We start from the raw sequence: 57,671 nt of genomic DNA, 5'->3' as shown, positions 1-57,671 counted from the left end.
TTGGCTATGCGGCATGATGCTCCGGCTTCAATTCAATAACCGTGTTGCACTCAGCTCCTGCAACCGCCTAGGATAAATCACCAAACCTAAGAGAAATGGACTACACGATGGTTTATTGAGTTTGAAAACAGACAGCACTATAACTAACTACCAGCCCAAGCAAAGAGTCACCCTTTGCCACCCAAACATCATACACAAACCACCCCTCATTAAATGGCAACACCTATGTCTAACTTAGCGAGCGGTCATTCATTCGGTATAGCTACACCCCATTTCAAGTCCTCCATTGTGGGCATGCATAACTATCTACTGTCCGGATCAGCCCCGGAGGCGGTATTAAGTTCGGCGCTTTCACTGACGTATAACCTCCCTCATTTATGTGGACTGGGCGGCGATGCCATTATCATGCACTCACGCCCCCACAGCCTGAATATATTTAACGGCACGGGAGTGACAGGTACTCATCAGCACTACGACAACTATTTATATAAAGGCCTTGAATCTATTCCTCGCAGGGGCCTATACAGCACCATGATTTACGGTTGCCCTTCAGCCTATGATCGCTATACACACTTACACGACATCAATTTGAACCGTGTATTTAAACACCTGTGCGAGAACGATTTGAAGCACGGCCTGTTGGCATCTGACAGTTTATTGCGAGCGTTTTATAACAGCACCAAAGACCCGCAGATCCAGACCCGATTTTTTCAATGGCGCAATTACTTTACTCAACAGCAAGATCCAGAGCCTTTCTATCGCCATACCCTTGCAACGTTAGCCCGGGAAGGTTTTTCGTCGATGTACAGGGGACTGCTGGCGGAGCAGATCTTTGACGCGTTATCAACATGCGATCCGTATCTGTACACAGCTGGCGATTTCTCCGATTTTGTCCCTAACACCTCGCAAGTAAAAAGTACCTGTTTCATGCACGCCATTGTGACGGCGCACGGCAGTAACAGTCCTTGGAAAGAGTTGTTCCTGCTCTTGAAAATCTACCAATCGAGCGCAGAAGATACGACCTTGCTCACACCGAGACAGCTCTGTACTGCAGCCGGACTGATCGACAGTTGGCTAGCATCACTGCCGTATTCAGATACGCAACATGACGACATTCTGAGTCGACAGGCAGCCCTAATCTATCAACAACTCAAATTCACCTCTCCTGAACCCATTCCTCAATTATCCAAACCTTCCCACACCATTTTTATGGCGTGTGCCGAGGCAGACGGGACCCTGACAGGGATTACCAACTCCATTTTTACTCCCCTGGGCTCACTGTTCGAGATCGAAAACACCGGAATTATCCTGGCCAACCGGGCTTTTTCATTCAACGGCCCCCATCTGGGCTCGACCTTTAAAGGTAAAACCGCCGCCAAACACACCACCAACTGCGTACGTGTCACCACGGACAGTCTGGAATTTATCATTGGCACCTCAGGGGGGCCCGTTCAGTCGCAAACACTGGCGTTTATCATCTACAAAATTGTCGGTCAAAACTGCCCGGTTCAAACCGCCCTCTCCAGCCCGCGCTTCGCCAATCTTGGCCTCCATCCACAAACAAACTGCATCACCTATCTAAGCGAGTCGGCACAAGCAGACCCTATATTTACTTGCACCCATGGGTTATCCGAAAAATTCGGGGTGGTACAACTGGCTGGAATCAACACCCGCACAGGTCAGGTTTTTGCTGCGGCAGACCCACGTGGCAGCGGCGTGGCGCTGGCGGTATGAGCCTTCCCGACAGCGGTTCACGTCATGCACCAATACTGACTGTCGCCAGCGCGTTCTTTCTGGAGGTGCTGGATACAACCATCATGATTGTGGCCATAGTCCCCATGGCTAACGATCTGGGTACCAGCATCAGCGCGGCGACCCTTTCGTTAGCCACTTATCTGTTGGCTCTGGTCTTGTTTGTGCCCTTGAGCGGGCATTTATTCAAGAAACTTGCGCTTGCACAGCGGTTCCAGTTTGGCCTGGTAATTTTTTGCCTTGCATCACTGGCCTGCGCCATCAGTCAGAATCTTTATGTGCTGTGCATCGCCCGCCTCGCCCAAGGCTTTGGCAGTGCGTTGATCGTACCTGCCGGGCGCGCCCTGATCCTGGCCAACACACCCAAAAATCAAATTCCCAATGCCATAGCTTGGCTAATTGCCCCGGCGCTGATAGCTCCTATGGTTGCCCCATATATGGCCAACCTGCTGTTGAGCATTGGTAATTGGCGACTGATATTTTGCTTCATTGCGCTTTGTGCCGCAGGGTTGATGATTGCGGGCCGTATCACATTGCATTCACTGCCGCGTCCCAATGTTAGTCATCTACCCTTTGACATCCATGCCTACGGATTATGGGCTCTCTCCTCATCGGCGCTGTTCATCCTGTTCATGGCCGGTTCAAACAACAGTATTTTCTATGCAGCACTTGCAGCCAGCACCATGCTTTATAGCAACGCACGACTGTACAAAAGGCTGCGTCAAAACCGTAAAGAACAACTGTTTGATCTGACGTTATTCAAAGACCCCCTGTTCAAGTTCAACATCATTTCCGGCAGTTTTTTCCGCATCAGTATTTATGCATTCCCTACCGTGTTGATTATTCACCTAATGAAACATTCGAATTATTCGACACTGTTGATTGGACACTGCCTGTTTTTTATTTTTGCTGGCAACCTTCTTTCAAAGCCCGTGGCGGCCAGATTATTAACGAACACCCCTTATCTGAAGCGCTATTTTGTGTATTCATCAATGGTAACGGCCGCGACGCTAAGCCTGTTTTTTATTCCACGACTGCTTAACCAACTGCCGACACTGTGGCTGATATGTTTTCTGCACGGTTGTGCCCGCTCGTTTCAGTTTCTCGGCTACTCCTCCACCAGCCTGCGCAATGTAGATCCATCCAGAATGCATCACGCTAATATCCTGATCACCTCGGTGATGCAACACAACGCACTGATAGGTCAGGTTGTGCCTGCCCTTCTGGCAGGGTTACTTATTCCTGCACACCTGCCCACCTTGACGTTCTTCGTTATGGGCATGACCACGGTGACCGCCCTGTCAGTTCTTACCGTTCTGACCGCACTCTGCCTACCGGACTCAAGCGCAAAGATCGACCCTGTGCACTGCAAGCCACATTAACGGCACACCTGGATATCACACGTACTCATGCGTTGTTACGCAAGGAACTGAAGATGAAAGCAGTGAAGTTGAAAACCACCGTTGAAATCCCGATAGAGGGCGTCCCCCAACTCACCCGATTTGTGTCATTTGAAGGTGTCGATAAAGAACACTTCGCGCTACTCATTGGAGACAGTCAAACCCCTCCTGTACTGACTCGGATTCATTCCGAGTGCTTAACCGGCGATGTATTCGGCTCAAGACGATGCGATTGCGGCGCCCAACTCAAAGAAGCGCTTTCGCAAATGGCCGAACGCGGAGGTGGCGTATTAATTTATCTGCGTCAGGAAGGACGCGGTATTGGACTGTATTCAAAGTTCGATGCCTACCTGTTACAAACCCAGGGCATTGATACGTTCACCGCCAATGAAATGCTTGGATATGCCGATGACTTGAGAGAGTTTGAAAGTGCGGGGGCCATGCTCAAGGCACTGAATATTTATCATATCGACCTCATTACAAACAATCCCGCCAAAGTTCTGGCACTGAAAAATTGCGATATCACCATCCATAAAACCCTCCCCTCGGGTGTCTTTTTAACCGTGGAAAACGAACATTACCTGCGCAGCAAAATCAATAAAAAACAACATACGATCAACTTGAATAACACACAGAGGTGATCGCAATGAACACTTATATCCTAAATTTCTCACCCACAGGCATGCTACCAACCAAACAGATGAATCACCACACGCCGATCAGCACCTCTGAAATCATCGAAGATGTGTTGATGGCCGCCGAACTGGGCGCCTCCATTGCTCACTTGCACGCCAGGGATAAAAAAACCGGCGAACCCACCTGCGACCTCATCACCTTTGCCACGATCATCGAAGGCATCAGAAAACATAATAAACAACTGATTTTATGCGTATCCCTGAGTGGTCGAAATGTTTCCGACCCTGCCCTCAGAGCGCTTCCCCTTTCATTAGACGGTGAAGCAAAACCAGATATGGGTTCATTGACGTTATCGTCCATGAACTTTTCCACTCAACCCAGCATTAATGCACCCAGCACGATCAACTATCTCGCCCAGGAAATGGTGTTAAAAGGCATCTCGCCCGAGGTTGAGATATTTGATAGCGGCATGTCGAACTACCTGCACAACCTGATCAAGAAATCGTTAATGCCTCGCACTATTTACGCCAATATCTTGTTGGGAAATATCTTTGGTGCGCAGCCAAACTTTTCCCACATTGCTGCGATTACCAGTACGTTGCCAAGCAATGTAGTGAGTTCTTTCGCCGGGCTCGGTAACTATCAACTGCGCAGCAACACTTTGGCTCTGGCCGCGGGTCACGGCATTCGAATCGGCCTTGAAGACAATATCTGGTTCGATAACGAGCGCACCACCCTGGCCAGTAATCGCAGTTTGCTGGAGCGCATCACGGCCATTGCCAACCTTCAGGAATTGATCCCCGCCACCCCCATGCAGGTAAGAGAAAACCTTGGGCTTAACCCTGGGCAAGGTCGCTATGGCTTGGTCCCTACCGCTGACTAATACAAGGAAACAGAGAATGGAGAATATCTGGTTTACTCCCGAAGGCTATCAACGTACCTCCAAAGACTTGCAAAGACGGTGTTTGAAATTACTGCTGTCCTTCGCACCTCCCAGCGGCACATTGCTGGATGTCGGGTGCGGAACCGGCAATACACTGCTCTTCACGGACAAAGATAAAATTGACCAATATGTAGGCATTGATATTTCCGAGGACATGATTGCGTACGCCAACCGCGCCCACGCGGCACCCAATGTCAGATTTACGGTGAGTGATTTTCTTGAATACCCCCTCGAACAGTTACCGCTGTTCGATGGGGCTGTCTGCGCCGCTTGTTTGCATTGGTTTATTCCCAATGAACAAAGCGTTATCGATAAACTGTCCAACGCCATAAAACCGGGAGGTTACTTGTATTTATCCTGTGCATTCGACTTCGACTATGTCCCGGGTGAGCGGTTAATCCAGGAGCGGGTGCTAATGGACATCCGTCGGCAATACCCGTGTATTACAGAGCCTGTGGTATTCGATGATTTCAGGTTCAACAGAAGCTCACTTATGACGGCGTTGCACGACTTCGAGATCATCCGTTCACACCGCATTGAAGAACCCGTCGACTTCGAGACCTTTGAAGATTTCAGGGATTGGCACTTGGGCAGTGGTTCTGTGGTCTACGGCCAGTTCGATAAAAGCATACGGGACCGAGCAATAGCCGATTATTACCAAACACTCTATGAACACTATTGCGCCGAAGATTATAAAACGGCGTACTCCACAGGTTTGATGCTGCTAAAAAGGAGGATGGACTGATGTATACCGGAATAGTACAAGGCACCGCCCGCGTTCTATCCGTGCATCAGGAGTTGGGACATAAACGGATCGTCCTGGCCCAGGAATCATCTCTGTTCGATAACGTCGATATCGGCGCCAGCGTGTCGGTCAACGGCACATGCCTGACTGTAAGTGCTTACTCCTCAAACACCGCCACGTTTGATATCTCTAACCGAACAGCCGAAATCACGACGCTCAAGGGATTAAGTATTCATGAGCGAGTTAATATCGAACGCTCACATCGTACGGGTGATGAGAATGGCGGACACGCACTGTACGGCCATGTGGAAAGTACCGCACAGATTGTGTCGTGGCAGCCGCAGGGCGAAACGGTAACTGCAGTATTCCAACTGGACGCATCGACCTTTGCCTACATGTTCAAAAAAGGTTTTATCGGTCTGCATGGCTGCAGCCTCACCATCGACCTTGTTGATGAAGACCAGCACACGGTGACGGTCAACCTGATCCCGCAAACGCTAGCCTGGACTAATTTGAGCAGTTTGCGGGTGGGTGACAGGGTCAATGTAGAAATAGACCAGACCACGCGGACACTGGTGGATACCCTGCAAAAAACGCTGGCTCGCTTGCAGAGATGACACTCTGTAGCCGCTGACGAGTAGAACGAGGCTGCCTCCGGTTTGGTGCGCAACATGGAATATCACACAGACAATCCTGAAAAATGGCCTTTTGACGCATTCCGTCAGAGATTTCCTCTTTCCAATGCGGGCCTCTTCCCAGAAGATTGTCCCCGCTTTTGAGTTGCTGCGCCTTTGCAAAACCAGGGTTTAGTGTGCGTTCTTCGTTGAATACTCAACGGACGGATGTGGAAGTCCGATACCACTGGCGCATAAACCCCAGACTCATGTAATGGCGGATGTGCGCAGGACACCTACGGGTGTGCCGATTCCGTGGTCGGCCCTCCACACCTGCGTACAACTGCCACCCTCCATGTGGAAGTGGATGTTGGCGGTTACTTGCCCACCACGGAGTACATACATGAAAAAAATAAATTCCGACCTACCCGATACCAACGCTCTGCAAGCGTCCCAAACACGCGTACTCAAAGCATTTAAAGCCCCGGCCCCACGATTGTTTCAACCCTTCCCGCGACTACCGAACGCGCCTTCGGCCCGGTCGATTCGACTTTGCAACCCATGTTCACCTTACGCTGGCGCATGTTTCATTGCATTTGCTTTGCGCCGAACACACCCGTGATGAAATGGCCGAATTGGGCAGCGATGTTGAACGCGGCCTGATCTGGTCAATGGTGCACTCGGTCGAGATGGCTCGTGCCATGGTGGACTCACTGCTGGAACGTGCCGGGTAAGTGATGCATCGAATGGATATGTACTCGGCATTGCAGTTAACACCGTAGTCCTCGTTATATCCGAAACAACAAGGCTGAATGGTTTTACAACTGCTGCGCAGCCGGACGCAGCCTCGCACGGCTCGTCAGCTGCTACGCAGTTTGGCGTCCCCCCTACTCGATGCCCACCTGATTACGCCCGTTCTTCTTGGCCAGATAAAGCCCCTTGTCCGCCGCCGAAATCAACTCACGGCAATTGCTGCCCGGTTGCGGGGTCATGGTGGCCAGACCAATGCTGATGGTCAGGCTGCGGCCTGGAGCAGGCGAAATATGCGGGATGTTCATGGCTTCGACCGCCATGCGCAGCTTTTCCGCCACCAGGCGCGCACCACCCAGGGAGGTATTGGGCAGTACGATTGCAAACTCCTCGCCACCATAACGGGCCGGCAAGTCAGACGGCCGGCTGCTGGCATCACGAATGGCCGAAGCCACTTTGCGCAACGCTTCGTCGCCATCCAGATGACCGAAGGTGTCATTGAAGGACTTGAAGTAGTCGACATCGATCATCAACAGCGACAACTGGGTCTGCTCACGCAAGGCGCGGCGCCATTCAAGCTCCAGGTACTCATCGAAATGCCGGCGATTGGACAGCCCGGTCAGGCCGTCCGAATTCATCAGCCGTTGCAGTACCAGATTGGTGTCCAGCAACTGTTGCTGGCTGACACGCAACGCACGGTACGCCGCATCACGCTGCAGCAGCGTCATGTAGGAGCGCGAGTGATAGCGGATCCGCGCCACCAGCTCGATGTTGTCCGGCAGTTTCACCAGATAATCATTGGCCCCGGCCGAAAAAGCCGCGCTTTTGATCAGCGGGTCTTCCTTGGTGGAAAGCACGATGATCGGGATGTTCTGGGTGGCCGGGTGGTTGCGGTACTCGCGCACCAGGGTCAGCCCGTCGAGGCCCGGCATGACCAGGTCCTGCAAAATCACCGTCGGCTTGATGCGGATAGCCTGGGCAATGGCCTGATGCGGGTCCGCACAAAAGTGAAAATCGATGTTCTGCTCAAGGGCCAATCCACGGCGCACGGCTTCGCCGATCATTGCCTGATCGTCTACCAGCAATACCATGGCCGAGTTTTCGTCAGATTTGACGTCGTCCAACTGCAAGTCATTCATGCGCGTTCACCTGAATTACTACCTTCAAGCCAGTCCTGCCGGGTTTTACCAGTCATTTGGCAAATTTCTCCAGCAAGCGTGGCGCAATCTTGTCCAAGGGGTGGATTTCAACCGCAGCATCGATGGCCGCAGCCGCTTTGGGCATGCCGTACACCGAGCTGCTTTTCTGATCCTGGGCGATGGTGAGAAAACCTTGCTGGCGCATGAGTTTCAGGCCCTGAGCCCCGTCACGCCCCATGCCGGTCAACAGCACACCCACCGCATCGCTATTCCAGTACCGGGCAACACTTTCAAAAAACACATCTATCGAGGGTCGATAAATTTCGTTAACCGGTTCGGCGGTGTAGGCCAGCGTGCCGTTTTTCAGTAAGCGGATGTGGTGATTGGTGCCCGCCAGCAGCACAGTCCCCACCTGAGGCGCTTCACCGTCACGGGCCAGGCGTACATCCAGCCCGCACGAGCTGCTCAGCCACTCAGCCATGCCGGCAGCAAATACCTGGTCCACATGCTGAACCAGCACGATGGCTGCCTCGAAGTCCCTCGGCAGCCCTTTGAGCAAGGTTTCAAGCGCGGCCGGGCCGCCTGCCGACGAACCGATCGCCACCAGCCCGCCGCGTACACCCGGGATCCGGGGCTGGCCAGAAACAGGGGCGACCCGTTTTTCACTTTGGCCCATCAACCAGCCCACGTTGAGGATCTTGCGCAACAGGGGCGCCGCCGCCTCTTTGGGGTTGCTGCCTCCCAGCACCGGAGTGTCCACCACATCCAGCGCACCAAAGCCCATGGCTTCAAATACGCGATGGACATTCTGTTCACGGTCGACGGTGACAATCACAATGGCACACGGGCTTTCAGACATGATCCGACGAGTGGCTTCTACGCCATCCATGACCGGCATGATGAGGTCCATCAAAATCAGGTCCGGGGTGTTCTCAGCACACAGGCTCACCGCTTGTTTGCCATCCGCGGCCACCCAGATCACTTCATGGGCCGGCTCGTATGCCAGGGCCCGGCGCAAGGCTTCAACCGCCAAGGGCATATCGTTGACGATGGCAATTCTCATGTCTGGGCTCCTCCTATTAGCTCGACCACTGCATCAAGCAGAGCATCGTCATGGAAACTGGCTTTAGCCAGATAATAGTCGGCTCCTGCATCCAGACCGCGTCGGCGGTCTTCCTCTCGATCTTTATACGACACCACCATCACCGGCATCGACTGCAAACGGCTGTCACGGCGCAACAGCGTGACCAACTCGATACCATCCATGCGCGGCATATCGATGTCCGTAATCAACAGGTCAAAGTGCTCGGCGCGCAAGGCATTCCAGCCGTCCATGCCGTCAACCGCCACGGCCACTTCGTAGCCACGGTTGAGCAGCAGCTTGCGTTGCAGCTCGCGCACGGTCAGCGAGTCGTCCACCACCAGAATACGTTTGCGGGTCAGTTCGGTGGTGTGCCGGTTACGCCGGTCGATACGCTCCAGACGCCCGGTGTTGAGCAGTTTATCCACAGATCGCAGCATGTCCTCGACATCCACGATCAGCACCGGCGAACCATCGTCAAGCAAGGCCCCGGCCGAAATGTCCTGCACCTTGCCCAGGCGTGGATCGAGCGGCAAGACCACCAGGGTGCGCTCGCCGATAAAGCGTTCGACGGCCACGCCATACACCGCGTCGCGTTCGCGAATGACCACCACCTTGAGGGTTTCGTCATCGCTCTGGCTGGGCGGACGCTGCAGCAGTTGACTGGCGGCAACCAGCCCCACATGCCGGCCTTCGTGCCAGAAGTGCTGCCGGCCTTCGAGCTGCACGATTTCATCGGGATGCAGGTCGCGCATGCGTTCGATATGCGCCAGCGGGAAGGCATAGGCCTCGTCTGCGACTTCAACCACCAGGCTGCGCACCACGGACAGGGTCAACGGCACTTCCAGATGGAAGCGGCTGCCGCGCTGTACGGTGTGCTCCAGCACAATGGCACCGCGCAGCAGGCGCACCATGTGCTGCACGGCATCGAGCCCGACACCGCGCCCCGAAACCTCGGTCACGGTGTCACGCAGGCTGAAACCCGGCAAAAACAGAAACGACAGCAGTTCTTCTTCGCTCAGTTGCGCCACGGTGGCCGCCGTGGACAGCTGACGCTCGACGATGGTGTGGCGCAAACGGTCCAGGTCAACACCGGCACCGTCATCGCTCAGTTCCAGCACCAGCAAGCCGGCCTGATGGGAAATGCGCAAGCGAATCAGGCCTTCAGCAGGCTTGCCGGCCAGCAGCCGCTGCTCCGGCGTTTCAATACCGTGATCGACGGCATTGCGCAGCAAGTGGATCAATGGCGCTTCGAGCTTTTCCAGTACATCGCGGTCGACCTGGGTTTTCTCCCCCTCGATCTCCAGACGAATCTGTTTGCCCAGGGCCCGGCCCAGGTCACGCACCATACGCTCCTGCCCGACCAGAACATCGGCAAACGGGCGCATGCGGCACGCCAGCGCGGTGTCGTAGAGCAACTGCGCGCGCTGGCCGGCCTGCCAGCAAAACTCGTCGAGTTCGGCGGTCTGCTTGCTGAGCAGGTCCTGGGACTCGGCAAGAATCCGCCGGGCATCGTTCAATGCCTCTTCGGCCTCATGATTCAGGCCCGTGATCTTGAGCTGTTCGCTGAGGTTGTCCAAAGCCCGCAGGTTGGTGCCCTGCATGCGCTTCAGGCGCTGCAACGCCACCAGATAGGGTTTAAGACGCTGGGTTTCCACCAGCGACTTGCTCGACAGATCGAGCAGGCTGTTCAGGCGCTGCGCGGTAACACGCAACACCCGCTCGCCGCTTTCGGTCAGGCGCTGGGGACGACGCGCAGGCTCGGGCGCTGCCTCGGGTTCGGCGGGCACTGGCAGCTCGGCACGGGGCTCAGCCAAAGCTGCAGGGGTGGAAGGTGCAGGCGCCAGCAGCAGTTGTGATACGTCGAACTCCGGCGGCGCCATCCGCAAATCGGGCGCCGCCGGGTCCAGCAAGCGGGCCATCAGCGCCACGTAGGCTTCAATGTCGGCCGGGCCGACATTCGCACTGCCCGGCGTGGCAATGCGCATCAACAAATCGGAGCCCTGAAGCAAGGCATCAATATGCTCTGGCTGCAGATACAGACGGCCTTCCTGGGCGCTGACCAGACAGTCTTCCATCACATGGGAGACGCTGACCCCGGCATCCACCCCGACAATCCGGGCAGCGCCCTTGAGCGAGTGTGCCGCGCGCATGCAAGCCTCAAGCTGGTCCGCCTGGGTCGGGTTGCGTTCCAAAGCCAGCAAGCCGGCATTCAGTACCTGGGTTTGCGCCTCGGCCTCAAGGCTGAACAGCTCAAGCAACGAGGCGTCGCGCATTTGCTCGGGGGTCATGTGAGGCTCCGGGTGATTGCGCTCAGCAGCTGATCTTCATCCAGCAAGCGCAGGCTGCGGGCATTCCACTGCAGCACACCGCGGGTGTATTTGGCACTGGCCTGTTCGCCCGAGAGCGACGCGGCCATTAACTCGCGTTCTTCAATGTTATGGATGCCATCGACCTCATCCACAGGCAGCACCACCGGCCCGCCGTGCGCCGCCACAATCAGCATGCGCGGCATGATGCGCAACGAGGTGGCACCGGGTACGCCGGGGTCCAGGCCCAGCAGTTCAACCAGAGACAGGCACGGCACCAATGCGCCGCGCACATTCGCAACACCGCGCAACGCCCGGGAGCGCTGGTGTGGCAGGGAATGGATCGTTTGCATTGGCGCCACTTCATCCAGGCAGCGCGTGACCAGCCCCAGCCATTCGTCGCCCAGGCGGAAAATCACCAGCGAGCGCGTCGCAACCTTCTGCTCGTGGGTTTGCGGGGCATAGAGTTCCTGGTGCTCCTGCTCAAATGAATAGCGATCCAGCAAACGGGTCGCAGCAGCCGAGTAGACGGCGCAGTTGCGGCAGTGAATATGCTGGACCAGCAACGAACAGCTCTTGTCGCCGTAGATGCCAATACGGTTCCAGCAGTCGTCAATGGCCTGCGCTTCGGAGTGAATCAGGCTCTGGGCTGTTAAACCGCTCATTGTTTACGCTCACTGTGAACGGAACGCTCGTTACGGGCAGCGCGCTCCTGCAAGCGCTGGGCGCCCGCATGATCGCCCTGGGAAGCCAATAAAGCCGCCAGGTGCGCCAGTGCTTCTGAATGCTGGGGCTCCAGGTACAGCGCCTTGCGATAGAACCCCTGGGCCTGGGCGGTCTGGCCTTGCACATCACTGAGCAGGCCCAGCCAGTAAAACACCTGGGCCTGCGGGTCATGACGCTGCAAAAACTGCTCGCAGACGGCCCGGGCCTCGTTGCTTTTGCCTTCATTGGCCAAGGTGGCGATCTGTGCAAGCAATACGCCGGTTTCATCGCTCACCGGGAACGGCTTTTGTGGCGTACGGGCTTGAGGTCGCGGGGCAAAAGGACGGCTGACCGGTGCCGCCACGGGAGCAGGCACAGGCGTCGGTGAGCGCAGCAGCGGTTTGAACTCGGCCAGCACCGGGCGAGACGAAGGCAAGGGTTCCTGACTGTGACAAAAGGCGAACGACTGCGGCGCTCCGATCGAGCGCATCCCCAGACGGCTCAGCAAATTGCCTTCGGCCGGGCCGATAAACAATACACCGTCGTCACGTGTCAGGCGCTTGAGGACGTCCAGCGCCTGCTTCTGGGTTTTCAGGTCAAAGTAAATCAGCAGGTTGCGACAAAATACGAAGTCATAGCGCTCATGGCTGGCCAGGAGCGCGGGGTCCAGCAGGTTGCCGACGTGAAATCCGACTTGCTCGCATACTCGGCTCGACAGGCGATAACCGTCACCTTCAAGGCTGAAATAGCGCTCGCGAAAATCAGTCTGCAGCCCCCGAAACGAATTTTTGCCATACACCGCGCTCTGGGCTTTTTGCACCGAAAGCGGGCTGACATCCAGCGCCTCGACCTTGAACTGATGCGCTGCAAAACCGGCATCGAACAGCGCCATGGCAATCGAATACGGCTCTTCACCGGTCGAGCACGGCAGGCTCAGGATCCGCAGTGGCCGGCGGCTGCCGATTTCAGCCAGGCACTTTCTGGCCAGGCGCCCCAGGGTGGCAAACGATTCGGGGTAACGAAAAAACCAGGTCTCGGGCACGATCACCGATTCGATAAGGGCTTGCTGCTCGTCCATCGAGCTGATCAGTCGCTGCCAGTACTGTTCGTTATCGTCCATGTTCAGCGCCATGCGACGCTGACGAACGGCACGCTCGATTATCGCCGGGCCGACCGAGGCCACATCCAGACCGATGCGCTGTTTCAGATAATCGAAAAACCGTTGATCGCCACTCATACCGTCACCTGCCCGCAGGCCTGATCATCGGCTGCAGGAAAGAGCAGCGCGCTCACGGCAGGGCTCAGCAGGTCATCGACGCTTATCCACTGCAACAACCCCTGCTCGTCTTTGCGTACCGGCCCCAGGTAAGGTGCGTCGCGGTTATCCAGACCATAGGGCTGAAAGTCCGCCGGATCACAGCGCAAGGTATCGCTGGCCTGTTCAAGCAGCATCCCCAGCAATTGCCCACGGTAGTTGACCAGCACCAGCCGGGTGCTGGTGCGGGCTACGGCGGCCTGGCCGAAGGTCATGGCGCTGATATCAATGACCGGAACCATTTGTGCACGGTGGGCAAACACCCCGGCCACCCACGCAGGGGCCCGGGCAATGGGTTTGAGCGGCAGGCGCGGCAGCACCTCAACCACATCGGTAGCGGCCAGGGCATAGCGCTCGTCGCCGATGTAGAACACCAGAAACAGACGCTGCTTCGACACCATGGCGCCCGCGTGTTTGGCCAGAGGATCGCTCATCAGACTTTGAAACGCGAAACGCCGCTGCGCAGCCCGACGGCAACCTGACTGAGCTCGTCGATCGCGAAGCTGGCCTGACGCAAGGAATCGACGGTCTGACTGCTGGCATCCCCCAGTTGCACCAGCGCAAGGTTGATCTGCTCGGCACCCGTGGCTTGCGCCTGCATGCCTTCATTGACCATCAGCACCCGCGGCGCCAGGGCCTGAACCTGATGGATGATTTGCGAAAGCTGCTCGCCCACTTGCTGCACCTCGGACATGCCGCGACGCACCTCTTCAGAGAACTTGTCCATGCCCATTACGCCGGCAGACACCGCGGACTGGATCTCGCGCACCATCTGTTCGATGTCATAAGTGGCCACGGCCGTCTGGTCGGCCAGGCGCCGGACCTCGGTGGCAACCACGGCAAAACCGCGGCCGTATTCACCGGCTTTTTCAGCCTCGATTGCAGCGTTGAGTGACAACAGGTTGGTCTGGTCAGCCACCTTGACGATGGTCACCACCACTTGATTAATGTTGCCGGCCTTCTCATTGAGGATGGCCAGCTTGGCGTTCACCAGGTCGGCAGCGCCCATCACGGAGTGCATGGTTTCTTCCATTCGGGCCAGGCCTTGCTGCCCGGAACCGGCCAGGATCGAGGCCTGGTCGGCGGCCGAAGTCACTTCGGTCATGGTGCGTACCAGGTCACGGGACGTGGCCGCAATTTCACGGGACGTGGCGCCGATTTCAGTGGTGGTGGCCGCTGTTTCAGTGGCCGTGGCCTGTTGCTGCTTGGAGGTGGCCGCAATTTCAGTGACCGACGTAGTGACCTGTACCGAGGAGCGCTGGGCCTGAGACACCAGTGAGGTCAGCTCGGTCATCATGTCGTTGAAGCCGGTTTCAACCGCGCCAAACTCGTCTTTGCGTTCCAGGTTCAGGCGCGAGCTCAAGTCACCGGAGCGCATCACTTCCAGAATCGAAACAATGCGCTTCATCGGCGACATGATTGCCTGCAACAACAGGAAGCCACAAAGCGCCGCCGCCAGCACCGCAATGACCAGGGAAACGATCATGCTGATCTTGGCGGTCAATACCGCGTGGGCAATGTTGTCAGTGGCTTCGGTGGCAGAGGTGCGATTGGCATCGATCAGGCTGTTGAGCTTCTTGCGCCCTGCCATCCAGGCCGGGGCCATCTGCTCGTTGAACAGGGTACGGGCCTGGGCGAACTCCTTGTTTTGATAGAGTGCGATGACGTTGGCCAGTATCTGGTCGTATTCCTTGTGCAGGACTTCGAACTCACTGAAGGAGGCCCTGTCATCACCGTCAAAGATGGTGTTGCGATAGTTCGCCAGCTCCTGGTTCAAACGATCTTCGTAGCTGGCGTACAGCTTGCTGTCTTCGTTGGTCAGATCACGCTGGTTGGCGGCCCCCACCAGTTGCTGGGTCAGGATATAGCTGTCGACCCAGGCGCTGCGAATCATCGAGCTGTAATAGACCCCGGGAATCGCATCGGTGCGCACCGTCTCTTCGCTGCTCTCGATCGACAGCAAACGTGAGTAAGACGCTACAACCATCAACAACATGATTGCGATGATTACCGCAAAGCTCGCCAATATGCGTTGGCGTAACGTCCAGTTCTTCACAGTCAATCCTCGGGGCCATTCAAAATGATGGTGAGTATAGCCGAGGGTTCGCAATGATTCGCACAGACGTTGAGACGGATCTCACAGCAACAAGCAAAAAAACCTAATCAATAACGGCACGTCTCCTGTAGCCGCTGGCGAGGCACGAGGCTGCGATCAGCGGCTACAAAAGCACTCGCCTCAGACTGCCGCAGCCTGCTTGACCTGCGCTTCCAGCTCGGCCTTCAAACCCGGGTCGAGCTTGAGCTGTTTGGCCAGCTCTTCCAGATAGGCGCGCTCCATAAAATGCTCCTGATCCACCAGGATCAGGCTGGCGATATACATTTCGGCAGCCATTTCCGGGGTGCTGGCGGCACTTGCCACCTCCGCCGGGTCCAGCGGCTTGTTCAGCTCGGCTTGCAGCCACTTCTGCAACACCGGGTCGCTATCAAGCTTGCTGAGCTCGCCATCGATCAACTGCCGCTCACGTTCATCGACGTGGCCATCTGCCTTGGCGGCCGCCACCAGGGCCTTGAGGATCGCCTGGCTGTGCTGCTCCACTTGCGGTGCGGCAACACGGTCGATGGTTTGCGGCTCGGTTTGCGGAGCTAAACCCTGATTGGCCTGCCAGTTGCCGTAGGCCTTGTAGGCCAGCACGCCCAACGCGGCAAGGCCACCATAGGTCAGCGCTTGCCCGCCATATTTACGCGCACTCTTGTTGCCCAGCAGCATGCCCAGGGCACTGGCCGCCAGGGCGCCGCCCCCGGCACCGGAAAGCAAACCGCCCAGACCGCCGGAACCACCCAGCAGACCGCCCAAACCACCTTTGCCGGTGCTGGCAGTGCCGCCTTGGGCACCGGTTTTTTTCTCCAGCATTTGCTGGCCGGACTTCAGTAACTGATCAAGCAATCCACGGGTACTCATAAGCAGCCTCTCGTAACAGGGTTCAAGGGAAGCCAGAAAGCCCGCCAAACAGGCGGGCTTGTGGTGAAAACCGATTCGACTCAGTCGCGCAGATCGGACTCATGGATCGGTTGGTCACGGTGGGTGGCACGCTGATACTGGGCCGGCCAGATAGCCTTTTTACCGCCCAGGTCATCGTCTGCGTGCAACGGCCAATACGGGTCACGCAACAACTCACGGGCCAGCAGAATCAAGTTCGCCTGGCCCGTGCGCAGAATATGCTCGGCCTGGGCGGGCTCGGTGATCATGCCCACCGTGCCGGTGGCGATGCAGGCTTCTTTGCGCACGCGCTCGGCAAAGCGGGTCTGGTAGCCCGGCCCGACAGGAATCTCGGCATTGGCCGCCGTACCGCCCGATGATACATCGATCAGGTCCACGCCCAGAGCCTTGAGGCGCCGCGCCAGCTCAACGGTTTCGTCAGGGTTCCAGCCGTCTTCCACCCAGTCGGTGGCCGAGACCCGAACAAACAGCGGCAGCTCTTGTGGCCACACATCGCGCACGGCCTCGGTGACTTGCAGCACCAGGCGAATGCGGTTTTCGAAGGAGCCACCGTAGTGGTCGCGGCGCTGGTTGCTCAGTGGCGACAGGAATTGATGCAGCAAGTAGCCGTGGGCGGCGTGAATTTCAACCACCGAAAAACCGGCTTCCAGCGCCCGCACGGCGGAGGCGACAAAGGCCTGGATAACGGCATTGATCCCGGCCTCGTCCAGTTGCAACGGAGCGGTGTGCTGCGGATCGAAGGCGATCGGTGACGGACCGACAGGCACCCAGCCGCCCTCCTCCACGCTGACGCTGCCATGCTTGCCCAGCCAGGGGCGATGGGTACTGGCCTTGCGCCCGGCATGCGCGAGCTGAATACCGGCCACAGCCCCTTGGGCCCTGATAAAGCGGGTGATGCGTTGCAGGGGCTCGATCTGCTCGTCGTTCCACAAGCCCAGGTCCTGGGCCGTGATGCGCCCATCGGGGGTGACAGCAGTGGCTTCGGTAAAAATCAGACCGGCGCCGCCAACGGCACGGCTGCCCAGATGTACCAGATGCCAGTCATTGGCCAGTCCATCAACACTTGAGTACTGGCACATCGGCGAGACCGCAATGCGGTTAAGAAGGGTCAGTTGGCGCAGGGTATAGGGTTCGAGCAACAGACTCATGGGTCACCTCTAATTCCAGTGGGCAGGCTCCAAGTACTTCTAGAGCCTAGTCGACAACACTGGATGAGGGGGAGTTCAAATCGCACGGGGGGCGCGGCAAACTTCCTACTGGCGCAACTCGACTCTGCTGGGAGCGGGCTTGCTCGCGATTCAGTGACCGCGGTGAGTCAGATACACCGCGGTGCCTGAATCGCGAGCAAGCCCCCTCCCACACATCATTGGCTGCTAATCACTGACCTGTGCAGCGACACAAAGCCCCCACAAAAATGAGTTGAACCTAGCGCGGCTCGATATGGGCAATCATCAGTTGCACCGTTTCGTTGCCGCGAAATTCGTTGAGGTCGAGTTTGTAGGCCAGCTCGACCCAGCGAATGGTCGGGTTCGGCCACACTTCGCGGTCAATACCGAAGGCGATACCGTCAAGCTTGACGCTGCCGCACTCGGTTTTGAGCACTACTTTCAAATGCCGCTCACCCACAATGCGTTGCTCGACCAGCTGGAACACCCCGTGAAACAACGGCTCAGGGAAGTGCTGCCCCCAGGGCCCGGCATTACGCAGGGCCCGCGCCAGTTCCAGGTGGAATTCCTCTACCGCCAGGCTGCCGTCTGACAACAAACGCCCGGTCAGGTCTTCTTCACGCAGTTGACGTCGGACTTCAGCGTCAAATGCCTGGGAAAACACTGCAAAGTTGGCCTCGGGCAAGGTCAAGCCTGCGGCCATGGCATGGCCACCGTATTTGCTGATCAACTCCGGGTGCTGAGCGGCCACCACGCTGAGCGCGTCACGGATGTGAAAGCCCGGCACCGAGCGCCCGGAACCTTTGAGCATGCCGTCACCCGCGTCGGCAAACGCAAACGTGGGGCGGAAATATCGTTCCTTGAGACGCGAGGCCAGAATCCCGATCACCCCCTGGTGCCACTCGGGGTCGAACAGGCACAAGCCGAACGGCATGCTATCGATCGCCAGATCCTTGAGCTGGGCCAGCGCCTCACGCTGCATGCCCTGCTCAATGGATTTGCGGTCCTGGTTCATCTCGTCCAGCTGGACCGCCATTTCCCGCGCCGCATTGTCGTCATCGGTGAGCAGGCATTCGATACCCAGGCTCATGTCGTCCAGGCGCCCGGCAGCGTTCAGACGTGGCCCCAGAATAAAACCCAGGTCGGTCGAAGTGATTTTTGAGTGGTCGCGCTTGGCCACTTCCAGAATCGCCTTGAGCCCCGGACGCGCACGCCCGGCTCGAATTCGCTCAAGCCCCTGATGCACCAGAATCCGGTTATTGGCATCCAGCGGCACGACGTCGGCCACACTGCCCAACGCCACCAGGTCCAGCAGCTCGGCAATATTGGGCGCCTTGCTGTCCTGATACCAGCCCAGGCTATTCAACCGCGACCGCAAGGCGATCAGTACATAAAAGATCACCCCCACCCCGGCCAGCGCCTTGCTCGGAAACTCGCAGCCGGGCTGGTTGGGATTGACGATGGCATCCGCCGCCGGCAGTTCGTTGCCCGGCAGGTGGTGGTCGGTCACCAGAACGCTCAAGCCGGCCTTTTTCGCTGCGGCTACGCCTTCGATGCTGGAGATCCCGTTGTCGACCGTGATCAGCAACTGCGGGGTGCGGGTCAGCGCGACTTCGACGATTTCCGGAGTCAGGCCGTAGCCGTATTCGAAGCGGTTGGGCACCAGGTAATCAACATGGGCCGCACCCAGCAAGCGCAGACCGAGCATGCCGACCGTGCTGGCCGTGGCGCCATCGGCGTCAAAATCGCCGACGATCAGGATGCGCTGGCGCTGTTCAAGCGCCACCACCAACAAATCCACGGCGTCATCGATGCCCTTGAGTTGCTGATACGGGATCAGCCGCGCCAGGCTCTTGTCCAGCTCAGCTTGGGACTGAACCCCCCGTGCCGCGTAAAGGCGCGTCAGCAGGGTCGGCATTTCGCCCAAAAAAGGCAGGGTTTCAGGCAGTGGACGAGGTTCGATGCGCATAAGCGGGTGAGGAGCTCTTGATCGTATTGAATGGGTGTTGATTAACCGCGTTCGCCTTGCAGCCACTGCAGTTGAACTTCGTGCTGGCCGCGATCGTCGGTCACGAACATCGTGCCTTCGCTGATCATCACGTCCCACTTGATTACACGGGGCATGTCTTTGGCCAGGACTTCAAGAATCTCTTGTGGCACGGCGGCAATGTTGACGTTTTTCAGGTTCTTGATCGCAGGGATCACCTTGCCTTCCCACACACGCAGGCTGCCATAGGCCAACAAGCTGGTGCGCTCGGTACGGCGCGAGCACCAGGTCAGGCGGTCGGAGTCCGGCTGGCCGACTTCGATCCAGTGCAGTACACGGTCGTCCAGGCTTTTTTCCCACAGGGCTGGCTCGTCTACATCAGACAGACCACGACCAAAAGACAGCTGCTCGTTATACCAAAAGGCGTAGGCCAGAAGGCGCACGGTCATGCGTTCTTCGGTCTCCGAAGGGTGACGGGCGATGGTCTGCTTGACGCTTTCATAGACCCCGCGATCGAGATCGGTAAGGTTGAGTTCAAACTTGTAGGTCGTGGACGGCTGTGCCATGAACGGGCTTCTTGATACGGAGAAAGGCGGCAAGTCTAACCGATACACCGTCATTGAACGAATCGGCCAGCTTCTTGCCAGCGGCCAGCTATGTTAAAAGGCTGTACTCGCTCGCCCCCTGGACAAGGATTCCACATGCCACTCGCCACCAAACCCCTTTCGGGCCTCAAAGTCGTCGAATTGGGCACCTTGATCGCAGGACCTTTTGCATCGCGCATCTGCGCCGAGTTTGGCGCTCAGGTCATCAAGGTCGAGTCCCCGGATGGCGGGGACCCCTTGCGTAAATGGCGCAAGCTCTATGAAGGCACGTCGCTGTGGTGGTTCGTCCAGGCGCGCAACAAAAAATCCCTGACCCTGAACCTCAAGCATCCTGATGGCCTGAACATCCTCAAGGCGCTACTGGCAGACGCCGACATCCTGATCGAAAACTTCCGACCCGGCGTGCTGGAAAAACTCGGGCTGGGCTGGGATGTACTGCATGCCCTGAACCCCAAGCTGGTGATGGTCCGCCTGTCCGGTTTTGGCCAGACCGGGCCGATGAAAGACCAGCCGGGGTTTGGCGCGGTCGGCGAGTCCATGGGCGGGCTGCGTTATATCACCGGCTTTGAAGATCGCCCGCCGGTGCGCACCGGAATATCGATTGGCGACTCGATTGCCGCGCTGTGGGGCGTGATTGGCGCACTGATGGCTTTGCGTCATCGCGAGGTCAACGGCGGGTTGGGCCAGGTGGTGGACGTGGCGCTCTACGAGGCCATTTTTGCCATGATGGAAAGCATGGTGCCGGAATTCGATGTCTTCGGTTTCATTCGTGAACGCACTGGCAACATCATGCCGGGCATTACGCCCTCTTCGATTCATACCAGCCTGGACGGCAAACACGTGCAGATCGGCGCCAATGGCGACGCCATCTTCAAGCGTTTCATGCAAATCATCGGCCGTGACGATCTGGCGAACGACCCGGAGCTTGCCAGCAATGACGGCCGTGACGCCCGTCGTGATGAGCTCTACGGCGTGATTGACCGCTGGGTCGGCTCCTTGGCGCTTGAGACGGTGCTTGAACAGCTGACTACGGCGCAAGTACCTGCCAGCCGTATCTTCTCGGCAGAAGACATGTTCACTGACCCGCAGTTTCTGGCCCGTGAGATGTTCCTGCACGCCAAACTGCCTGACGGTAAAGACTTCAAAATGCCCGGCATCGTCCCGAGACTGTCCGATACTCCAGGTTCAGCGGATTGGGTTGGCCCCGAATTGGGCGCCCACAATCATGAGGTGTTAAGCGGTTTGGGTTACGACGCCGCAGCTATTGCCAACCTCAAGCAAGCCGGTGCCATTTAAGCGGGCTGCCCATTCCTGGTGGCAACCGAAGGAGTTCAGCACCATGACTCATCGCTCGAAGTGGCGAAGCCTTTGGCCTGGCCTGATCACTTTGCTGTTACTGGGCTGGGTACCCGGCAGCCAGGCCGCGCCACAGCTGACCTGGCTGCTGCGTGACCTGCCGCCACTCACGGTGTTCTATGGCGCGAACAAAGGTCAGGGCGTGATCGACCAGATGATGCCCGTTCTGATGGCAAGCATGCCGCAATACCAGCATGTCGTGGTTAAGGTGAACCGGGCGCGGGCATTGCAGATGCTTGAGGAACAATCACTGGCCTGCGATCCGGCCCTGATCTGGAACCCCGTTCGTGCCAGCTCTATTGTCTATTCCATCCCTGTTGCAGTTTTGCACAGCAATGGCATGGTCGTTGCGCGTGAGCATCAAGAACTGATCGAGCCCTTTATCCATGAGCAAAAGGTCGATCTGCAGGGGCTGCTAAAGGCTCGGGCCTTAAAGCTTGGGGTAATTGGCAAGCGCAGCTACGGCGAGTGGACCGACAATCAACTGTCACAAAGCCCCGAAAGCCAGCTCGTCATTCATTACGGCAACGACCCGCTGGGTAGCCTGTTGCAAATGCAGCATGTGGGCCGCATACAGGCGTTACTGGGGTATTGGCCAGAGATTCAGGCCAAGGCCGACGAGCAAGGGCTGTCGGACGAATCCCTGAAGTTCTACCCGATCCAGGGCGCTCCCGACTATCAGTCCATCTTCATCGGTTGCGCCGACACACCTGAAGGTCGTGAAGTCATTCGCAGCATCAATGCGGTGCTCACCCGGATAGGGCCGGCGCACGAAGCCACGTTCGGGTCTCAGTGAAAAAAACATAAAAAAACCCCGAGCAGTGGGGAGACAGCTCGGGGTTTAACAAGGTCATTAAGACCCGCTCAACAGGCGACAGGCATCGGAGCAATAAGCCTGCTCCTGCTGATAAAAGATAAGACACGCCAAGCCTGAAATAAGTTCCCCGCCATATGCAATCAATTCGCACTATCACCCAAAGCCCTGCTGCAGGGCGGCCGGTATGAGTCAAGCAATTGCCCCAACGCGCCAATGGTCACGGGCTTTGGCAGGCAGCCCAACACCGTGAGCCCCTGTTTTCGGGCCATGCAGGCCGCCATTTCGACAACATGAGGCGCCGCCGCACTCAGGATGATCAGCGCCGTGGCGTTACGTTTCAGGGCCAGATCGCTGATCAACTCCAGGCCCGACTCCCCGTCCATGTAAAGATCACAAATAGCGACATCAATGGCCCCGCGCCCGGCCAGAGCATTGCGGGCAGCATCCACATTTTCAGCCGTCAGAACGTCGAAAATACGAAAGGCGTTCAACATTTGATGCAACGTCATCAACTGGAATGGGTTGTCTTCAAGAATCAGTACTTTCATAGGTAGCATCAATGGGCCTTAATGGCACAAACCAGCTTTTGCCAAGTGAGCGCACTTTAGAAGGCTAAGCCCTCAAGAAACATAGGACGATTCCCAAAGCTGCATAAGAACTTTCTAGCGCCGACCTTTCCAATGAAGAAATGGGCTACAAACCCCATTTCTTTACTTCATAGATATCAAACCACCCCCCTACCAGCCCTTCCAGTTGCCCGGATACGGAATAAAACGGGACAGTCCACTGGTAGATATCCACAGATCCCGACTTGAACTTCACTCTGCGCTTTTGGTAGTAAGGTTTTCGGCTCTGAATCATTTGCATGAGTTCACGCTGAAACTGCTCGGCCAGCTTTTCGGAGAACAAGTTGGCTTCCGTAACCTTTAGCCCGCAAATCCGCTCCAGCCGGACCGATAAACGCTCTTCATAGCTTTGGTTACACGTGATCAGCTCGCCCTCAAGGCCAACCACGAAAATCGGACTCGGGATGCCATCCAGGAAGCGGCGATTGAGTGCCAGCCGCTCCTTCAGGGCCCGTTCAAACTGGCGCCCGGTACGCAGTTGCCTTCGCAGAAACCGGTTGTATGAGAGCAACATGAGCCCAATGGCAACCAGAACCGCTATCGCACCGTACGACCAGACTGAATGATACAAGCCGCTCTCGATAACCAACGGCTTGCCGACGCCTCCCAACCATTTGGCTCTCAGCGCGCGGATCTCGACCATGGGTATGGCCTCCAGCGTCTTGTTCATGATGCTGAACAGCTCAGGGTATTGGACTGGCACCGAAAAGCTGGCGGCAGACCATTGCCCGTCCACACTGCGCCCTACCTTGAGACGACCCGGCGGGTGCAGGTGCGCCTGGGTTTCACTCTGGATCGTCGCATCCGCCTCCCCCTTGGCCACCGCATGCCGCGCCTGGGCGTAGGTATCGACCAGACGCAGGGTAATTGCGGGGTATTCACGTCGAATCAGGTCTTCAAGAGCGTGCCTGGCCGGGAGCACAAGAACCTTGCCGGCTAGCTGGTCCAATGACCCCAGACGGGAATCATTGACCCGCACCACAAAAACCCAGGGTGCTCCACCGTAAGAATGGGTGAAGTTCAAAAAGGCCTTGCGCTCACGACTTCGGGAGAGGCTTGAGTTCATCTGCGCCTCGCCGGCTTTCAGCATGTCCAGGGTTTGCGCCGTTGAAAACGTCTCCTTGTACACAAACTGCAACCCGGTCATTCGAGATATGCGCGCCAGAATATCCACGCTCAGCCCTGACCAGCGACCATCCCCGTTCCTGAAGGCGTACAACGGAAATTGCTGGGTCGCCAGGGTCACGACAGGGTGACGCTTGATCCACTCCCGCTCGCCGGGCAGCAGATTGATGTGTTGCTGCGCAATGCTGCCTTCAAGCCCGGTCGTCCAGCGCGAAAGGATCATGCGCGACGTGGCGTCATCAATACTTCCCAACGCCCTGTTGATCAAGGTCATGAGCCTGGAGTCAGAAAGACGGGTGGCAAATGCAAGGCCCCCGGCAGGCAAGGCACTGTCCCCCATAATGCGCAGCCCGGCATAGGGCCGGAAGCTCTTGAATGACTGCACGATGAGTTCGTTGGCAATGAACACATCAATATCCCCTTCAGTCAGCGCCTCCACAGCACTGCTCAGACTGGGCGTGATTACGATTTCACTGTCAGGGTAAAACCCATGGGCGGCTTGGGTATCCGCGTACCCGTCTACAAAGCCGATTTTCTTGCCGGCCCAGCTTTTAACAGGCTCGAAGTGGCCTGCGCGACCGACAAGAACGGGCTGATCAGCCATGTATTGAGTCGAAAAAACAATGCCCTCGATTCCCCTCTCAAAACCACCGGCGCTGGTCAAAACATCGATGTTCCCGGCCAGCAACTCAGCCACGGCCTGATCCCGCGTTCTGTAGCCCAGCACTTCAACAGGCACGCCCAGCCTGTCGCGAACGATGCTCAGGTAGTCAGCGGTCAGACCTTGATAGTGATTGCGGTCACTGGTGATTTCTACGGGTTCGTAGTCGCCGATGGCGATACCTACACGCAGTTTTCCATGATCGGCCAGCCACTGCCGCTCTGTGATATCCAGCCGCAGCGGCCTGGATTCAACAAAGCTTGCAGCAAGCCCGAAGGGCAATCCCCGGGCACAAACAGCCGACGACATAAAGATCAAAAAAACCATGGCGAGCCCTTTGCACACCCATGATTCAAATGCCTGGTGAATAGATAACATGACAGCATCCTTGACCGGGTACCCGCCCGAATACAGGGGCGAAAACTGATCAAGTCTGCCATGCAGAAACAAAAAAGCCCGTCAGATGACGGGCTTTTCAACGCGTAAGACAAATGCCTTTAGAGGGCCTTACCGCGATTGCCATGCTGGCTGACAAAGGCTTGTACAGCTTTCAGGTCATTGGCCAAGACGGTATAGCGCTCTTCTCGCTCAAACAAATCAGAAAGATGAGACGGCAGCTCCAGAGCTTTTCCGATACCGGCTTTTTCAACCGCATCAGGAAACTTCACCGGGTGTGCCGTGCCCAGGATCACCATCGGGATATCCAGGCTGCGACGGCATTCGCGGGCAGCCCGTACACCGATAGCCGTATGCGGATCCAGCACTTCGCCGCTTTCGGCAAATACCTGGGCGATGGTTTCGCAGGTCTGCTCATCATCAACCGCCAGCGAATCAAACAGGCGACGCGCTTCGGTCCAGCGGTCTTCATCCACACTGAAGTTGCCGGTTTGCTTGAAGGTATCCATCAGACCGGCAACTGCCGCGCCATTGCGACCGTGAAGATCGAACAGCAGACGCTCGAAGTTCGAGGAAACCATGATGTCCATCGACGGCGACAGGGTCGCGTGCAGGGTGTCCTTGGCGTACTGGTTGCCGCTCATGAAGCGGTGCAGGATGTCGTTGCGGTTGGTGGCGACGATCAACTGGTTGATCGGCAAGCCCATGTTGCGCGCCAGATAACCCGCAAAAATATCGCCAAAGTTGCCGGTAGGCACCGAGAACGACACTGAACGGTGCGGTCCGCCCAGTTGCAGGGAGGCGTGGAAGTAGTAAACGATCTGGGCCATGATCCGCGCCCAGTTGATCGAGTTCACGGCCACCAGGCGTGTGCCCTTGAGGAAGCCCTGGTCGGCGAAGCTGGCCTTGACCATCTCCTGGCAGTCATCGAAGTTGCCTTCGATGGCGATGTTATGGATGTTGTCACCGAACAGCGTGGTCATCTGGCGACGCTGAACTTCCGACACCCGGTTGTTGGGGTGCAGGATGAAAATATCGACGTTGTCGCAGTGCTTGCAGCCTTCAATCGCAGCCGAGCCGGTATCGCCGGAGGTAGCACCGACAATGACCACGCGCTCGCCACGTTTTTCCAGCACATAGTCAAGCAGGCGGCCGAGCAGTTGCAGGGCGAAATCCTTGAACGCCAGGGTCGGACCGTGGAACAGTTCAAGCACCCATTCGTTGCCATTGAGCTGACGCAGTGGCGCTACAGCTGCGTGGGAAAACGCGCCGTAGGTTTCTTCGAGAATCTTTTTGAAGTCCGCGTCCGGGATGCTGCCGGTCACGAACGGGCGCATCACCCGAAAGGCCAACTCGTGGTACGGCAAACCTGCCCATGAGGCGATTTCTTCCTGGGTAAAACGCGGCAGGTTTTCCGGCACATACAAACCGCCATCACTGGCCAGACCGGCCAGCAACACATCTTCAAAATTCAGGGCCGGTGCCTGGCCACGGGTGCTGATATAGCGCATGTTTTCAAACCTTCGGTTTGAGCACCAAGCGGCTTGTAGCTTGCCACTTGGCGCTATCAATTAATTTAGATGTTCAACGCGGATACGGACCACCGGGCCCACTACGCCCTGCAACGCTTCAAGTGCAGCGATGGCATCGTTGATGTGCTGTTCGATAACCCGATGGGTCAACAGGATCATTGGCACCAGACCGTCGTGCTCTTCGACTTCTTTCTGCATGATCGATTCGATGTTGATGCCACGCTCGGACAAGATACTGGCCACTTGAGCCAGTACGCCCGGGTGATCTTTGGCCTGGATGCGCAAATAGTAGGCGCTTTCGCATGCTTCGATCGGCAGGATCGGGTGATCGGACAACAAGTCCGGCTGGAAGGCCAGGTGCGGTACGCGGTTTTCAGGGTCGCTGGTCATGGCACGAACCACGTCCACCAGATCGGCAACCACTGACGAAGCCGTAGGCTCCATGCCAGCGCCTGCGCCGTAGAACAGGGTCGAACCTGCAGCGTCACCATTGACCATCACAGCGTTCATCACGCCATTGACGTTGGCGATCAAGCGATCTGCCGGGATCAGCGTCGGGTGAACCCGCAACTCGATACCGTTGGCCGTGCTGCGCGCAACGCCCAGATGCTTGATGCGGTAGCCCAGGGCTTCTGCGTAATTCACATCAGCAGTTGTCAGCTTGGTAATGCCTTCGGTGTAGGCCTTGTCGAATTGCAGCGGGATACCGAAAGCAATGGACGCCAGAATCGTCAGTTTGTGTGCCGCATCAATCCCTTCAACGTCGAACGTCGGGTCTGCTTCGGCATAACCCAGCGCTTGCGCTTCAGCCAGTACGTCTTCGAACGTGCGGCCTTTTTCGCGCATCTCGGTGAGGATGAAGTTACCGGTACCGTTGATGATCCCCGCAACCCAATTGATGCGGTTGGCCGACAGGCCTTCACGGATGGCCTTGATCACCGGGATACCGCCAGCAACGGCGGCTTCGAACGCGACAATCACGCCCTTTTCCTGGGCCTTGGCGAAGATTTCGTTACCGTGAACGGCAATCAGTGCCTTGTTGGCAGTGACCACGTGCTTGCCATTTTCAATGGCCTTGAGCACCAGTTCACGGGCGATGGTGTAACCACCAATCAGCTCGATGACGATGTCGATTTCAGGGTTGGTCGCAACAGCGAATACATCGTTGGTAATGGGGGTACCGGTAATGTCGCACTGAGGGTTTGGCGTACGCATTGCAATTTGCGCAACCTGGATACCACGCCCGGCACGGCGGGCAATCTCCTCGGCGTTACGCTTTAGTACGTTGAAGGTGCCGCCACCGACGGTCCCGAGCCCACAGATACCTACTTTGACCGGATTCACGCTGAACTCCCCATAAAACGGCCGACTCAAGGTCGGCCGTGGAAAACAACCGTGGATTGCCACGGTTCTCTATTAATAGCCGGGCAGTTGAGCTGCCCTGCCATGATCGTCAAAGGCTTACCTTGACGACGCAGGATTATTTAACACTGAGTGCCAGCTTGCCAACCTGTGCAGCTGGCTGATAGCCAGGAATTACCTGACCGTCTGCCAAAACAATGGCAGGCGTGCCATTAACACCGATGGACTGCCCCATCGCGAACTGCTTGGCGACCGGGTTGGCGCATTTTGGCGCCTCGACCGTTTTGCCGTCAGTCATTTTGTCCATCGCGTCTTTTTTGTCCTTGGAGCACCAGACCGCCTGCAACTGCTGGTCACCGGCAGACCCAAGACCCTGACGCGGGAACGCAACATATCGCACTTCAATCCCCATTTTGTTCAGTTCCGGGATTTCGGCGTGCAACTTGTGGCAATACGGGCAAGTGGTGTCGGTAAAGACCGTGATATGCGACTTGGTTTCGCCAATGGCCGGGTAAACCACGGTTTCTGCTACCGGAATGCCATTGATCAACTTGGCGACGCCAACCCGCTCGGCCCGCTCGGTCAAGTTGACCGGCTTACCGTCCTTGAGCTGGAACATATAGCCTTGAACGATGAACTGTCCATCAGCGCTGGCATAAAGCACGCGGCTGCCCTTGAGCTTGACTTCATACAGGCCTGCCATGGGGCTGGGGCTGATGCTCTCGACCGGAACATCCAGTTGCAGCGTTTCGAGGCTCTTGCGAATAGCTTGCTCGGCGCCGGTATCGGCGAACGAGAACGTACTGACCAACGCAATGGCTGCGGCGGCAAAAATCTGGGTCACGCGCATGGGAACTCCTGAAGACTGACAAAGCGGCCAGGCCTGAACACCCGTGGGAAAAACCGGATTGGGGCGGCGCGCTTTCTAAACCGGCAAAGCCTAACACAGATGGCTTGCGCGGCCGACTGCGGTCTAACCACGCGGGTGATGGCGGGCGTGCAGGTCTTGCAAGCGGGCGCGGGCCACATGGGTGTAGATCTGGGTAGTAGACAAGTCGCTGTGCCCCAGCAGCATTTGCACCACACGCAAATCGGCACCGTGGTTGAGCAAGTGAGTGGCAAAGGCATGGCGCAAGGTATGGGGGGACAGCGACTTGTCGATCCCCGCCACTTTGGCTTGATGCTTGATACGGTGCCAGAAGGTCTGCCGGGTCATTTGTTCGCCGCGCTGACTGGGGAACAGCACATCACTGGGGCGGCCACCCAGCAGTTCATGCCGGGCATCGCGCATGTAGCGCTCAACCCAGACGATCGCCTCCTCCCCCATAGGTACCAGGCGCTCCTTGCTGCCTTTGCCCATCACCCGCAAGACACCCTGGCGCAGGTTGACCTGTTCCAGCGTCAGACTGATCAATTCGGTCACGCGCAGGCCGCAGGCATACAGCACTTCCAGCATGGCCCGATCGCGCTGACCGATCACCTCTCCCAGGTCCGGCGCGGCGAGCAAGGCCTCAACGTCGGCCTCAGACAACGATTTGGGCAGTGGCCTGCCTAACTGCGGCATATCGACCTGCAAAGTCGGGTCAATAGCGATCAGTTTTTCACGCAGCAGGTAGCGGTAGAAACCACGCACTCCGGAAAGAAAGCGCGCTGTCGAACGCGGCTTGTAGCCCTGTTCAAGGCGCCAGGCCAGGTGATCGAGGATCAGCTCACGCCCGGCATTGGCCAGCTCGATACCCTTCTCCTGCAACCAGCCATTGAACAGGGCCAAATCACTGCGATAAGCGTCGCGGGTGTTGTCGGACAGGCCTTTTTCGAGCCACAGGGCATCCAGAAAACGGTCGATCAGCGGGTTGTCGATAGCTGGCATTGGCACTCGGAAAGCACTGGCCAGAGGCCGTGCATAAATAAAAAGTGAAGTACAAAAGTGGCCGCTAGTCTTTCATAGCCGGCGGATGCCATAAACCACAAGTTCTTACAGGATCACCCTATGACCGAACAACAGATTTTGCTGTCTTTCGGCGGTATCGGCATCGCAGCCCTGGGCTCGCAATGGCTGGCCTGGCGCCTGAAGTTGCCCGCCATCCTGTTTTTACTGTTGAGCGGGATCCTGGTCGGGCCCGTGATGGGCTGGCTTGACCCTCAAGAACTGTTCGGTCCCTTGCTGATGCCGCTGGTATCCCTGGCCGTGGCGTTGATTCTGTTTGAAGGCAGCCTGACCCTTCATTTGTCCGAGTGGCGCGAAATTGGCACCGTGGTACAGCGCCTGGTGACCGTTGGCGCGCTCTCGACCTGGGCCATCATTGCCCTGGCCACCCACTGGCTGCTGGGTTTTGACTGGATGCTGGCGCTGCTGTTCGGCACCCTGACGCTGGTCACCGGGCCGACCGTGATTGTGCCCATGCTGCGGGTGGTACGGCCCAAGGCCTCGATTGCCAACATCCTGCGCTGGGAAGGCATCGTCATTGACCCCATAGGCGCCTTGCTGGCCGTTGTGGTGTACAGCTTCATCATCACCCGCGCCTCAGGCGAAGGCCTGAGCCACAGCCTGCTGACATTTGGCGGAGTGATTGTGTGCGGCAGCCTGTTCGGTATCGTTGGCGGCTGGATCATGGGCCATGTAGTACGCCGGCAATGGCTGCCGGAGTACCTGCAAAGCCTGGCCACACTGGCGGCAGTACTGGCGGTTTTTATTGCCTCCAACGAGGTGATGCATGAGTCCGGCCTGCTGGCCGTCACGCTGATGGGCATGTGGATGGCCAATATGAAAGGCGTGGATGTGCGCAACATCCTGCACTTCAAAGAGAACCTGAGTGTTTTCCTGATCTCGGGCCTGTTTATTTTGCTCGCTGCGCGTCTGGACCTGAACGCCATGATTGGTCTTGGGCCTGTGGTGCTGGTGTTGCTACTGATTATTCAGTTTGTCGCCCGCCCTCTGAACGTAGTGCTCTCGACCTTTGGCTCAAAACTCAACTGGCGTGAACGCGCTTTGCTGGCCTGGATTGCCCCACGGGGGATTGTGGCAGCCGCCGTTTCTGCAATTTTTGCGATTCGACTCGACGAAGCCGGGCATGAAGGCGCACTGCTGCTGGTCCCGCTGACATTTGCAGTGATCATTGGCACCGTGGTGCTGCAAAGCGCAACTGCATGCCCCCTGGCCCGCCTGCTCAAGGTGGCCGAGCCCGCACCCAGCGGCTTCCTGATCGTCGGCGCCAACGGCCCGGCACGGGTCATTGCCAAAGCCTTGCAGCAACTGGGCAGCCGCGTCTTGTTAACCGATTCCAACTGGGAAAACATTCGCGCAGCGCGCATGGAGAACCTGCCTACTTACTTTGGTAATCCGGCCTCACAGCACGCTGAAACCCACCTTGATCTGGTGGGTTTGGGGTACTTGCTCGCGCTATCGCCCTCGGGCGAGCTGAACACGCTGGCAGCCGTTCGCTTTCACCACGAATTCGGCTCCAAGCGCCTGTTTGCCTTGACCAATGGCCAGGAAAGTCGCCGTACCGATAAACATCGCGCCAGTCATGAGTATCGTGGGCAAGCGCTGGGTAGCCCGGCACTGACCTATGGCCAGTTGGCCAGCGAACTAAGCCAGGGTTCTGAGTTGTACAGCACGAACTTGACCGAGAACTTTACCTGGGACGATTACCAGGCCCTGCACGGCAAGCGCGTCACCCTGCTGTTCGCCCGAGATGGCAATGGCTGGGTGCATGTGGTGACACCTGACAGCGAATTGAAACCGGGAACCGGGTGGACGCTGCTGGCGTTGATCCGGCGGGAGGCCTGAGACGAAAGCAGACGACACAAAACCCGTGGCCGCTGCCGAGGAACGATAGCTGCGATGGGCTGCGCAGCGCCCCCTCAAACGAAGGTGCTTCGGCCCTTGTCGCAGCCTGCGGCAGCGGCTACAAGTTTTGCGGCAATACCGGCACCGGGCGCTTGTTGTCATCGATGGCGACAAAGCTGAACACGCCCTGGATCGCCAGCTCACGACTGTCGCAGCTCATGCTTTCGACATACACCTCAACCTCGACCTTGAGGCTGGTATTGCCGACTTTGACCACACGCCCTACCAGCTCAACGATGCAGCCGGCTGCAATCGGGTGATTGAAGTCGATACGGTCGGTGGACACCGTCACCAACGGCAGGCGGCAAAAACGGGTCGCGGCGATAAACGACACTTCGTCCATCCAGGCCAGCGCCGTGCCGCCAAACAAGGTGTTGTGGTGGTTGGTGGTCGAGGGGAATACCGCTTTGGTAATACGGGTAACGGACAATTCGGTACGGCGTTGAATCTCTTGCTCACGCAAAGTCATGCTTTTACTACCTACAACTGGACAAAGGTATGACAAATCTCAGGCAACAAAAAAGCAGCCCGAAGGCTGCTTTTTTCTGCATCGGGAAGCTGGACTTAAGCCAGTTTTTCCTTGATGCGAGCTGCTTTACCCGACAGGTCGCGCAGGTAGTACAGCTTGGCTTTACGCACGTCACCGCGACGCTTAACAGCCATGCTGTCGATTTGCGGGCTGTAGGTCTGGAAAGTACGCTCTACGCCAACACCGTTGGAGATTTTACGAACAGTGAAAGCACTGTTCACGCCACGGTTACGCTTGGCAATCACTACACCTTCGAAAGCTTGCAGACGCGAACGATCGCCTTCCTTCACTTTCACCTGGACGATGATGGTATCGCCCGGGGCAAAAGGAGGGATCTCTTTGGTCATCTGCTCTGCTTCGAGTGCAAGGATGATTTTGTTAGTCATGCTGTGCTCCTAAGGTAGGCCAACTGACCTACCATCGATACGTTGTTAACTATCGTCCCGCCCGAGGATATATTCCTCGAGCAGCTTCTTCTCTTCTCCAGAAAGCGAGCGGCTTTCCAGAAGATCGGCGCGTCGTTCAAAGGTCCGCCCAAGGGACTGCTGTAAACGCCAACGCCGGATGTGTGCATGATTGCCACTAAGCAATACGTCGGGAACACGCTGATCCGCATACACCTCCGGTCGGGTGTAGTGCGGGCAATCCAGCAAACCATCCGTGAAGGAATCTTCCTCCGCGGAGTCCGCATGCCCTAAAGCTCCAGGCAGCAGTCGTGTAACCGCATCAATCAGAACCATCGCCGGCAGCTCGCCACCAGAGAGTACATAGTCACCAATCGACCACTCTTCATCGACATAAGCGTCTATAAAACGCTCGTCAATGCCTTCATAACGACCTGCAATGAGGATTAATGCTTCCTCATTCGCCAGTTCGCGTACCGCCGACTGATTCAGTTGACGGCCTTGGGGCGACAGGTAAATAACCTTCGCCGCCTCTCCGGCTGCTTCTCTGGCCTGAACCAGTGCATCTTCCAGAGGCTTGATCTTCATCACCATGCCCGGGCCACCGCCAAATGGGCGATCGTCCACAGTGTGATGTCGATCCGTTGTGTAGTCTCGCGGATTCCAACAAGTAAGCTGCAAGAGCCCTTGTTTCACCGCACGACTAGTGATGCCGTAGTCGCTGATGGCGGAAAACATTTCGGGAAACAAACTGATCACTTCTACGCGCAATTTAGCCACGCTTAGAAGTCCGCATCCCAATCCACCTTCATCTCGCCAGCTGCAAGGTCGACGCTCAGCACGCATTGCTCTGTATAGGGCAACAAGCGATCGCGATCATCCAGGCTACCTGGGCAAGGTTTGACTTCCATGACATCGTTCGAGCCAGTTTCCATCAGATCAACAATCTTGCCGAGCAATTGCCCTTCAAGGTTGGTCACTTTTAGTCCCTGCAGCTGGTACCAGTAGTACTCGCCGTCGGTCAGTTCAGGAAACAGGTTACGCGGCACGCAGATTTCGAATTCGCGAAGAAGACCAGCTTCGTCACGGTCATCGAGACCCTTGAGCTTTACAACCAGAAACTTGCCGTTATGAGAACGGCCACTGACCAGCTCTGCCTGTCGCACATCATTGCCGCGCCGAAGCGTCAGCTTTTTGTAGTCCAACAGGTTATCAATTGGATCCGTAAAGGAATAAACCTTCACTTCGCCGCGCACGCCGTGAATTGAGTAGATTTTGCCGATAACGATCAAATCATCAGCAGCTTCAGGCGTCACGCTCATATTGCTCAGGCCGCAGCCTTAGCGTTTTCTTTAACCAGCTGAGCAACACGCTCAGACATGGTTGCACCAACGCTCTGCCAGTAGGCGAGGCGGTCTTCTTTAACGGAGAAACGAACTTCTTGACCGCGGGCAACCGGGTTGAAGAAGCCAATTTGTTCCTTGTGGGAACCGTCACGTGGGTTACGGCTATCGGTAACGGTCAAGTGGTAAAACGGGCGCTTTTTGGAGCCGCCAAGGGCAAGACGGATTGTTAGCATGTGAACATCGTTCCTGTAGTCGGTGCTGCAAATCTAAAGGCACAGCGGGCATAGGTGCCCGAAAGGCCGCATATTCTAAGGAATATCCGGACATTTGCAAATGTCTTTTTCTGGCGCCTACCGGCATGCCCTACAGACTTGCAACAAGGTCGCCACGAATGGCGACAGGTCAGCTCCCGCACAGTGCGGGTTTGCCGGGTGTCTCGCATTGCTGCGAGTTGCCCGAACGCAAGCGCTCGGGCGGGTAAATTACATTTTTGGCATGCCGCCGCCGGGCATCATTGAGCCCATGCCGCGCATCATTTTGGCCATTCCACCCTTGGTGGAGAACTTTTTCATCATCTTTTGCATCTGCTTGTGCTGCTTGATCAAGCGACCGATGTCCTGCACCTGAGTGCCGGAACCCATGGCAATACGGCGTTTACGCGAACCGCTGATCAGCTCAGGGTCGCGGCGCTCGGCCGGAGTCATGGAGTTGATGATGGCTTCCATCTGCTTGAATTGCTTTTCTGCTGCGCCCTGGGCATTGCCCATTTGCGCCAGATTCACACCGCCCATATTGGGCAGCTTGTCCATGAGGCCGCCAAGACCGCCCATGTTCTTCATCTGTTGCAGCTGGTCGCGGAAGTCTTCAAGGTCGAAGCCTTTGCCTTTTTTAAGCTTTTTAGCCAGCTTGTCGGCTTTGTCTTTGTCGAGGGTCTGTTCGGCCTGCTCGATCAGGCTGAGCACGTCGCCCATGCCCAGGATGCGCGAAGCAATACGGTCCGGGTGGAACGGTTCGAGCGCATCGCTCTTCTCGCCCATACCGATGAACTTGATCGGCTTGCCGGTGATCGAGCGCACGGACAGGGCTGCACCGCCACGGGCATCACCGTCGACTTTGGTCAGGATCACACCGGTCAGCGGCAGTGCATCACCAAAGGCCTTGGCCGTATTGGCGGCATCCTGGCCGGTCATGGCATCGACGACAAACAGGGTTTCTGCAGGCTTGACCGCCGCGTGCAGTTCCTGGATCTCGTTCATCATCTCGGCGTCGATGTGCAGACGACCCGCGGTGTCGACGATCACGACATCGATGAACTTGAGCTTGGCTTCAGCAATGGCCGCCAGCGCAATGGCCACTGGTTTCTGGCTGATGTCGGACGGGAAGAACGTAACGCCCACTTCGCCCGCCAGGGTTTCCAGCTGCTTGATCGCGGCCGGACGATAAACGTCGGCAGAGACCACCATCACGGTTTTCTTTTTGCGCTCTTTAAGGAAGCGCGCCAGCTTGCCGGCGGTGGTGGTTTTACCCGCACCCTGCAAACCGGCCATCAATACAACGGCAGGTGGCGTGACATTGAGGACCAGATCCTCGTTGGCAACACCCATCAGGCTTTCAAGCTCGGCCTGGACGATCTTCACAAACGCCTGGCCCGGCGTCAGGCTGCGCGACACTTCCGTGCCCACAGCGCGCTCTTTGACGGCGTTGACGAAGTCTTTGACTACCGGCAAAGCCACGTCGGCTTCCAGCAACGCCATGCGTACTTCACGCAGGGTGTCTTTGATGTTGTCCTCGGTCAGCTTGGCCTTGCCGGTGACATGGCGCAGCGTCTGCGAGAGACGATCGGTTAAATTTTCAAACATGCGCGATCCTTTCAGGCCCAAAGTAGACCGGGGTTATTGCGGCCCAGCCCGTGTAAAACTGATGCTCGGCGAGCCTGCGGCGTGGGCAGGTCGCGGATTATAGCGAAGACTGGCCGTGTCCGACACCTTGCCGTCGGCTTATGTGGTCTTTCGTGTACAGGTGGTTGTATGCCAAACTCAGCCCTTTCGGGCTTGCCTAACAGGATTTATGCTCACCTTGTCACCCAGCTTGCTACCCAGCCTCGCCGCCGCCTGTATATACGCCGCTGCGACCTTCTACCAAGGCACTTGCCTGCGCCAGGGCGCGAAGGCGAACAAACGCCTGTTGGTGACGCTCGGCATTCTTGCCGTACTCACCCATGCCGCCAGCCTGTTTACCCACCTGATGACTCCTGCCGGGCTGGAACTGGACTTTTTCAGCGCTGCCAGCCTGATTGCCGTGGCCGTGATCGCCGTAACCCTCGTTGCCTGCGCACGGATACCGGTCGAAAACCTTTTGCTGCTTCTATACCCGCTGGGCATGCTGACCGTACTGCTGTCCGAGTTCGCACCGCCCGGCACGGTCCAGGTCATCAATGAACAGCCCGGCATCCTCGCGCATATCCTGCTGTCGATCATGGCCTATGGCATGTTCACTATCGCGGTGTTCCAGGCGCTGCTGCTGTCGCTGCAGAACTACCAGCTCAAGCACAAGCACCCCAAGGGTCTGATCAAAAACTTCCCGCCGCTGCAAACCATGGAGAGCCTGCTGTTCGGCTTCCTGTGGGCAGGCTGGTCGCTGCTCTCGCTGTCGTTGATTTCCGGCTGGCTGTTTTTGGGCAACCTGTTTGCCCAGCACCTGGTGCATAAAACCCTGCTGGCCTGCCTGGCATGGATCGTCTTCAGCGTACTGCTGTGGGGGCGCTACCACCTCGGCTGGCGCGGGCATAAAGCCATCCGCTGGACGTTTGCCGGTTTCTGCCTGTTGATGCTGGCCTATTTTGGCAGCAAGCTGGTTCGTGAATACATTCTGCATATTTGACGGGCGATGATTATGGATAGCTTGCCCCCCGGGCCGATGCTCGCAGTATTGGCCCTGTTGTTTACCGGGCTAGGGTTCTTTATTGGGATTCTTTCACGCAACGCCCGCCACGCAGCCCACCGTGCCGAAGCCCCCCAGCTTCACAACGAAACCGGCCCCGGAGACGATGAGCAGCCCAACAGCCGCCCGTCCCTGCTTTCCGGCATCCATGCGCTGGACAACATCACGGTCAACGACATCCTGATCCCGCGCAGCGAGGTCGAAGGCCTCAACCTCGACGATCCGATCGAAGACCTGATCGAACAGTTGCGCCAGACCACACGCACGCGCCTGCCGGTGTTTCATAACGACATCAATCAGGTCGAAGCCATTCTCAACACCCGCCACATTCAACACATGCTGCCGGATGCCAGCCTGACCAAAGAGGCATTGCTGGACGTCTGCCACGAACCCTACTTCATCCCCGAAAGCACCCCGCTGCAACTGCAACTGCTGAATTTTCACAAGCAGCAGCGCCGGCTGGGCGTGGTGGTCGATGAGTACGGCGAAGTGCTCGGCATCGTGACACTTGAAGACATCCTCGAAGAAATCGTGGGCGAATTCGAGGATGAGCAGAACATCGACAACCCCCATATCGACCCTCTGCCTGACGGACGCTATGTGATCGATGGCGCAGCCTCCATCCGCGAGCTGAACAAAGCCCTGGGCTGGCACCTGCCCTGCGACGGCCCCAAGACCCTCAACGGCCTTGTCACCGAAGCACTGGAAACCATTCCTGAAACCACGGTATGCCTGAAAATAGGCGCCTATCGCCTGGAGATCCTCCAGACCGAAGAAAACCGCGTCAGCCGTGTACTCATCTGGCACAACAGCGTCAAACCCGCGGTTTAATCACTCCGCAAGACCTTGTTACATTCAGATTGGCCTCCCTATAATCATTGCGCTTACACCCAGCCCTCAGGGCTAAACGACCATAAAAAACGCTCTGCCGTATCCGCCGAAAAAGCGGATAGCGGTTAAAGAGTTCATAACTGTCAGGGATATGCGCATGACCACCAGCACCATTTACAGCGAAGCCGTGCCCGACAAGCCGGTCAACTCCGCAACCCGCGTTGCCACGGCCAGTTTTATTGGCACGGCCATCGAGTTTTACGACTTCTATGTGTATGCCACCGCTGCAGCACTGGTCATCGGCCCGGTATTTTTCCCCCAGACTTCCGGCACAGCACAAATGCTGTCGGCGTTTCTGACCTTCGGTATCGCGTTTCTTGCCCGCCCGCTGGGCTCATTTCTATTCGGCCACTTCGGTGACCGGGTCGGGCGCAAATCCACCCTGGTTGCATCCCTGCTGTTGATGGGCGTGTGTACCACGCTGATCGGCGTATTGCCGGGTTACGCCACGATTGGCGCCTGGGCCCCGATCCTGCTCTGCGTACTGCGCTTCGGCCAAGGCCTGGGGTTGGGTGGCGAATGGGGCGGTGCCGCACTGCTGGCCACCGAGAACGCCCCCAAAGGCAAGCGCGCCTGGTATGGCATGTTCCCGCAACTGGGGCCTTCGATTGGCTTTCTGGCGGCCAACGGCCTGTTCCTGACCCTGGCCTTGACCCTCAGCGATGAACAATTCCGCTCGTGGGGCTGGCGCATCCCGTTCCTGCTCAGCGCCGCGCTGGTGATGGTGGGCCTGTATGTGCGGCTCAAACTGGAAGAAACCCCGGTGTTTGCCAAGGCCGTAGCGCAACACGAACGGGTGAAAATGCCCATTGTTGAGCTCTTCAGCCAATACTGGGCACCGATGCTGCTGGGCGCCGCCTCAATGGTGGTGTGCTATGCGCTGTTCTATATCTCGACCGTATTTTCGCTGAGCTATGGTGTCTCCACCCTGGGCTACACCCGCGAAACCTTCCTCGGCCTGCTGTGCTTTGCCGTGCTGTTCATGGCTGCGGCCACGCCTCTGTCGGCCTGGGCCAGTGACCGTTATGGGCGCAAGCCGGTACTGATTGTCGGCGGCGTATTGGCGGTTCTGTCCGGTTTTCTGATGGAACCCCTGCTCACCCACGGTTCAACCTGGGGGGTGGCGTTGTTCCTGTGCATCGAGCTGTTTTTGATGGGCGTGACCTTTGCCCCGATGGGCGCCCTGCTGCCAGAACTGTTCCCGACCCGCGTGCGCTATACCGGCGCGTCGGCGGCATACAACCTGGGCGGGATTGTCGGCGCATCGGCCGCACCCTTCTTCGCCCAGAAACTGGTGAGCATGGGCGGTTTGAGCTGGGTGGGCGGGTATGTGTCAGGCGCGGCAATACTCAGCCTGATCGCTGTGCTGTGCCTGAAAGAAACGAAAGAGGCTGACCTGAACAAGGTGGCCTGAAGCAACACTCAACCTGTGGGAGCGGGCTTGCTCGCGATTCGGACAACTCGGAACATCGGATGAACCGAGGCGCTGCAATCGCGAGCAAGCCCGCTCCCACAAGTTTTTTACAGTTCTACAACTACGGCTTTGGCAGCACGGGTCGCTTTGGCCCGTGCAGCCTCAATCGACTCATCCCGCGCCAGCGCCACGCCCATGCGGCGCTGACCATTGACCTCTGGCTTGCCGAACAGACGCAAGGCCGTGTCCGGCTCGCTCAGGGCCGCGCCCAGGTTGGCGAATGCGGTCTGGGTCGATTGCCCCTCAACCAGAATCACCGCCGAAGCCGAAGGCCCGAACTGACGGATCAACGGGATCGGCAGGCCCAGAATCGCCCGCGCATGCAGCGCGAATTGCGACAAATCCTGAGAAATCAGGGTAACCAGACCGGTGTCATGGGGGCGCGGCGAGACTTCGCTGAACCACACCTGATCGCCTTTGATAAACAGCTCTACACCAAACAGACCGCGACCACCCAGCGCCTCGGTGACTGCCCTGGCCACTCGCTCGGACTCGGCCAGCGCAATCGGGCTCATGGCCTGTGGCTGCCAGGATTCCTGGTAATCGCCCTTCTCCTGACGGTGACCGACCGGCGCGCAGAACGTGGTGCCGCCAACATGGCGCACGGTGAGCAGAGTGATTTCGTAATCGAAGTCGATAAAACCTTCAACAATGACCCGACCCTTGCCCGCACGACCGCCTTCCTGTGCGTAATCCCAGGCCGCCTTTACGTCGTCGGCGCTGCGCAACAGGCTCTGGCCTTTGCCCGACGAACTCATCACCGGCTTGACCACGCACGGGAAGCCCAGGTCCAGCACCGCAGCACTGTAGTCCTCGAAGGTATCGGCAAAATGGTACGGCGAGGTCGGCAGGTCCAGCTCTTCTGCCGCCAGACGGCGAATGCCCTCGCGATTCATGGTCAGCGAAGTAGCACGTGCAGTCGGGATCACGGTGAAGCCTTCAGCTTCCAGTTCCACCAGGGTCGCAGTGGCGATGGCTTCGATTTCCGGGACGATAAAGTGCGGCTTTTCTGCTTCGATCACGGCGCGCAGGGCTGCGCCATCGAGCATGTTGATCACGTGGCTGCGATGGGCAACCTGCATGGCCGGTGCATTGGCGTAGCGGTCGACGGCGATCACTTCGACCCCCAGACGCTGCAGTTCGATGACAACTTCTTTGCCCAGCTCACCGCAGCCACACAGCAATACGCGGGTCGCGGTCGGCGACAGTGGAGTTCCGATACGGGTCATTTCAGGTCCTCAAGGAAACAAAATCATCGAAGGCGCGCGCAAAGCTTGCGCCTGCAGGGGGATAACGGCCCTAGACAGCGGCCTTGCGTAAACGCCAGGCCATTGCCAGCCAGACGCAGGTAACACCGGCGAATTTGGAAGCCATGGCGATCAGAATCACGCCGGGGGTGAACGCGTCGATCATGCCGAAAAAGATAAAGGTATCAATGGGAATACTCAGCGCTGAGCTGATCCACAGGCGGTCATGCAAAGGGCGCCTGGTGATGCTGAACACCAGCCAGTCGATGCACTCCGATACCGCGAACGCAGTAGCGCTGGCCAGGGCAATCGAAGGATCTGAAGTGATATACGACAGCACCAGCGCCGCCAGCATGGCCAACAGGGCGCCGTGGCCAAAGCGGGTTTGCACCATATCGCGCAACACGAACACCAGCCCGCCCCAGGCTGACCAGATAATGTCCAGATGCGGCGCCGTGGAGAACGCGAAGTTGATCAGCACGACGCTGGCGATATAAGCGATAAGAAACAGCATGGGAGCGGGCGACACCTCTAAATAAGGCGCACAGGGTACTTGAGTCGCTCAGAACTGTGTAGCCGGGGAGTGCCCCCAAAAAACTCTATCGGGAGTTCGGCATCCACATCCCGCTGGCCTTCGCCCGCTCATGGCACAACACCAGCACCTCGCGGCGCTCGGGGTTGGTCATGCGGCTCCAACGGGTAATTTCCGCCACGGTGCGCTGGCAGCCGCTGCACACGTCATCGTCGTCCAGTGCGCAAATGTTCACGCAGGGCGAGGCAACCGGGCGCTCCGTCTCGCTCATTGCTCTTGCACCTTCAGGTCACGGGCATAACGCTGGCCGTTCTTCACGTAGTGCGCTGCGCTGGCCTCCAGCAGTTTTTTCTGGTCCTCGGTCAGGTCGCGTACCACCTTGCCCGGCGACCCCATGACCAGCGAACCGTCAGGGATTTCCTTGCCCTCGCCGATCAGCGAATTGGCGCCGATGATGCAATGCTTGCCGATTTTGGCGCCATTGAGGATTACCGCATTGATCCCGATCAGGCTGTAATCGCCCACCGTACAGCCATGCAGCATGGCGTTGTGGCCGATGGTCACGCCCGTGCCCAAGGTCAGCGGATAACCCATGTCGGTATGCATCACCGCGCCATCTTGCACGTTGCTGTGCTTGCCAATCAGGATCAGCTCGTTATCGCCGCGCAACACGGCGTTAAACCAGACACTGGCCCCCTCCTCCAGCCGCACCTTGCCGATCAGGGTGGCATTGGGAGCTGTCCAGCTCTCGGGATGGGTTTCGACGAGCGAGTCGCCCAGGCTGTATTTCATGCTGATGTCCTCAAGGCAGGCGTGGCTGTCTGCTGACAGCTCTTTATATGGAAATGGAGCGTTCAGGCGGGGAATGCAGGTTGATATTGACGTCGTCGTACAGCAGGTTCATCAGCTCGACGATCATGATTGCCGTGAGCCCCCAGATTTTGTAAACGCCAAAACGGTAGCTCGGCACATACCAGCTGCGCCCCTGATAATCGATGCGATGGGTGTGCTCACGCGGGTCCTGGCGGAAGAACTCCAGCGGCACGCTGAACACCGCAGCGATTTCGGCATCGTTGGCCAGGTATTCGACGTAGTCCGGCACCAGGCCGACGTAAGGCGTCACGCGGATACCGTGCAAAGAGATCAAGGGGCTGAGGGGGCCGATAATTTCGACCAGACCCGGCGGCAGGCCGATTTCTTCTTCTGCCTCGCGCAGGGCGGTAAACACCAGGTCCGGGTCTTCCGGATCGCGGCGCCCGCCGGGGAAGGCCACTTCACCGCCGTGGGTCGACAACCCGCTGGCACGCAGGGTCAGGATCAGCTCGGGCTCATCACTGCGCGTTACCGGCAACAGCACGGCGGCCTCCGGAAAGTAGCGTTCTGTTTCCAGCGTACGCGGGGTGTAGCGGCTTACACGGCCAAGCAGCTCGTCCAGCATAGGTCATCTCGATCCGTCACTTATCGGGCATCATGCACCAAATCTTGCCGGGCACCCAAGCCCCACAGTGTCGCAGCCAACCATGCCGCACTTGCCGAGGGCCCGCTCCACCCCCCAAGATAGGCGCAGTACCCAGAGACCACAGCATGAAATTTTGCAATTTGTGCGGCCATTCCGTCAGCCAGCATATCCCGCAAGGCGATTCACGCCTGCGCTATGTGTGCGACCACTGCCACACCGTCCACTACCAGAACCCCAATATCGTTGCCGGCTGCCTGCCCACCTGGGGCACGCAAGTGCTGTTGTGCCGGCGCGCCATTGAGCCCCGCAAAGGTTACTGGACACTGCCCGCCGGGTTTATGGAGAACGGCGAGACGGTAGAACAGGCCGCCCGGCGCGAAACCCTCGAAGAAGCCTGTGCCGTCGTTGAGAACCTGAACATCTACACCCTGATCGATGTGCCGCACATTAATCAGGTGCATATTTTCTACCGCGCCGAGCTGCAAAACCTCGAATTTTCCGCCGGGGAAGAGAGCCTTGAAGTCCGGCTCTTCGAAGAGACCGACATCCCTTGGTCAGAGCTGGCTTTTCGCACGGTCAGCCGTACCTTAGAATGCTTTTTCGCTGACCGCGCGGGTGACACTTACCCCGTGCGCAGCGAGGCTGTAGCGCCTCTGGCCAGCCTGATCAAACCCCAACAATAATGCTGTTTGCCTTGCACCTCAGGAATATCCCCCTAATGCGTTGGTTGCTCGCTGCTCTCTGCCTGTCGTTTGCCGTTACCTGCCAGGCTTCTGTTGTCATCACCGTGAACGGCAAACCCGTCGATAAAAACCAGGTACTTCAGTCAACCCCGTCGGCACTGCCGATCCATGGCGGGCAAAGCATCGAAAAGGTCCTGGTCCTCAAGTCTGCGCGCAAGCTGCAACTGATCAGCGACGGCAAACCGATCAAGACCTACCGCATTTCATTGGGCAAACAACCCAAGGGGCCAAAAATGCGCGAGGGCGACAAACGTACGCCTGAAGGGCTGTACTGGGTCGACTGGCGCAAAAAAAGCGACAAGTTCAACCTGGCCATGCACATCAACTACCCCAATGTCAGTGACGCGGCTACCGCACGGCGTGAAGGCGTGAACCCGGGGTCGATGATCATGATCCACGGCACACCGGACAGCGCAGAAAACCCCGAAGACCTGTTCCACACCCTGGACTGGACCGATGGCTGCATCGCGATGAAAAACTACGAAATGCGCGAAGTCTGGAACCTGGTTCAGGACGGCACGATGGTTGAAATCCGCCCCTGAGCAAAAATAAATTCCAGCCCTCGTACCTGCGTCTTTCTCCCCCGCGTTTAATACCACTGCACACCGCCGGGCCCAACAGGGCCCGCAACCTCTCGACGCCATCACCAACACGCTAATACCACTTAAACACCAAATTAATAATCCACCCTGCAAGCCCTTGCCTGCATTGGGCGAGCCTCGATTGCGCGCATTGACTTGGTATTAAAGTGGTATTAGTTTTGCCGCATTACCGAGCGACAAAAACCCAATAACCGCATCGGACACACCGCCCATGAGCACGCTTCTTGCCCTACGCCCGGACGACACCCTGGCCACGCCGCTGTACCTGCAACTCGCCCGAAACCTGGAAGCCGCGATTCACGCTGGCGTCTGGAAAGCCGAGCAGGCACTGCCTTCCGAGCGCAGCCTGAGCGAACAACTAGGCCTGTCCCGCGTTACCGCCCGCAAAGCCCTGGAAGTGCTGTTCGAGCAAGGCCTGATCCGCCGCAGCCAGGGCTCCGGCACCTTTATCACCCCTCGTCTTGAGCAACCGCTGTCGCGGCTTTCCAGCTTCAGCGAAATGCTCCGGCTCAAAGGCTTTGTGCCAAGTTCACAGTGGCTGGACCGGGAAATCACCCCGCCTACCCACGAAGAGCTGATCCGCCTGGCACTGTCGCCGACCGACAAAGTCGCCCGCCTCAAGCGTCTGCGCAAAGCCGATGACACGGTGATGGCCATCGAGATGAGCACCCTGCCTGCATCGCTGATCCCACAGCCGCAGGTCATTGGCGACTCGCTTTACGAACACCTGGACCGCATCGGCAAACCGGTGGTTCGCGCCCTGCAGCACATTCAGGCGGTCAACGCCTCGGCCGAATTTGCCGCGCTGGTCGGGATCGAGCCCGGTACCGCCATGCTGCTGATGACCCGGGTTGGCTACCTGGAAGACAACACCCCCATCGAAGTCACCGACACCTATTGCCGCAACGATTACTACGACTTCGTGGCCGAGCTGCGCCGCTAACCCTTACTCGACGCCACGCCACGCCCGGAGAGCCGACCATGTCTGAAGACAACATCCTCACGCCCCAAGGCTGGGTTCGCGGTCGCCTGCTGCTGCAAGGCGCCAAGGTGCTCGGCATCGAAGGCCGCCCCTGCGACCCGGCCGACAATGACCTGCCATACCTGCTGCCCGGCTTTATCGACTTGCATGTTCACGGCGGTGGCGGCAAAGACATCATGCAAGGCAGTGAGGCCTTCGAAACCATCACCCGCACTCACCTGCGGTTCGGCACCACGGCGTTGCTGGCTACCACCATGACTGCTCCGAATCACGACATCTGCCGTGTGCTCGGTGCCCTTGGCGATTTTTGCCAGCAGCGCCCAAGCGGCTGCGCCCGGGTGCTCGGCGTGCACCTTGAAGGCCCGTTTATCAACCCCGGAAAACTCGGCGCGCAACCCAACTTCGCCCACACCGCGCTGATGGCTGAAGTCGAAGACTACCTGGGCCTGGCGCCGATCAAGGTCATCACCATCGCCCCCGAGATTGCCGGCCACATCGAACTGATTGGCGAGCTCAGTGCTCGCGGTATTCGCATGCAACTGGGCCACACCCTGGGCAGTTATGAAGAAGGCGTGGCCGCACTGGACGCCGGCGCCAGCAGCTTTACCCATCTGTACAACGCCATGAGCCCGCTGCATCACCGTGAGCCCGGCATCCTTGGCGCAGCGCTGGCCCATGCGCGGTTTGCCGAGTTGATCCCCGACTTGCTGCACGTACACCCCGGTGCGATCCGCGCGGCCTTGCGGGCGATCCCCTGTCTGTACTGCGTCACCGATTCTACGGCCGCCACCGGCATGCCCGATGGCGAATACCAACTGGGCAGCCACACCGTGACCAAATGCCTGGGCGGCGTGCGCCTGGCAGATGGCACGTTGGCGGGCAGCACCCTGACCATGGATCAGGCGCTGCGCAACCTGGTGAAAATCGGCCTGCCCCTGGCCGAAGCCTCGCAGCGCCTGTCGCAGTTCCCGGCCGATTACCTCGGCATGGAAGACCGCGGGCGCTTGCAACCCGGCAGCTGGGCCGACTGCGTGCGCCTGGACCGTTCACTGAACATCATTGCCGTCATGGTCGAAGGAGAAGCGCTTGACTTCCAAAATGCTTGAAGAGGCCCGGATCTCGTGTGAAGCGGTCGAACGCCAACTGTTCAATCTCGACCCGTTCCTGGCCGACCTCGCCCACGAACTGCGGGCCAACCCCCCCGATGTCGCCATGACCCTCGCCCGGGGCAGTTCAGACCATGCCGCCAGCTACTTTGCCTACCTGACCATGCAGCACCTGGGCGTGCCCGTGGCCTCGTTGCCGATGTCGGTTGTCACCTTGCGCCAGTCGCCGCTGCGGGTGAAGGGGCAGGCGGTGTTTGCCTTCTCCCAGTCGGGCCAGAGCCCTGATCTGATCGACAGCCTGCGCTTGCTGCGTGAGCGTGGCGCATTGAGCGTGGCGCTGGTGAATGCCGAACACTCACCGCTCGAAGAGGCCAGCGCCTACACCCTGCCCCTGTCTGCCGGTGCGGAATACAGCGTGGCTGCCACCAAAAGCTTTATCGCCACCCTGAGCGCCAGTGCCCGGCTGGTGGCGCATTGGGCCAACGACCAGGCCTTGCTCGAAGCCGGCCATTTATTGCCCGCCGGTTTGCGCGAAGCCTGCACCCAGGATTGGAGCAAGGCCATCGACACCCTGCGCGATGCCCAACGCTTGCTGGTGATCGGCCGGGGGGCAGGTTTTGCCATCGCCCAGGAGGCCGCGCTCAAGTTCAAGGAAACCTCGACCCTGCAGGCCGAAGCCTTCAGCAGCGCCGAAGTGCGCCACGGCCCGATGGCCTTGATCGACGAAAACTACCCGCTGCTGATTTTTGCCCCGCGCGGCGTGGAGCAGGCGGGCTTGCTGGCCCTGGCCCATGACATGCGCCTGCGTGGCGCCCGCGTGTTGCTGGCGGCCCCCAGTGATGTGCCCGAACGCGACCTGACCCTGAGCCAGGCGGCACACCCGGATCTGGACCCGATTCTGGCAATCCAGAGTTTTTACGTGATGGCCGCAGGCCTGGCCGAAGCCCGAGGGTTAGACCCCGACCAGCCGCGTTTTTTAAGCAAAGTGACCCGTACCCACTGACACCGCAGGTTTAATGAGTATCGCGCCATGCACAATAATAAAAAGCTCACCCTCAGCGCGCCGCTTAGCGGTCCGATCATCAAGCTGTCCCACGTACCGGACGACGTGTTTTCCAGTGCAGTGATGGGTGACGGGATCGGTATCGACCCGCTGAACGACTGTTTGTTTGCCCCCTGTGACGGGGTGGTGGTGCATGTCGCCAAGACCGCTCATGCCCTGACGTTGCGTGCCGAAAACGGCGCTGAATTGCTGATGCATCTGGGCATCGACACTTTTGAGCTGCAAGGCGAAGGCTTTGAGCTGCTGGTAAAAAACGGCGCACAGGTCTACGGCGGCCAGCCGCTCATACGCTTCGATCTCGACTACATTGCACAACGCTGTAAAAGCCTGATCAGCGTGCTGGTGCTGACCAATGGCGAACAGTTTGAGTTGCAGTTTCTTGAGCAGAACACGGCCCAGGTCGGTGAGCCTTTGCTGCACGTCGTTGCGCGCCAGGCCGTCGGGGTAGCCGAGGTAACGGGCAACCCGAGCCTGCACGCCCAAGGCTGTGTGCGCATAACCCATAAGGGCGGGCTGCATGCTCGTCCGGCCGCCCTGGTGCGGCAAACCGCATTGGGGTTCAAGAGCGCATCGCGCTTGCACATCGGGGCCAACTCGGCCCCCTGCGACAGTATTGTCAGGCTGTTGGCGCTGGGTATCGGCGAGCAGGATGAGGTGCAGGTCAGCTGCGAAGGCGAGGATGCCGATGCAGCCCTGCAAGGGATTCTGGCCGCGCTGGGCAAAGTGCGGTCCACACCCGCACCGCACGTATCCATACCCGCACCGATCAGGGCCAGCAACCAACCGGGACAGTTGAGCGGTGTATGCGCTGCTCCCGGTCTGGCCAGCGGTCCGCTGTTTCATTTGGCCGGTGTGCAACTGCCGCCCGACCTCGGCAATCACATCCCGGAGCAACAAATACTGGCGCTGAATACGGCTCTGGAGCAGGTGCGCGGCGAAATCCAGCTCACTCTGATCACCGCCCGTGCGCAACGTCGGGTCGACGAGGAAGCGATTTTCGCCACCCACCTGGCCTTGCTTGAAGACAGTGCGCTGCTGCAGGCCAGCCATATCGCCATCGCCCAAGGCCGCGATGCCGCCCACGCCTGGAGCGAAGCCATCGAGCAGCAATGCACGATTTTGCAAGGCCTGGGCAGCACCTTGCTGGCCGAGCGCTCCAACGATTTGCGTGATTTGCAGCAACGGGTTTTACGCGCCCTGCTGGGCGAAAACCGGCAGTGCCAGTTGCCACCAGGCGCCATCGTTGCCGCCTTTGAACTGACGCCCTCCGACCTGCTGATGCTGTGCGAGCAGAACGTCGCGGGGCTTTGCATGGCCGCCGGCGGTGCCACCTCCCACGTGGCGATTCTGGCGCGGGGCAAAGGCTTGCCGTGCCTGGTCGCCCTGGGCCGCGAGGTTCTCGACTTGCCCGCCGGCCAGCACTTGGTGCTCGATGCCGACAACGCCCGGCTGGAATTGGCGCCCACCGCCGAACGTATCGAACATGTCCGCCAAACCACCCTCGCCCGCCAGCAACGCTTTGCCCGGCAACAGGTGCGCGCCCATGAGCCGGCGCTGACCCGTGACGGCCTGCACATCGAAATCGCCGCCAACGTCGCCTCCAGTCATGATGCCGCCAGCGCCCACGCCAATGGTGCGGACGGGGTGGGGTTGTTGCGTACCGAGTTCCTGTTTGTTGATCGCAGCACTGCCCCCAATGAACAGGAGCAGATCACGGCCTACCAGGACGTGCTCGACGCCATGGGCGACAAGCCCGTGATCATCCGCACCATTGATGTGGGCGGTGACAAACAGCTCGACTACTTGCCGTTACCCGCCGAAGCCAATCCGGTATTGGGTCTGCGGGGCATTCGTCTGGCCCAACTGCACCCGCAGGTGCTCGACCGGCAGCTGCGTGCCTTGCTGCAAGTCAGCCCGGCGCAACGCTGCCGCATCCTGCTGCCGATGATTACCGAGGTGGACGAGCTGCTGCAGATCCGGCAGCGGCTTGATGCCCTGTGCATCGAGCTGGGCTTGAGCGAGCGTGCGCAGCTGGGGGTGATGATTGAGGTCCCGGCAGCGGCCTTGCTGGCTGAGCAACTGGCCGAGCATGCGGACTTTCTGTCCATCGGCACCAACGACTTGTCGCAATACACCCTGGCCATGGACCGCGACCATGCCGGGCTGGCCGCGCGGGTCGATGCCTTGCACCCGGCACTGTTGCGCCTGATTGCCCATACCTGCGCCGGGGCGGCCCTGCACCAACGTTGGGTCGGGGTGTGCGGCGCACTGGCCAGCGACCCTCTGGCCACCCCGGTACTCATTGGGCTGGGGGTGCGCGAACTGTCGGTAAGCCCGCTGCAAATCGGCGAAATCAAGGACCGGGTACGGCAACTGGATGCCGGGATGTGCCAATCCATCAGCAAAACACTCTTGAACCTGAGCAGTGCCACCGCAGTGCGTGAAGCCTGCCGCCAGCACTGGCCACTTTCCGACTGACAACAACAAAAACAACGGAGAACCTCTCATGTATCAACACTTCATCGAAGGCCTGCAACGGCTTGGCCGGGCGCTGATGCTGCCCATTGCGATCCTGCCGATTGCCGGTTTGTTACTGCGTCTGGGCGACGCCGACTTACTGAACATCGCCATCATCCACGATGCGGGCAACACGATTTTCGCCAATCTGGCGCTGATCTTCGCCATCGGCATTGCCGTGGGTTTTGCCCGCGACAATAACGGTACCGCGGGCCTGGCCGGAGCCATCGGTTACCTGGTACTGGTCTCGACCCTCAAGGTGCTCGATGCCAGCATCAATATGGGCATGCTCGCCGGGATCGTCAGCGGCCTGATGGCCGGGGGGCTGTACAACCGTTTCAAGGACATCAAACTGCCGGAGTACCTGGCGTTTTTTGGTGGCAGGCGCTTTGTGCCGATTGTCACCGGGTTTGCCGCTGTAGGCCTGGGCGTGGTGTTCGGCCTGATCTGGCCGCCGATCCAGCACGGCATCAACAGCCTGGGGGTATTGCTGCTCGAAAGCGGCAGCATCGGGGCGTTCATTTTTGGTGTGTTAAATCGACTGCTGATCATCACCGGGCTGCACCACATCCTCAACAACATGGCATGGTTCGTGTTCGGCAGCTTTACCAACGAAGCCGGACAAGTAGTGACCGGCGACCTGACCCGTTACTTTGCAGGCGACCCCAAGGGCGGGCAGTTCATGACCGGCATGTTTCCGGTGATGATGTTTGGCCTGCCTGCTGCGTGCCTGGCGATGTACCGCAATGCCCTGCCGGAGCGGCGCAAACTGATGGGCGGGATATTCCTGTCACTGGCGCTGACGGCATTTCTGACCGGCGTCACCGAGCCCATCGAATTTGCCTTCATGTTCCTCGCGCCCCTGCTCTACATGTTGCATGCGTTGTTGACCGGGCTGTCGATGGCCGTCACCAACCTGCTGAACATCCATTTGGGTTTCACCTTTTCCGGCGGCGCCATAGACATGCTGCTGGGCTGGGGCAAGTCCACCAATGGCTGGATGATCTTTCCCATCGGGCTGGTGTACTTCGCTATTTACTACGTGGTGTTCGATTACTGCATCCGCCGCTTCAAACTCAAAACCCCGGGCCGTGAAGACAACCCCGTGGCAGAAACCGCCGACCTTACCGGCCAGCAGCGCGCCAACGCCTATATCCAGGCACTGGGTGGCCCGGCCAACCTGATTACGGTAGGTGCCTGCACCACCCGCCTGCGCCTGGAACTGGCAGACCGCAGCAAGGCGCAGGATGACGCGCTTAAAGCCCTGGGCGCCATGGGTGTGATGCGTCCCGGCCGCGCGGGCAGCTTGCAAGTGGTTGTAGGCCCGACTGCCGACAGCATGGCCGATGAGATACGCTCGGCCCTCTCGCAGCTCAACCACCCGCCAGCCGTAGCCACGGCTCAAGCCGCAACGCAAGAGCCGGTACACAAGATAGAACCCGGGCACGCACAGAAATGGCTGGCCGTGTTGGGGGGCCGCAACAATGTATTGCACGTTGAATGCGTGGCGCTTACCCGTTTGCGGGTCAAGCTGGCAGACGAGAATTTGCTGTCAGAGGATCTGCTCGAGGCATTGGGCAGCCAAGGCATCAGCCAGCACGCCAATGGTGTTTGGCATGTGGTCGTAGGGGAACAGGCGCAGGGGTTGAGCGAGGTGTTGGGGCAGATGATCACGCACGCGGCAACGCCGGAACGTAGCCTCTGCAGGAGTGAGCCTGCTCACAAAGGCCGTTAACGATAGCGCGTGTTTACTGAGTAATGCGGTGCTCTTGAGACTTTCGCGAGCCGGCTCGCTCCCACCTCAGATCGTGGTGAGGTTTACAAATCCGCCAAACGCCACACTTCATAAGCGGGCGTTTCATACGGGTGGCTGTGCTTGAGCGCAGCCACCACGTCGTGGATCAGATCGTGCGCAACGACCAGCTCAACTTTCCATTCCCCGACATATTCGACCTGGCCGGTTTGCCCGATAAACGGCTGACTGCCGTCCAGCGCGCGAAACTGGCCCTGGCCCAGGGTCTGCCAGGCGCAGTGGTCATAATTGCCGATCCGTCCGCCACCGGCGGCGAATACGGCATTCTTGACCACGTCCACATGGCTTGGGGGAACGAAAAAGCTGAGCTTGTACATCGCTTTTAATCTACCCAGACGCGAGCGTTACGGAACATGCGCAACCACGGCGCATCTTCGTTCCACTCTTCCGGACGCCACGAGTTCTGCACGGCGCGGAACACACGCTCAGGGTGCGGCATCATGATCGTCACACGGCCGTCACGGCTGGTAAGACCGGTAATCCCGCGCGGCGAACCGTTAGGGTTGGCCGGGTAGCTTTCCGTGACCTTGCCGTGGTTGTCGACGAAACGCATCGCCACGCAACCCGACAGATCCGCTTCAAGCAGGGCTTCAGGGCTCGCGAATTCAGCGTGACCTTCGCCGTGAGCGATAGCGATCGGCATGCGCGAACCGGCCATGCCCTGCAGGAAGATCGAGTTCGACTCCTGCACTTGTACCATCGCCACACGGGCTTCGAACTGCTCGGAACGGTTACGCACGAAGTGCGGCCAGAACTCGCTGCCCGGAACCAGTTCGCTCAGGTTGGACATCATCTGGCAACCGTTGCACACACCCAGGGTGAAGCTGTCGGTACGCTCGAAGAAGCCCTGGAACGCATCACGTGCACGGGCGTTGAACAGAGCCGACTTGGCCCAGCCTTCACCGGCACCCAGTACGTCGCCGTACGAGAAACCGCCGCAGGCGACCATGCCCTTGAACTCGTTCAGGTCGACACGGCCGGCCAGAATATCGCTCATGTGCACGTCGATGGCGTTGAAGCCGGCACGGTCAAACGCCGCTGCCATTTCAACCTGACCGTTGACGCCCTGCTCACGCAGTACGGCCACTTGAGGGCGAATGCCTTTCTTGATGTACGGCGCGCTGATGTTCTCGTTGACATCAAAGCTCAGCTTGACGCTCAGCCCAGGATTGTCTTCTTCCAGCAGTACGTCGAACTCTTGATCGGCACACTCGGCGTTGTCACGCATGCGCTGGATCTGGTAGCTGGTCTCAGCCCACTGACGCTGCAGCAGACGGCGCTGACCTTCAAACACGGTCTGACCATTGAACTCGATGCTTACATCGTCACAGTTGCGCGGCTGGCCAATAACCGACACGCAGTCGCCCAGGCCGGCAGCGCTGAACTGCGCAAGGATGTCAGCCATGGAATCCTGACGAACCTGAATCACCGCACCCAGTTCTTCGTTGAACAGGATGGCAGGGATGTCAGCAGCCGTTTCAGCCAGGCCGTCGAGCACCAGGTTGACGCCGCAGTGACCGGCAAACGCCATTTCCATCACGCTGGTCAGCAAACCACCGTCGGAACGGTCGTGGTAAGCCAGCAGGTGACCATCGGTATTCAGGCCCTGGATCACGGCGAAGAAGGCCTTGAGGTCTTCTGCGTCATCAACGTCAGGGGCCTGGTTGCCCAGCTTGCCGTAGGTCTGGGCCAGGATCGAGGCGCCCATACGGTTTTGGCCGCGGCCCAGATCGATCAGAACCAGGTCGGTCAGGCCCTTGTCCATACGCAGTACGGGGGTCAGGGTCTGGCGAACATCCAGCACCGGAGCAAAACCGGTAACCACCAGCGACAGCGGCGAGGTAACAGTCTTGTCTGTGCCGTCTTCGTTCCAGCGGGTTTGCATCGACATTGAGTCTTTGCCCACCGGGATGGTGATACCCAGTTCAGGGCACAACTCCATGCCGACAGCTTTTACGGTGTCGTAAAGACGGGCGTCTTCGCCCGGGTGACCGGCCGCCGACATCCAGTTGGCCGACAGCTTGATGTCGCTGATCTTGCCAATGCGCGAGGCCGCGATGTTGGTCAGGGTTTCGCCGATGGCCATACGGCCCGATGCCGGAGCATCCAGCAGTGCCAGCGGAGTGCGCTCGCCCATGGCCATGGCTTCACCGGTGTACACGTCGAAGCTGGTGGCGGTGACGGCAACGTCAGCCACGGGAACCTGCCACGGACCGACCATCTGATCGCGGGCAACCAGACCGGTAATGGTGCGGTCGCCGATGGTGATCAGGAAGCTCTTGCTGGCCACGGCCGGGTGATGCAGAACACGCTCGACGCACTCGCCGATGCTCAGTGCAGACGGGTCGAAGTCGTCGCCCATCTCGGCTTCACGCACTGCCGAACGGTGCATGCGCGGCGCCTTGCCCAGCAACACTTCCAGTGGCATGTCCACCGGGTTGTTGCCGAAATGGCTGTCGGTCACGGTCAACTGCGGCTCGGCAGTGGCTTCACCGACTACGGCAAACGGGCAACGCTCACGTTCGCAGATCGCCTGGAAGCGGTCGAAGTCTTCGACGCCCACGGCCAGAACGTAACGTTCCTGGGATTCGTTGCTCCAGATTTCGTGCGGGGCCATGCCCGGCTCGTCATTTGGAATGTTGCGCAATTCGAAGCGGCCACCGCGGTCGCCGTCGTTCACCAGCTCAGGGAATGCGTTGGACAGACCACCGGCACCCACGTCGTGGATGAAGCTGATCGGGTTTTTGTCACCCAGCTGCCAGCAACGGTCGATCACTTCCTGGCAACGGCGTTCCATTTCCGGGTTTTCACGCTGTACCGAAGCGAAGTCCAGGTCAGCCGAACTGGCGCCAGTGGCCATGGAGGAAGCTGCGCCGCCGCCCAGACCGATCAGCATCGCCGGGCCACCCAGCACGATCAGCTTGGAGCCAACGGTGATTTCGGCTTTCTGTACGTGTTCGGCGCGGATGTTGCCCATGCCGCCGGCCAACATGATTGGCTTGTGGTAACCACGAACTTCTTCGCCACGGGGGGTGGTGATCGATTGCTCGAAGGTACGGAAGTAACCGGTCAGGGCCGGACGGCCGAATTCGTTGTTGAACGCAGCGCCGCCCAGCGGGCCTTCGATCATGATGTCCAGCGCGGTAACGATGCGCTCAGGCTTGCCGTACGGCACTTCCCACGGCTGTTCAAAGCCCGGGATGTTGAGGTTGGACACGGTGAAACCGGTCAGGCCTGCCTTTGGCTTGGCGCCACGGCCGGTAGCGCCTTCGTCGCGGATCTCGCCGCCGGAACCGGTCGCAGCACCCGGGAACGGGGCGATGGCGGTCGGGTGGTTGTGCGTCTCAACCTTCATCAGGATGTGCACCGGTTCCTGCACCGCGCCGTACTGGCGGGTTTCAGGGTCCGGGAAGAAACGCCCTGCCACGCTGCCGACGATCACGGAAGCGTTGTCCTTATAAGCAGACAGCACGCCTTCGCTGTGCATCACGTAGGTGTTCTTGATCATGCCAAACAGGCTTTTTTCCTGGCTTTGGCCGTCAATGTCCCAACTGGCGTTGAAGATCTTGTGGCGGCAATGCTCGGAGTTGGCCTGGGCAAACATCATCAGTTCGATGTCGTGGGGGTTGCGGCCCAGACCGTTGAAAGCAGTGACCAGGTAATCGATTTCGTCTTCAGCCAGCGCCAGACCCAACTCGACGTTGGCTTTTTCCAGCGCGGCACGACCGCCACCCAGCACGTCAATCGCAGTCAGCGGCTTGGGCTGGGCGTGGCTGAACAGGCCGGCAGCCTGTTCGAGGTTGCCCAGCACGATTTGCGTCATGCGGTCGTGCAGTGCAGCACTGATCAGCTCGGCATCGGCGTCGCTGAACTGGCCGGCCACGTAGAACGCGATACCGCGTTCCAGACGCTGGATTTTGGCCAGGCCACAGTTGCGGGCAATGTCACTTGCCTTGCTCGACCAAGGGGAAATGGTGCCAAACCGCGGCAACACCAGGAACAGTCGGCCACTCGGCTCTTGGACCGGCACGCTAGGGCCGTACTTCAGGAGACGGGCCAGTACCTGCTGTTCATCGCTGGTCAGCTCACCGGTGGTCTCGGCAAAGTGGGCGAATTCAGCATACAAACCACTGACAGACGGAACCTTGAGGCTCAGTTGTGCTAGGAGTTTGCTGTGGCGAAAGGCAGAAAGGGCAGGAGCGCCGCGCAGGATCAACATCTTCGGGACAGCCTCGGGAGGGGTATGCTTTGAGGCCCGGCATTCTAGCCTAAACCGTTCGCTACGGCACCCGAAACGGCACACCTGACGCACACCAAACGTCACTAATCGACCAAAGCCTTATTCTTTATAGCTATCAGCCGTCTTATAGATGGTCATTTATGATCTTTACAGAGCGCTCTGCCCCCCATTTCATAAGGGTTTCAGCGATTTTTGCGTCCAATATCAGAATGACCGGAAATTGTCGAGATATGGCACCTGTGCTGCTTTGCGTATACTGCGCGGATGTTTTCTCTAACTGTATTCCGCCAGCGCTGCGCCAGATGGCTCTTCGCAACCGGACTCTTCCTGATGCTCGGTGCCTGCGTTGAAAAACCAAGCACCCTTGAGCGCGTAAAGGAGGATGGGGTACTGCGGGTGATTACCCGTAACAGCCCCGCGACCTATTTCGAGGATCGCAATGGCGAGACCGGCTTCGAGTACGAGCTGGTGAAGCGCTTTGCCGACGATCTGGGGGTCGAGCTTAAAATCGAGACAGCTGACAACCTGGACGACATGTTCAACCAGCTGGGCCAACCTGACGGCCCGGTTTTAGCTGCTGCCGGTCTGGTCAGCAGCGAGAATCGCCTGCAACAAGCCAAGTTCTCCCACCCGTACCTCGAAGTCACGCCACAGATCATCTACCGTAACGGCCAATCGCGGCCTACGTCTGCTGCCGGCCTGGTGGGCAAGCGCATCACCGTGCTCAAGGGCAGCTCCCACGCCGAGCAACTGGCCGAACTCAAAAAGCAGTACCCCGGGATCGAGTACGACGAATCCGACGCCGTCGAAGTCGTCGACTTGTTGCGCATGGTCGACGAAGGCCAGATCGACCTGACACTGGTCGACTCCAACGAAGTCGCTATGAACCAGGTGTACTTCCCCAACGTGCGCGTGGCCTTTGATCTGGGCGATGCCCGCAGCCAGCGCTGGGCCGTGATGGCCGGCGAAGACAACAGCCTGCTCAACGAGATCAATGCGTACCTGGACAAGGTCGAAAAAAACGGCACCCTGCAGCGACTCAAGGATCGCTACTACGGGCATGTGGACGTGCTGGGTTACGTCGGCGCCTACACCTTCGCCCAGCACCTGCAGCAGCGCCTGCCCAAGTACGAGAAGTTCTTCAAGGAAGCGGCCAAGAAAGAACAGATCGACTGGCGCCTGCTGGCAGCCATGGGCTACCAGGAATCCTTGTGGCAACCCACCGTAACCTCCAAGACCGGTGTGCGCGGCCTGATGATGCTGACCCAGAACACCGCGCAAGCGATGGGCGTGTCCAATCGGCTGGACGCCAAGCAAAGCATCATGGGCGGCGCCAAGTACCTCGCACTGATCAAGAGCGAGCTCGACGACGATATCGAGGAACCGGACCGGACCTGGTTTGCGCTGGCAGCCTACAACGTCGGCGGAGGTCATCTCGAAGACGCCCGCAAGCTGGCCAAGAAAGAAGGCCTGAACCCGAACAAGTGGCTGGACGTGAAGAAAATGCTGCCTCGCCTTGCGCAGAAGCAGTGGTACAGCAAAACCCGCTATGGCTACGCCCGGGGCGGCGAGCCAGTGCACTTCGTGGCCAACATCCGTCGTTACTACGACATCCTGACATGGGCCACACAGCCGCAACTTGAAGGCGATCAGGCCGCTGACAGCAAGCTGCACATCCCCGGTATCGACAAGACCAAGCCGAAGGAAGAGCCGCAGCTTTAACTGAGAGAGCGGGCTTCTTGTGGGAGCGGGCTTGCTCGCGATTGCATCAGCATGGCCTTACCTATAAAACCCGCCGCCCGCATCGCGAGCAAGCTGAACTGGCCTAATGAATTCGGACACATCAATAGGGCGCTATGATTGCGCCCAAATCTGAGGTGTGTTTGATGATGCGAAAGTCCTATTCCAACGAG

The 57,671-nt window shown here is 58.5% G+C and carries 50 protein-coding genes and 1 pseudogene; 21 read left to right on the top strand and 30 right to left on the bottom strand.

The annotated features are described in order from the left end of the window. Positions 1 to 225 precede the first annotated feature (225 nt). The 7 genes from ACZRMS_RS22945 to ACZRMS_RS22915 all read left to right on the top strand — a co-directional run bounded on the left by ACZRMS_RS22945 (position 226) and on the right by ACZRMS_RS22915 (position 6,824). Entirely contained in the window at positions 226 to 1,734 is a 1,509-nt protein-coding gene (locus tag ACZRMS_RS22945) for a gamma-glutamyltransferase (protein WP_463997209.1), read from the top strand. After that, positions 1,731 to 3,134 (top strand): MFS transporter, encoded by a 1,404-nt coding sequence (locus ACZRMS_RS22940; RefSeq protein WP_463997208.1) that lies wholly within the window; start codon positions 1,731 to 1,733, stop codon positions 3,132 to 3,134. The genes ACZRMS_RS22945 and ACZRMS_RS22940 overlap by 4 nt, the downstream gene beginning before the upstream one ends. Positions 3,135 to 3,187: 53 nt before the next feature. Further along, positions 3,188 to 3,793, top strand: a complete 606-nt coding sequence (ribA, locus tag ACZRMS_RS22935) for a GTP cyclohydrolase II RibA (protein ID WP_463997207.1) — start codon at positions 3,188 to 3,190, stop codon at positions 3,791 to 3,793. 5 nt (positions 3,794 to 3,798) lie between these two features. Next, the gene (locus ACZRMS_RS22930; RefSeq protein WP_463997206.1) at positions 3,799 to 4,671 is read left to right on the top strand and encodes a beta-keto acid cleavage family enzyme; all 873 of its coding nucleotides are present in this window, start codon (positions 3,799 to 3,801) and stop codon (positions 4,669 to 4,671) included. A gap of 16 nt (positions 4,672 to 4,687) precedes the next feature. After that, on the top strand, positions 4,688 to 5,476 hold the full coding sequence (locus ACZRMS_RS22925; protein WP_463997205.1) for a class I SAM-dependent methyltransferase: 789 nt from the start codon (positions 4,688 to 4,690) through the stop codon (positions 5,474 to 5,476). Beyond that, complete coding sequence (locus ACZRMS_RS22920; RefSeq protein ID WP_463997204.1) at positions 5,476 to 6,093, top strand: riboflavin synthase subunit alpha; 618 nt, start codon at positions 5,476 to 5,478, stop codon at positions 6,091 to 6,093. Before ACZRMS_RS22925 ends, ACZRMS_RS22920 begins: the two co-directional genes overlap by 1 nt. 587 nt (positions 6,094 to 6,680) lie before the next feature. Further along, positions 6,681 to 6,824: a hypothetical protein gene (locus ACZRMS_RS22915; protein WP_463997203.1), complete on the top strand. Its 144-nt coding sequence runs from the start codon at positions 6,681 to 6,683 to the stop codon at positions 6,822 to 6,824. A 153-nt stretch (positions 6,825 to 6,977) separates the two neighbouring features. Here the strand turns inward: ACZRMS_RS22915 and ACZRMS_RS22910 are convergent, their stop codons facing one another. The 11 genes from ACZRMS_RS22910 to ACZRMS_RS22860 form a co-directional block, all read right to left on the bottom strand. Beyond that, complete coding sequence (locus tag ACZRMS_RS22910) at positions 6,978 to 7,979, bottom strand: diguanylate cyclase (protein WP_463997202.1); 1,002 nt, start codon at positions 7,977 to 7,979, stop codon at positions 6,978 to 6,980. Between the two features lie 52 nt (positions 7,980 to 8,031). Then, positions 8,032 to 9,042 carry a chemotaxis-specific protein-glutamate methyltransferase CheB gene (gene cheB / locus ACZRMS_RS22905; protein ID WP_463997201.1) on the bottom strand — a complete coding sequence of 337 codons (1,011 nt, stop codon included), beginning with the start codon at positions 9,040 to 9,042 and terminating at the stop codon, positions 8,032 to 8,034. After that, complete coding sequence (locus ACZRMS_RS22900) at positions 9,039 to 11,351, bottom strand: response regulator (RefSeq protein ID WP_463997200.1); 2,313 nt, start codon at positions 11,349 to 11,351, stop codon at positions 9,039 to 9,041. Before ACZRMS_RS22900 ends, cheB begins: the two co-directional genes overlap by 4 nt. Continuing rightward, complete coding sequence (locus tag ACZRMS_RS22895) at positions 11,348 to 12,034, bottom strand: chemotaxis protein CheW (protein WP_463997199.1); 687 nt, start codon at positions 12,032 to 12,034, stop codon at positions 11,348 to 11,350. The genes ACZRMS_RS22900 and ACZRMS_RS22895 overlap by 4 nt, the downstream gene beginning before the upstream one ends. After that, the gene (locus tag ACZRMS_RS22890) at positions 12,031 to 13,311 is read right to left on the bottom strand and encodes a CheR family methyltransferase (RefSeq protein WP_463997198.1); all 1,281 of its coding nucleotides are present in this window, start codon (positions 13,309 to 13,311) and stop codon (positions 12,031 to 12,033) included. Before ACZRMS_RS22890 ends, ACZRMS_RS22895 begins: the two co-directional genes overlap by 4 nt. Next, positions 13,308 to 13,823, bottom strand: coding sequence for a chemotaxis protein CheW (locus ACZRMS_RS22885; protein ID WP_463997197.1), 516 nt, complete (start codon positions 13,821 to 13,823; stop codon positions 13,308 to 13,310). Before ACZRMS_RS22885 ends, ACZRMS_RS22890 begins: the two co-directional genes overlap by 4 nt. Continuing rightward, positions 13,823 to 15,445: a methyl-accepting chemotaxis protein gene (locus ACZRMS_RS22880; protein ID WP_463997196.1), complete on the bottom strand. Its 1,623-nt coding sequence runs from the start codon at positions 15,443 to 15,445 to the stop codon at positions 13,823 to 13,825. Before ACZRMS_RS22880 ends, ACZRMS_RS22885 begins: the two co-directional genes overlap by 1 nt. Positions 15,446 to 15,625: 180 nt before the next feature. After that, positions 15,626 to 16,348 carry a tellurite resistance TerB family protein gene (locus tag ACZRMS_RS22875; RefSeq protein ID WP_463997195.1) on the bottom strand — a complete coding sequence of 241 codons (723 nt, stop codon included), beginning with the start codon at positions 16,346 to 16,348 and terminating at the stop codon, positions 15,626 to 15,628. 80 nt (positions 16,349 to 16,428) lie between these two features. Next, the gene (locus ACZRMS_RS22870) at positions 16,429 to 17,535 is read right to left on the bottom strand and encodes an NADH:flavin oxidoreductase/NADH oxidase (protein ID WP_463997194.1); all 1,107 of its coding nucleotides are present in this window, start codon (positions 17,533 to 17,535) and stop codon (positions 16,429 to 16,431) included. Positions 17,536 to 17,812: 277 nt separating this feature from the next. Continuing rightward, entirely contained in the window at positions 17,813 to 19,522 is a 1,710-nt protein-coding gene (recJ, locus tag ACZRMS_RS22865; protein ID WP_463997193.1) for a single-stranded-DNA-specific exonuclease RecJ, read from the bottom strand. 41 nt (positions 19,523 to 19,563) lie between these two features. After that, entirely contained in the window at positions 19,564 to 20,106 is a 543-nt protein-coding gene (locus tag ACZRMS_RS22860) for a YaeQ family protein (protein WP_463997192.1), read from the bottom strand. A gap of 135 nt (positions 20,107 to 20,241) precedes the next feature. Here ACZRMS_RS22860 and ACZRMS_RS22855 point away from each other — a divergent pair, with 135 nt between their 5' ends. Both ACZRMS_RS22855 and ACZRMS_RS22850 read left to right on the top strand, forming a co-directional pair. Next, positions 20,242 to 21,441 carry a CaiB/BaiF CoA transferase family protein gene (locus tag ACZRMS_RS22855; RefSeq protein ID WP_463997191.1) on the top strand — a complete coding sequence of 400 codons (1,200 nt, stop codon included), beginning with the start codon at positions 20,242 to 20,244 and terminating at the stop codon, positions 21,439 to 21,441. 43 nt (positions 21,442 to 21,484) lie between these two features. Further along, positions 21,485 to 22,297: a TIGR02285 family protein gene (locus ACZRMS_RS22850; RefSeq protein WP_463997190.1), complete on the top strand. Its 813-nt coding sequence runs from the start codon at positions 21,485 to 21,487 to the stop codon at positions 22,295 to 22,297. 161 nt (positions 22,298 to 22,458) lie between these two features. Here ACZRMS_RS22850 and ACZRMS_RS22845 read toward each other — a convergent pair whose 3' ends face one another. From ACZRMS_RS22845 to xerD, 6 genes are all read right to left on the bottom strand, one after another. Then, positions 22,459 to 22,866, bottom strand: a complete 408-nt coding sequence (locus ACZRMS_RS22845) for a response regulator (RefSeq protein WP_463997189.1) — start codon at positions 22,864 to 22,866, stop codon at positions 22,459 to 22,461. Between the two features lie 145 nt (positions 22,867 to 23,011). Continuing rightward, positions 23,012 to 25,057, bottom strand: a complete 2,046-nt coding sequence (locus ACZRMS_RS22840) for a transporter substrate-binding domain-containing protein (RefSeq protein ID WP_463997188.1) — start codon at positions 25,055 to 25,057, stop codon at positions 23,012 to 23,014. A gap of 170 nt (positions 25,058 to 25,227) precedes the next feature. Continuing rightward, positions 25,228 to 26,637: a threonine synthase gene (thrC, locus tag ACZRMS_RS22835; RefSeq protein WP_463997187.1), complete on the bottom strand. Its 1,410-nt coding sequence runs from the start codon at positions 26,635 to 26,637 to the stop codon at positions 25,228 to 25,230. Positions 26,638 to 26,697: 60 nt separating this feature from the next. Then, on the bottom strand, positions 26,698 to 28,002 hold the full coding sequence (locus ACZRMS_RS22830; protein ID WP_016781922.1) for a homoserine dehydrogenase: 1,305 nt from the start codon (positions 28,000 to 28,002) through the stop codon (positions 26,698 to 26,700). Between the two features lie 136 nt (positions 28,003 to 28,138). Beyond that, positions 28,139 to 28,870, bottom strand: coding sequence for a DsbC family protein (locus tag ACZRMS_RS22825; protein ID WP_463997186.1), 732 nt, complete (start codon positions 28,868 to 28,870; stop codon positions 28,139 to 28,141). 123 nt (positions 28,871 to 28,993) lie between these two features. Beyond that, positions 28,994 to 29,890, bottom strand: coding sequence for a site-specific tyrosine recombinase XerD (xerD, locus tag ACZRMS_RS22820; RefSeq protein WP_463997185.1), 897 nt, complete (start codon positions 29,888 to 29,890; stop codon positions 28,994 to 28,996). 120 nt (positions 29,891 to 30,010) lie between these two features. Between xerD and ACZRMS_RS22815 the strand changes: the two genes are divergently transcribed. After that, positions 30,011 to 31,810 carry a cation:proton antiporter gene (locus tag ACZRMS_RS22815; RefSeq protein ID WP_463997184.1) on the top strand — a complete coding sequence of 600 codons (1,800 nt, stop codon included), beginning with the start codon at positions 30,011 to 30,013 and terminating at the stop codon, positions 31,808 to 31,810. Positions 31,811 to 31,928: 118 nt separating this feature from the next. On the opposite strand, the gene ACZRMS_RS22810 is transcribed toward ACZRMS_RS22815, so the two are convergent. The 6 genes from ACZRMS_RS22810 to ffh all read right to left on the bottom strand — a co-directional run bounded on the left by ACZRMS_RS22810 (position 31,929) and on the right by ffh (position 36,008). Next, a complete protein-coding gene (locus ACZRMS_RS22810) occupies positions 31,929 to 32,339 on the bottom strand; it encodes an acyl-CoA thioesterase (RefSeq protein ID WP_261739505.1) in 411 nt (136 codons plus the stop codon). 95 nt (positions 32,340 to 32,434) lie between these two features. Beyond that, a complete protein-coding gene (gene rplS, locus ACZRMS_RS22805) occupies positions 32,435 to 32,785 on the bottom strand; it encodes a 50S ribosomal protein L19 (RefSeq protein WP_095036761.1) in 351 nt (116 codons plus the stop codon). A 45-nt stretch (positions 32,786 to 32,830) separates the two neighbouring features. Then, positions 32,831 to 33,583, bottom strand: coding sequence for a tRNA (guanosine(37)-N1)-methyltransferase TrmD (trmD, locus tag ACZRMS_RS22800; protein WP_048359961.1), 753 nt, complete (start codon positions 33,581 to 33,583; stop codon positions 32,831 to 32,833). Between the two features lie 2 nt (positions 33,584 to 33,585). Beyond that, a complete protein-coding gene (gene rimM, locus ACZRMS_RS22795; RefSeq protein WP_463997183.1) occupies positions 33,586 to 34,125 on the bottom strand; it encodes a ribosome maturation factor RimM in 540 nt (179 codons plus the stop codon). A gap of 5 nt (positions 34,126 to 34,130) precedes the next feature. Then, the gene (gene rpsP, locus ACZRMS_RS22790; RefSeq protein ID WP_095036762.1) at positions 34,131 to 34,382 is read right to left on the bottom strand and encodes a 30S ribosomal protein S16; all 252 of its coding nucleotides are present in this window, start codon (positions 34,380 to 34,382) and stop codon (positions 34,131 to 34,133) included. A gap of 249 nt (positions 34,383 to 34,631) precedes the next feature. Then, positions 34,632 to 36,008: a signal recognition particle protein gene (ffh, locus tag ACZRMS_RS22785; RefSeq protein ID WP_463997182.1), complete on the bottom strand. Its 1,377-nt coding sequence runs from the start codon at positions 36,006 to 36,008 to the stop codon at positions 34,632 to 34,634. A gap of 208 nt (positions 36,009 to 36,216) precedes the next feature. Here ffh and ACZRMS_RS22780 point away from each other — a divergent pair, with 208 nt between their 5' ends. From ACZRMS_RS22780 to ACZRMS_RS22770, 3 genes and pseudogenes are all read left to right on the top strand, one after another. Further along, entirely contained in the window at positions 36,217 to 37,029 is an 813-nt protein-coding gene (locus ACZRMS_RS22780) for a cytochrome C assembly family protein (RefSeq protein WP_463997181.1), read from the top strand. Between the two features lie 198 nt (positions 37,030 to 37,227). Then, positions 37,228 to 37,920 (top strand): annotated as a pseudogene (locus tag ACZRMS_RS22775) (transporter associated domain-containing protein); the annotation flags it as partial. A 157-nt stretch (positions 37,921 to 38,077) separates the two neighbouring features. Further along, a complete protein-coding gene (locus ACZRMS_RS22770) occupies positions 38,078 to 39,394 on the top strand; it encodes an MFS transporter (RefSeq protein ID WP_463997180.1) in 1,317 nt (438 codons plus the stop codon). A gap of 107 nt (positions 39,395 to 39,501) precedes the next feature. Here the strand turns inward: ACZRMS_RS22770 and purT are convergent, their stop codons facing one another. From purT to ACZRMS_RS22745, 5 genes are all read right to left on the bottom strand, one after another. Further along, positions 39,502 to 40,683 (bottom strand): formate-dependent phosphoribosylglycinamide formyltransferase, encoded by a 1,182-nt coding sequence (gene purT / locus ACZRMS_RS22765; protein ID WP_463997179.1) that lies wholly within the window; start codon positions 40,681 to 40,683, stop codon positions 39,502 to 39,504. A 70-nt stretch (positions 40,684 to 40,753) separates the two neighbouring features. Continuing rightward, a complete protein-coding gene (locus ACZRMS_RS22760; protein WP_463997178.1) occupies positions 40,754 to 41,215 on the bottom strand; it encodes a preQ0 transporter in 462 nt (153 codons plus the stop codon). 85 nt (positions 41,216 to 41,300) lie between these two features. Then, entirely contained in the window at positions 41,301 to 41,504 is a 204-nt protein-coding gene (locus tag ACZRMS_RS22755; RefSeq protein WP_463997177.1) for a DUF1289 domain-containing protein, read from the bottom strand. Further along, positions 41,501 to 42,025 carry a gamma carbonic anhydrase family protein gene (locus ACZRMS_RS22750; RefSeq protein WP_463997176.1) on the bottom strand — a complete coding sequence of 175 codons (525 nt, stop codon included), beginning with the start codon at positions 42,023 to 42,025 and terminating at the stop codon, positions 41,501 to 41,503. The genes ACZRMS_RS22755 and ACZRMS_RS22750 overlap by 4 nt, the downstream gene beginning before the upstream one ends. Before the next feature lie 43 nt (positions 42,026 to 42,068). After that, positions 42,069 to 42,671 (bottom strand): CoA pyrophosphatase, encoded by a 603-nt coding sequence (locus tag ACZRMS_RS22745; RefSeq protein WP_048359969.1) that lies wholly within the window; start codon positions 42,669 to 42,671, stop codon positions 42,069 to 42,071. Between the two features lie 146 nt (positions 42,672 to 42,817). Between ACZRMS_RS22745 and ACZRMS_RS22740 the strand changes: the two genes are divergently transcribed. From ACZRMS_RS22740 to nagE, 7 genes are all read left to right on the top strand, one after another. Next, the gene (locus ACZRMS_RS22740) at positions 42,818 to 43,375 is read left to right on the top strand and encodes an NUDIX hydrolase (protein WP_463997175.1); all 558 of its coding nucleotides are present in this window, start codon (positions 42,818 to 42,820) and stop codon (positions 43,373 to 43,375) included. 35 nt (positions 43,376 to 43,410) lie between these two features. Next, positions 43,411 to 43,977, top strand: a complete 567-nt coding sequence (locus ACZRMS_RS22735) for a L,D-transpeptidase family protein (RefSeq protein ID WP_463997174.1) — start codon at positions 43,411 to 43,413, stop codon at positions 43,975 to 43,977. Between the two features lie 271 nt (positions 43,978 to 44,248). Then, the gene (locus ACZRMS_RS22730; protein ID WP_048359972.1) at positions 44,249 to 44,980 is read left to right on the top strand and encodes a GntR family transcriptional regulator; all 732 of its coding nucleotides are present in this window, start codon (positions 44,249 to 44,251) and stop codon (positions 44,978 to 44,980) included. A gap of 38 nt (positions 44,981 to 45,018) precedes the next feature. Continuing rightward, the gene (nagA, locus tag ACZRMS_RS22725) at positions 45,019 to 46,125 is read left to right on the top strand and encodes an N-acetylglucosamine-6-phosphate deacetylase (RefSeq protein WP_463997173.1); all 1,107 of its coding nucleotides are present in this window, start codon (positions 45,019 to 45,021) and stop codon (positions 46,123 to 46,125) included. Further along, positions 46,106 to 47,128, top strand: a complete 1,023-nt coding sequence (locus ACZRMS_RS22720) for an SIS domain-containing protein (RefSeq protein ID WP_463997172.1) — start codon at positions 46,106 to 46,108, stop codon at positions 47,126 to 47,128. The genes nagA and ACZRMS_RS22720 overlap by 20 nt, the downstream gene beginning before the upstream one ends. 27 nt (positions 47,129 to 47,155) lie before the next feature. Continuing rightward, positions 47,156 to 49,666, top strand: coding sequence for a phosphoenolpyruvate--protein phosphotransferase (gene ptsP / locus ACZRMS_RS22715; protein WP_463997171.1), 2,511 nt, complete (start codon positions 47,156 to 47,158; stop codon positions 49,664 to 49,666). A gap of 28 nt (positions 49,667 to 49,694) precedes the next feature. Beyond that, positions 49,695 to 51,440, top strand: coding sequence for an N-acetylglucosamine-specific PTS transporter subunit IIBC (nagE, locus tag ACZRMS_RS22710; protein WP_463997170.1), 1,746 nt, complete (start codon positions 49,695 to 49,697; stop codon positions 51,438 to 51,440). An 83-nt stretch (positions 51,441 to 51,523) separates the two neighbouring features. On the opposite strand, the gene ACZRMS_RS22705 is transcribed toward nagE, so the two are convergent. Together ACZRMS_RS22705 and purL are read right to left on the bottom strand one after the other, a co-directional pair. After that, positions 51,524 to 51,835, bottom strand: coding sequence for an NGG1p interacting factor NIF3 (locus tag ACZRMS_RS22705; RefSeq protein ID WP_463997169.1), 312 nt, complete (start codon positions 51,833 to 51,835; stop codon positions 51,524 to 51,526). A 5-nt stretch (positions 51,836 to 51,840) separates the two neighbouring features. Then, positions 51,841 to 55,737 (bottom strand): phosphoribosylformylglycinamidine synthase, encoded by a 3,897-nt coding sequence (gene purL / locus ACZRMS_RS22700; protein WP_463997168.1) that lies wholly within the window; start codon positions 55,735 to 55,737, stop codon positions 51,841 to 51,843. Between the two features lie 285 nt (positions 55,738 to 56,022). Between purL and mltF the strand changes: the two genes are divergently transcribed. Next, positions 56,023 to 57,480 carry a membrane-bound lytic murein transglycosylase MltF gene (mltF, locus tag ACZRMS_RS22695; RefSeq protein WP_463997167.1) on the top strand — a complete coding sequence of 486 codons (1,458 nt, stop codon included), beginning with the start codon at positions 56,023 to 56,025 and terminating at the stop codon, positions 57,478 to 57,480. Positions 57,481 to 57,671 lie beyond the last annotated feature (191 nt).

The sequence above is a fragment of the Pseudomonas sp. B424 genome (genome assembly GCF_055408345.1).
The sequence above is the reverse complement of the archived record's forward strand: the minus strand, read 5'-3'. Positions and strand labels throughout refer to the sequence as shown.

Excerpts from the sequence above, each read along its gene's own strand:
- ACZRMS_RS22945 (WP_463997209.1), top strand. The coding sequence starts at position 226 with ATGTCTAACTTAGCGAGCGGTCATTCATTCGGTATAGCTACACCCCAT.
- mltF (WP_463997167.1), top strand. The coding sequence starts at position 56,023 with ATGTTTTCTCTAACTGTATTCCGCCAGCGCTGCGCCAGATGGCTCTTC.
- ACZRMS_RS22870 (WP_463997194.1), bottom strand. The coding sequence starts at position 17,535 with ATGAGTCTGTTGCTCGAACCCTATACCCTGCGCCAACTGACCCTTCTT.
- ACZRMS_RS22925 (WP_463997205.1), top strand. The coding sequence starts at position 4,688 with ATGGAGAATATCTGGTTTACTCCCGAAGGCTATCAACGTACCTCCAAA.
- ACZRMS_RS22875 (WP_463997195.1), bottom strand. The coding sequence starts at position 16,348 with ATGAGTACCCGTGGATTGCTTGATCAGTTACTGAAGTCCGGCCAGCAA.
- thrC (WP_463997187.1), bottom strand. The coding sequence starts at position 26,637 with ATGCGCTATATCAGCACCCGTGGCCAGGCACCGGCCCTGAATTTTGAA.
- ACZRMS_RS22750 (WP_463997176.1), bottom strand. The coding sequence starts at position 42,025 with ATGAAATACAGCCTGGGCGACTCGCTCGTCGAAACCCATCCCGAGAGC.
- ACZRMS_RS22735 (WP_463997174.1), top strand. The coding sequence starts at position 43,411 with ATGCGTTGGTTGCTCGCTGCTCTCTGCCTGTCGTTTGCCGTTACCTGC.
- ACZRMS_RS22845 (WP_463997189.1), bottom strand. The coding sequence starts at position 22,866 with ATGAAAGTACTGATTCTTGAAGACAACCCATTCCAGTTGATGACGTTG.
- rimM (WP_463997183.1), bottom strand. The coding sequence starts at position 34,125 with ATGAGCGTGACGCCTGAAGCTGCTGATGATTTGATCGTTATCGGCAAA.
- ACZRMS_RS22940 (WP_463997208.1), top strand. The coding sequence starts at position 1,731 with ATGAGCCTTCCCGACAGCGGTTCACGTCATGCACCAATACTGACTGTC.
- ACZRMS_RS22740 (WP_463997175.1), top strand. The coding sequence starts at position 42,818 with ATGAAATTTTGCAATTTGTGCGGCCATTCCGTCAGCCAGCATATCCCG.
- ACZRMS_RS22730 (WP_048359972.1), top strand. The coding sequence starts at position 44,249 with ATGAGCACGCTTCTTGCCCTACGCCCGGACGACACCCTGGCCACGCCG.
- ACZRMS_RS22825 (WP_463997186.1), bottom strand. The coding sequence starts at position 28,870 with ATGCGCGTGACCCAGATTTTTGCCGCCGCAGCCATTGCGTTGGTCAGT.
- ACZRMS_RS22705 (WP_463997169.1), bottom strand. The coding sequence starts at position 51,835 with ATGTACAAGCTCAGCTTTTTCGTTCCCCCAAGCCATGTGGACGTGGTC.
- ACZRMS_RS22850 (WP_463997190.1), top strand. The coding sequence starts at position 21,485 with ATGACTCATCGCTCGAAGTGGCGAAGCCTTTGGCCTGGCCTGATCACT.
- ACZRMS_RS22860 (WP_463997192.1), bottom strand. The coding sequence starts at position 20,106 with ATGGCACAGCCGTCCACGACCTACAAGTTTGAACTCAACCTTACCGAT.
- ffh (WP_463997182.1), bottom strand. The coding sequence starts at position 36,008 with ATGTTTGAAAATTTAACCGATCGTCTCTCGCAGACGCTGCGCCATGTC.
- ACZRMS_RS22760 (WP_463997178.1), bottom strand. The coding sequence starts at position 41,215 with ATGCTGTTTCTTATCGCTTATATCGCCAGCGTCGTGCTGATCAACTTC.
- nagE (WP_463997170.1), top strand. The coding sequence starts at position 49,695 with ATGTATCAACACTTCATCGAAGGCCTGCAACGGCTTGGCCGGGCGCTG.
- ACZRMS_RS22840 (WP_463997188.1), bottom strand. The coding sequence starts at position 25,057 with ATGGTTTTTTTGATCTTTATGTCGTCGGCTGTTTGTGCCCGGGGATTG.
- ACZRMS_RS22855 (WP_463997191.1), top strand. The coding sequence starts at position 20,242 with ATGCCACTCGCCACCAAACCCCTTTCGGGCCTCAAAGTCGTCGAATTG.
- ACZRMS_RS22900 (WP_463997200.1), bottom strand. The coding sequence starts at position 11,351 with ATGACCCCCGAGCAAATGCGCGACGCCTCGTTGCTTGAGCTGTTCAGC.
- ACZRMS_RS22910 (WP_463997202.1), bottom strand. The coding sequence starts at position 7,979 with ATGAATGACTTGCAGTTGGACGACGTCAAATCTGACGAAAACTCGGCC.
- ACZRMS_RS22780 (WP_463997181.1), top strand. The coding sequence starts at position 36,217 with ATGCTCACCTTGTCACCCAGCTTGCTACCCAGCCTCGCCGCCGCCTGT.
- cheB (WP_463997201.1), bottom strand. The coding sequence starts at position 9,042 with ATGAGAATTGCCATCGTCAACGATATGCCCTTGGCGGTTGAAGCCTTG.
- ACZRMS_RS22770 (WP_463997180.1), top strand. The coding sequence starts at position 38,078 with ATGACCACCAGCACCATTTACAGCGAAGCCGTGCCCGACAAGCCGGTC.
- ACZRMS_RS22815 (WP_463997184.1), top strand. The coding sequence starts at position 30,011 with ATGACCGAACAACAGATTTTGCTGTCTTTCGGCGGTATCGGCATCGCA.
- recJ (WP_463997193.1), bottom strand. The coding sequence starts at position 19,522 with ATGCGCATCGAACCTCGTCCACTGCCTGAAACCCTGCCTTTTTTGGGC.
- purL (WP_463997168.1), bottom strand. The coding sequence starts at position 55,737 with ATGTTGATCCTGCGCGGCGCTCCTGCCCTTTCTGCCTTTCGCCACAGC.
- ACZRMS_RS22755 (WP_463997177.1), bottom strand. The coding sequence starts at position 41,504 with ATGAGCGAGACGGAGCGCCCGGTTGCCTCGCCCTGCGTGAACATTTGC.
- ACZRMS_RS22745 (WP_048359969.1), bottom strand. The coding sequence starts at position 42,671 with ATGCTGGACGAGCTGCTTGGCCGTGTAAGCCGCTACACCCCGCGTACG.
- nagA (WP_463997173.1), top strand. The coding sequence starts at position 45,019 with ATGTCTGAAGACAACATCCTCACGCCCCAAGGCTGGGTTCGCGGTCGC.
- rplS (WP_095036761.1), bottom strand. The coding sequence starts at position 32,785 with ATGACTAACAAAATCATCCTTGCACTCGAAGCAGAGCAGATGACCAAA.
- ACZRMS_RS22930 (WP_463997206.1), top strand. The coding sequence starts at position 3,799 with ATGAACACTTATATCCTAAATTTCTCACCCACAGGCATGCTACCAACC.
- purT (WP_463997179.1), bottom strand. The coding sequence starts at position 40,683 with ATGACCCGTATCGGAACTCCACTGTCGCCGACCGCGACCCGCGTATTG.
- ACZRMS_RS22890 (WP_463997198.1), bottom strand. The coding sequence starts at position 13,311 with ATGAGTGGCGATCAACGGTTTTTCGATTATCTGAAACAGCGCATCGGT.
- ptsP (WP_463997171.1), top strand. The coding sequence starts at position 47,156 with ATGCACAATAATAAAAAGCTCACCCTCAGCGCGCCGCTTAGCGGTCCG.
- xerD (WP_463997185.1), bottom strand. The coding sequence starts at position 29,890 with ATGCCAGCTATCGACAACCCGCTGATCGACCGTTTTCTGGATGCCCTG.
- ACZRMS_RS22885 (WP_463997197.1), bottom strand. The coding sequence starts at position 13,823 with ATGAGCGATCCTCTGGCCAAACACGCGGGCGCCATGGTGTCGAAGCAG.
- ACZRMS_RS22920 (WP_463997204.1), top strand. The coding sequence starts at position 5,476 with ATGTATACCGGAATAGTACAAGGCACCGCCCGCGTTCTATCCGTGCAT.
- rpsP (WP_095036762.1), bottom strand. The coding sequence starts at position 34,382 with ATGCTAACAATCCGTCTTGCCCTTGGCGGCTCCAAAAAGCGCCCGTTT.
- ribA (WP_463997207.1), top strand. The coding sequence starts at position 3,188 with ATGAAAGCAGTGAAGTTGAAAACCACCGTTGAAATCCCGATAGAGGGC.
- ACZRMS_RS22810 (WP_261739505.1), bottom strand. The coding sequence starts at position 32,339 with ATGACTTTGCGTGAGCAAGAGATTCAACGCCGTACCGAATTGTCCGTT.
- ACZRMS_RS22895 (WP_463997199.1), bottom strand. The coding sequence starts at position 12,034 with ATGAGCGGTTTAACAGCCCAGAGCCTGATTCACTCCGAAGCGCAGGCC.